This is a genomic window from Weizmannia sp. FSL W8-0676, assembly GCF_038593015.1.
GTDB lineage: Bacteria > Bacillota > Bacilli > Bacillales > Bacillaceae_C > Weizmannia > Weizmannia coagulans.
The window spans coordinates 461,371-519,041 of sequence record NZ_CP151954.1; the positions used below are offsets into that span (position 1 = coordinate 461,371).

Here is a 57,671-nt window from a genome sequence, read left to right on the forward strand (position 1 = left end):
TTGAGATTAGATCTTTTCCCGCCGTGCCGGAAGTGTTCGACTTATAGTTGGTTACTTGCTGGTTCCCATAGGCATAATTTTTGCGCACTTTCAACAATTTCACAATCGTATCATAATACGGCGTATGCTCGCTCATGTAAGAAGCATTCGTTTTGTACAAGTCGCCGTAAAAGACAGTCGGGACGGTATCTTTATTCGTCAAAATATATGCGTACTGGCTCGGCACATTGGATGGCGCATATGTTTTTACCGTTCTTTCCATGTCTTTTTCATAAATATCCAAAGCTTTTGCCTCTGTCTTTTTATCATACAGATCTTGGAAAGATTTCGGTGCGGATGTGCCGTAATGTATACCCGGCTTAATGCCGTACAGGTCCATCATGATTTTATTCACACGGTTCTTTTCCTGGTCATGATTATTCACAAATGACCAGTTAGGCGTTGCATTCGCCGTGCCTGCGCCTGCCCTGTTGACAACAGCGTTTGTAGCAATGGTTGACAGGCTGTTTGATGGCGAATTTTTGCCCAAAGCATTTTGCAAAGAATAGAACAGGGCATAATCCATCATTAACTGCGGATTCCCGTTTGCGTTTTCAAAATTTGTCCCGGCACTTTCATAAGTCTCAATATAGCTTAAATGGTCGTTTAAATGGCTGCCAAAATGCTGTTTCATAACGTCACCTTCATCCAGCAGCACTTGCTTATCGTAATGGCTTGCCGCATCAATTCTGAAGCCGTCAAAGTGATACGTATCAAGCAGCCAGTTCATCCAGTGGATCTGTTCTTTTTGGACAGTTGGATTCCCGTTGTCTATGTCCATTCCTAACAGAAACTGGTTCTGCCCGCTGATCGTGTTGTTAAGGTTGTGAAAAGTTGTCCCATTCTTTTTCACAAATAAAAATTGATCCTGGTTATCTGATCCGGAATGATCATTTTTAAACGACCTTTCTTCCGATCCGAAGCCGTACCCGGGCTGGGATGCAATATACGCATCTGTTAAACTTGCGATTTGCCCGTTGTCGCCGTTCAGTATATCGTCAACAGATGAATAGCCATGGCTTTTCATGTACTTTAAATAGCCGGGGTCATAGTTCATTAACATCGGTTTCCAATAATTATCCGAAGTCGAAGCGTCTTTAGCAGCATACCAGCCGTCTACTGGCAAATAAGTATCAACTGTATTGATTTTATTTGCTGCTGCAGCTTCATCAAGCCAGCTTGGCAAGTGGTTTTTCGGGTTGTTTGGCCCAAAATAACGGTACGGAATGCCCTCGCTGTCTTTCATCACGCGATCCATACCCTGCCCTTGTACGGAGGTACCGTTAAAATATTTTTTGTTCCATTCTTTGATATAGCCATATTTTGCCTGTCCTTCGCCGCCACCTTTTGTGTAAGCGAGATAAAGGTTGGCCCTGATTTGCGTTGCAAGTCCTGTTGTATAAGGATTTTTAAACAAATTTCCGTTTTGATCTACGCGTGTGACGTAAACTGCTTCCCTTTTGCTCAATCCGAGAACCTGATTAGGCACAAGGTCTTCCTGTACTTTTAAACCATTTGCGTGAAGCACGGAAACCATACTTTTCAATTCATCGCTTGTCCCGTATTTGGTCGGCCGGGTGTTATTCGGCCCCTGGTTAAATTCACCGAGGTCATAACGGTCGGCAATGGCGTAGCCTTCCATGTAACGTGCCGCATTGAAAGAACGGTAAGCCGGCGGAAGCCATATATCCGTAATCCCCCAATCTTTCAATTCGTTGCCTTTCGCTGAAAGAATTTTGTACATATTGCTTTCATATGGCATGTACAGGCTAAAACTTTGGAAAATCACGCGGTTATCGAGCGATGTGCCGGATGTATAAGCCTTGGCAGATTTAGGAAAATAACTGATCGAGCCGGCAACCAACAATACAGAAAAGATCAATATTGATAATCTACTAAAAAATTTCTTTTCCAACATATCCGCCCCTTTTAAAAATGATGTTTTAATAATGAGCCCTTGCCAAAATGCTATATCCCCTGAAACTGTAAGCAGTCAGACAATTAAAGGTCGTTGATTTATTCCACTAAAGAAAAAAGACGTTTGTAGGAACATTATGACAAATGTAAAAATAAATTGTGAGTTTTTGATTTTAATGGGGTAAATTTATTTATTATAAGTGTCTAAATTTTTCCACTTTGGTCGGTTTTGGGCGGGTTTCAATAGATTAAGCTACTCATTCCTGTGGTAAATATTGTAAAACGGAAAAGGATGATTTTTTTTGAAAAAAAAGAGCCATGAAAGCCACTCCTTTGTTAAGATATAAGTACCACCAAATATCCAGGGAGTGATTTCATGACTATTTCTATTCTAACACAAACCAGAGACTTTTCAATACAACAAAATTTGATTCCCCACAATTGGCAAGACTATGCCGATATACCATTTGTCATTCCAGCCATGTGTTTCCCATGGGAGATTTTTAAGCCGATTGAACGAGAATACTACACCCTTTTATATTTGCACCTAAAAAATGAAAGAGCACATGATCCTTCTAATGAAATACAACCGGCACTATTTTCAATAACGGAGGAAGAAGACAAGTCTGCGTCTTCATTATTTCATCTCCCTTCCACTGGGAGAAAACCGCATCCTTTCATGCCCTTTTTTCGTGCTTTTGAACTGGCCTCTTTACAGTATATTGAAGTGATGGTGGAGAGTGTCTATTTGCAAGTGAAATCAAACCCGCTATTTGCCACCATGTGTGGATTTACGGAGAAAATTCCGAGCTACCGTTCCTTTGCTCGTTTTGATCAAATCATGACAACAAATGGTCTTTGGGAAAAAGCCCGGCTATTGGTTGTTGAATATAATAAAGGGGAAGGCGTGGTTGAAACGAATGAGGAAGCAGCCGCCGTGGATACATCGCATATAGAGGCAGAAGCAACCTTGAATAAAACAAGGAAGACGTGTTCTTGTGAGGGTGATTGCGATTGCCCCAAAGTCCTTACGGACGACAATGTAGGGGTAATGCGTAAAAGTAATGCAGTCTCCTATATTGCGCATAAATTATCAATGGTATGCGGGGTGAGATCCGGTTTGCCTTTGACGCGGGAAGTATTTAAAGGAAATACACCCGATGGGAAAACATTAGAACCGACATTGGAAACGTTTAAGACAGAGCACCCCGAGATGGCTGAGCAGTTGAGCTTTATCCTGGCAGATGGAATCTACCAAACGCCGGAAAATCAAAAAGTGACAAAGGATGTATTACAGGCGAAATTGGTGGCACCGATCAATCCACGGAACCGTAAAGATAAACCAACTACCGCCCGGGGGATTGAAAAAATCAACCGGTACGGCACTCCCATCTGTATCAGTGGACATAAAATGGAACTTAGAGGATCTGATCGGGAAAAGGGGCAATATATTTACACTTGTCCTGTATTTCATCCAAATGCCAAGCAAGAAGGTCTCACCTGCCCGCTAGCGAATCACGCGGAATGTTGTAATGGGGCAGCACAAGGAAGAGTATTTAGGATAGACTTTGATCAAACGCCTCAAGTAGATGTCGAGTTGCCTCAACATGGTCGCACATTTGAAGTGTTATATAGTGCCAGGACGATCATCGAAAGAATCTTTGGCATTCTAAAAGACGGATACAGTCTCCGTCGTGTTCACAAGCGTGGGAAACAGGCAGTTGAAGCTCATGTAGATCGATGCATGATATCTATGCATATCATGGCAAATATGGCGTACCATCAGACTGGAAAGGCCAATTGTGGATGGACACGCAATCGGCTGCAAAGAGCAAATTAAGTTATTCACAGGTGGATATGTGAATAACTCAAATGAACGTTTTCTTTCCACAAAGGGTAGTGAAAAAAACCATTTTGTGAAGGCGGGATACGTATGCCCTTTTTTTGAAGAAAAATGACCGTTTTACTTCTATTGAATTGAAAATCTGGATGTAAATTGAAAATCTGGATGAAAAGGCAAAAAAAAATCGGGATAATTAATTTTCCAGAGCCTCGCTCAAGGGTATATTTTTATTTTGGCAGAGGCTCAATAAAATATTACTACATGATGAAAAAATATGCTATATCATCCTCACAAGTTTCGCATAAAATTTTAATTTTTTCATTTAAAAGGAACACCTTTGGAGGACGCAGGGAACCTTTGCAGGGGAAAATTTTGTATCCGGAGATGGCCTGAAAAAGAAAGGATAAAAAAGGAAATTTGAAGATATGTGTCGAATGTAACACATGTTTGTTTTTGAGGGAATGGGCGACAGAGGTTCCACTCCCTTCAGCAATAAAGTGAATCACACATTTTATAAAACTTATGAATACATCATCCCGGTTCAACTGATCTGTGCGTATGTTCCGCAGTTAAAAGGGATCGACCCAAGTACGCCAAAAGACAAGGATTTCCATAGAAAACTGGGGAGCAAGAAACTGGACCGGTGATTTGTTCAAGTTTTCCTTTTAAGAAAAAATAGCGGCATAACGCCGCTATTTTTTTGATTTCAAGTCTGCAGATCTATGCTTCCTTCACAAGGTTAATGGTTTCGGATCTTCATCACAGCTTAAATGTAAGCACTCTATAAGGTTGTGATGAAGTTGGTTGGGGGCCGAACGTAAATGACTAAAAATAAGTTCATTGGCTGACAACTGCATCTTGTTCAATTATAATGGAATAAAGATTCCTAAAAGGTGAAACGATGTGCTTAATGGATGTTACAAATTGGAAAGTAGATGAAAAAAGGCAGGTTTCAGGAACAAGAGAGAAATATTGGTTAGTTCATCCGGAGACTGGCCAACATTTTCTATTGAAAATTCCCAAGGAAAACACGGGAGAAGCTTGGGCGGAGAAAGTAGCATCTGACGTGGGGAGAGCAATCGGCCTCTCCACAATGGATGTGCAACTGGCTAAGAAAAATGGAAAAGTTGCCACACTGGCGAAAAATTTTATAAGCAAACAAGAAGAGCTATTTGAAGGTGGAGATTTATTTTTCAATATCGCAGAGGATTTTGACAGATATAGTCTTAAGCATTACCACTTTTTTAATATTATGCGTGTTCTGTCAGAATTTAAATTGAACCGTGATTTCATTGGAATTATTGTATTTGACGCCTTAATTGGAAATCAGGATAGACATTGTGACAATTGGGGAATTATATATGATAATAATGAGTATAGAATCGCCCCTGTTTATGATAATGGCGCTTCTCTAGGATTTCAATTGAAAGAAAACAGAATCCGTCTAATGGACAAAGATTGCAATATGTTTAAAGCTTTTAGCAATCGTAGTTATTCCTTGATAGGCTTGCCTGAAAAAAAGAAGCCGCGCTTTCTTGATTTATTAACAGTGATCAAACAATATTATCCTTTAGAGACCAAAGAATCGATAAATTCATTAAATAAAATAAACTTGCAGATGCTTCAGGAAATCGTAGACTCCATACCGGAAAAAGTGATGGGACCTGTATACAAAAAGTGGGTAAAAAAGTTACTCCTCTATCGTAAAGAATGGCTCTTGAACTGGTACAAAGGAGGTGCTTGAATGCAAAAAAATCCATGTGTCTTATGGCTGATCTGGCAAAATCAGAAGACAAGGCAGCGTTATCATATTGGCAATTTATTTCATGAAAATGGAAAATACATTTTTTTATATGAATTAAGCGGGAAGCGCAGAACCTTAAAAGAGGCTTTGGAAAATGGATATAAACCGCATCTGTCATTTCGTAATCTAAATAAGACATACGTTTCTGATCGCTTATTTGGACCATTTGAACGGCGGTTACCGGATAAAAGGAGACCGGATTTTGATAAGATTTTAAAAAATTATGGGCTGCCTCCGGATTATACAGAAATGGATTTATTGCGGGCTACTGGTGGACGGCTGGCTACTGATCCGTATGAATTTGTTGCCCCGATTCGTGTTTTTGAAGACCGGTTTAATTTTGACTTTTATATCGCGGGGTGGCGCTACTATGACGGAGAAAAAGTAATTAATCAGTTGAAAGAAGGCGCGGCTGTGCGTTTTCAATTGGAGCCTTCAAACAAGGAAGATGAAAAAGCTGTAATCGTTTTGTCAGAAAAAGGGGAATATAAATTAGGATATATTCCGGCTTTCTATAGTGGCTTTATGTATGAGATGATTGAAGAACATTTCGTTTATGAAGCAAGAATTGAAAAAGTGAGCCCTATGGCAAGGCCGCAATCAAAGGTAAGTATTTCAGTTACCGGATGTTTGGCGAACGGTTTTTTCGTAAAAAATGGCGAAAATGTTGAATCAGTACATGTGCTTGTTTAAAAACAGCTTACTCTGTATAATCGTTTCCCGTATACATTACTAGGAAATGGTGTTTCTGGATTGAGCCGGAAGATGGGTATTCTTGGCGGTGTGTCTAGCCGTTAGCCTTATTGATTCACCATAGCATGAACTTCTGCAACTGAATGCATTCCGTGAAGTGACATGCATATGGCCTGTTATCATGAGAATGAATCGATCGGCTGTGTGCTCCATGCCCATCCAAAGGAATCTTTCGTTTTTGCGACTTTGGGAATGGATATGCCGAATTTAACTGAGGCTACACAAAAGCTCGGAAAAATCCCAACGTTGGAATACCGCCCGGCAACAACAGTAGAACTGGCAGAAACTGTCCGAAAGCACATTATCTCGTTAGGGGAAAAAGTAACACCGGCAGCCATGCTGCTCAATAGGCATGGTATCCTGATTACAGATGAAACCCTGCACAAAGCCTATGATATGCTTGAGAGAATTGAGTATAACGCATATGTTGCAAGCAAAGCCCTTGTCTTTGAAAAATTGGGCATCGCCGCAATCCCTGATGAGGTCTCTGCTCATTAAGACTGGACCATGCCCAAACAAAACAAAAATCGAAAATCAGCTCTTCCTATGGCAGCTGGCAGGCGATCCATAGGGAGAGCTTTTTATATGAGTATCGTAACACATAAAGGGGAGGAGCGGAACATTATCTAATTGGTTTTTTGGTAAGTATGTACTCGAAGTCGAAGGGGTAGATGAATGGAAAAAAGGGAAGACACTCTACTGTACACCGTGAAATGAACATCTAGAGAGAGGTCTTCCCATGGATATAATATCACGAATTGCTGGATTTGGAAAGGATACAAAGAGTCTTATCGAATTTGAAGAACATTCTGATCCAGGAGACTCTGGAATGGGGAAAATGAGAAAACTGCCAAAGATGGATCTTTAGCAGTTTTTTAGCAGAGGATTCAATTGTTATCCAATCCGAGCGAGATATTGGGCAAGGGAGCCTCGTCAGATTCGTCAATCGTTGTTTCACGATGATCTATGGGTTTGTTCTTTCATAATATGATCTAATCGGGATAACCCTTTTTCTGCAGTATGCATCATCTCGTCAAACAATTCCTGCACTGTCGGAATCGTATGAATAAGGCCGACGACCTGTCCGGCCCAAGCATAACCTTTTTCTTCATTCCCGTCATAAATATAGTTGCAATTTGCGCTACCGCTAATCATCTCTTTCAGGTCTTCGTAGGATGCCCCTTCCTGTTCACGTTCCATAATATTCAAGGCAAAGCGGTTTTTCAAGACCCGGCCCGGTGCCCCTAATGTTCTCTTAATCACTACTGTATCCGTTTCTTTTGCATGCACGATTGTTTGTTGATATTTCTCGTGTGCATGAATACATTCTTTGGTGGCAATAAAACGGGTCCCCATTTGAATTCCTTCTGCGCCAAGAACAAGGGCAGCCAATAATCCACGCCCGTCCCCAATGCCCCCGCCGGCGATTACAGGAACGGATACTTCGTCTGCAACCCGGGGAATGAGCACCATGCCGCCAATGTCGTCCCGGCCTAAATGGCCCCCGCCTTCCTGCCCGACGGCGATCACTGCGTCTGCACCCAATTGTTCAGCTTTTTGTGCTTGTCTGGTTCCAGCCACAAGCACAAGTGTACGAATGTTTTCTCCTTTTATCCTTTCGAAGACCGGTTGCGGGTTACCGCCACTGATGGAAATGGCTGGAACCTTTTCTTCAATGGCCACTTCAAGCAACTCCTCGTACCGGCCGTTATACCTTGCGATTGCAAAGTTTACACCGAAGGGCTTCCCGGTTAATTTTCGTACTTTGTGAATTGCATTGCGAAGTTTTTCAGGTGTTCGCAGCGTCGCGGCAGTGATTTGCCCCAGGCCGCCCGCATTGGAAACAGCAGCAGCTAATTCCGCATATCCGAGATAAGCAAGGCCTCCTTGGATAATGGGGTATTTTATTTTTAATATCTCCGTAATGCGAGTTCTCATTTTTACCGGCCCCTATTTGACTGAATTCCTTTTTTCTTCGTTAAGTGATAGCTTTGCCTTATCATATCACAGATTTCTTCCTCCGGGACGGTGCCGTCAAGAATAACGGAATTCCAATGTTCTTTGTTCAGATGGTATGCCGGAACAACAGCATGGTATTTCCGACGATAAAAGTCCAGCCAGCCGTTTTCACATTTCACATTGATCCAAATATGGCCGTTTCTTTCAAAAATCCAGGCGAAGACTTTTTTATTTTCTATGTGGCGCATTAATGTCCAATTTTTATCTTTAAAGGGATAATCTTCATATGTGTTTTCCAGTTTTAAACAGTAATGAATAGCGTCCTCTCTTGTTTTCATTTATGACCGCTCCTTCAACATGCTGCTAGCTATTAATATTATATAAAAAAGTTAAGGAAGGACGTGGATTTTTCTCGCTTTCTTAACGTAGACGTGCTCTAAGTAAAGGAAGGTCACCGATTTTTTCTGCCTTCTTAACATAGGCGTGCTCTAAGTAAAGGAAGGTCGCTGAATTTTTCTGCTTTCTTAATATAGGCGTGCTCTAAGTAAAGGAAGGACGTCGATTTTTCCCGCTTTCTTAACGTAGACGCGTTCTATGTTAAGGAAGGACACCGCTTTTTATCAATCTGTATCATTCGTATTTTTTGCTGCAGGCAACAGAGCAACAAATTTAGTTCACTGATGGTGGCTTGTTTGAAATGGCTAAGCAATGCGTAACAGATGCTTATTATAACCCTAATAGAATCTATGCTGGTCAAGTAACTTGAGGTTTAATATTGTGAAAGTGTGTTAATATGATTGGGAGAGGAGGCATTAAAATGAAAAAAGTTGGTTTACTCATATTGGTTGTTGTTCTGATTGCGATTGGTGGTTTCTTTATATATCATCACAATCAAAACCAAAACGCATCAAGTGATCAAAGTCATTCTGAAACAAACTCCTCTCCGCAGCATAAGGACAAAGCACAAAAAAAGGATACAAGTAAGAATGAAGCAACCAGTTCAACTTCCGGTTCAAAGAATGAAGCAGACAGTTCAGGCTCAACAACGGAAAATGATCAGAAAAGTTCTAAGGGACAATCAGGAGAAAGCAGATCATCAGCATCAACCCAGTCTGACGGTTCAAAATCAGACCAATCAACATCAACCCAGTCTGATGATTCAAAGTCAGATCAACCAGCATCAGGAAATTCATCGACATCAGGAAATACAACATCGAATAATGAAGGAACATCAAATAAAAACACAAGCTCCAGTTCCAGTCCGTATAAGATTAATCAGGTTGTAACTCAGCCGAAAGGTGCCTGGGTAGATACTTTTGAAAAAGACCTATATAAGAATTATCATCTTACACCTGACCACTACAAGTATATTGGTAACGGCTACTGGGAGGTCTGGGTGAAAGAACGTGATACTGGTAAATACCCTGATGTAACGGTCAATCAAAAGACCGGTGATTTTCACGGGTAATGATTCCATAATGGATCATTACAAAAAAATCCCCATCGAATGCCCCGTTTTTGAAGTAGGGGGATTTTTCATTACATAAGAAAAAAGATGCGTTCAAAACGATCTTATTTAAAACGAACAAAATATTGCATCGTTTACTGACAAATCGGAGACAAGCCAAAATCCGATTCGTTCAGCGATCTTAAATAGAAGTCATTGCTTAAAATATATTTTACTAGAAAGTGAACCCAAGGAGCTTGATTATGAGGCATACTTTCCTACCGTTTTTAACAAAAGGTGCAATTCCTTTTTTAGTGCTCATCTTGATTGGTGGTTGTGCACCTAAAGATGCACAGCATTCCTTGACTTCTTCTTCAATCATGAAAAAAGACCAGATGAAGAAAGAACAAAAAAAGCAAAAAGAGCAGCTGTTAGCAAATGCTGAAGTCTTCGCCGAACAATATGATTATCAAAAGGCTATCCATTTATTAGCACAATCAAATATTTCCAAAGATAAGGATGTTCAAAGTACGATTCATGAATATAAAGGCCAGGAGAAAAAACTTGTGGCATGGCCGGACAATCGCAAAATTCCACATTTATTTTTCCATTCTTTAATTGTGAATCCATCCAAAGCATTCGATGGAGATGATATGACCCAAGGCTATGAAGATTACATGGTAACGATCAACGAATTTAAAAAAGTGATCAATCAATTATACGAGAGAGGATTTGTCCTCGTAAATCTTCAGGACATTGCAAAACCTGATGAAAAGGGAAAGATGGTTTACCAGGATATTAAATTGCCGCCGGGCAAAAAACCATTGGTATTATCACAGGATGATGTTTGTTATTATGAATATATGAAAAATGATGGATTTGCCAAAAACTTAACACTTGATGAAAATGGAAATGTCACAAACACCTATGTGGATGAAAAGGGAAAATCCGTACAAGGGGCCTATGATCTTATTCCTATTGTAGATCACTTTGTTAAGCAACATCCGGATTTTTCATACAAAGGACATAAGGGAATGATTGCATTAACCGGATATAATGGAGTCTTAGGATATAGAACATCTGAGCGTGATTACGGTCCCAACAGTAATCATCCCAATCCAAATATCAAAAAGGACCAGCAGCAAGCAAAAAAAGTAGCAGATGCAATGAAAAGGGAAGGATGGACGTTTGCTTCTCACACTTGGGGGCATTTGAATGCAAAGAAAGTTACTTTGTATCATTTAGAAAAGGATACATCTACATGGAAAAAAGAAGTGGAACCAATTGTTGGGCCGACCGATACAATTATTTTTGCTTTTGGCAGTGACATTCAAGACTGGAAGCCATATTCCAATGAGAAATATCATTATTTGAAAAGCCAGGGATTTCACTATTATGCCAATGTAGATGCGTCGAAAACTTACTGGTCCCAATTAGGGCCGGATTACTTTCGGCAAGCCCGCATTAATGTGGATGGTTTGAGAATGCGTGAAGCGTTAACCGGAAAAAACGATGTATTAAAACAATTTTTCAATGTTAACCAGGTCGTTGATCCCTTAAGGCCAGCTAAATAGGGCTTGCTGAACGAAGCCGATTCTGAGTTTGTCTGCAAGCTTGTCTCAACATATAGAAGAATTCTTTTGCGAAAATGGGTGGCTTTATCTTCTCCATACGTTAAATCGGCTTTCGAGTGCAAGCTTTTCACTGGATTTGTTGTAAAACCCTAGCATTTAGATGGTTGCCAAAGCTGTCAGCAACCTTGCCAAATCTAGGAATTTTGCTTATTCAGCAAACCCTAAATAACTTATTCATTAAAGCAGCTTTACACAAAAGGATGATTACAGTGGTTTTAGCAAAAATGTACAGTTTTACTTTGTGTACCAGTTTCACACGTTTTGTTCAAAAGTGTATATAAGTTGAACTTAAGTTTTTACATCAAGCCCGAGCACCAATTTGCACGAAGACTATTTTTTACAGCAGGCAACAGAGCTACGATATTTTGTTCATTTTATATAGAGCTAGAGGATAAGAAGGTTTTTTCGTATTTTCCATAACATCCTTATGCTTTATATGACAAAGTGGTCAAAATATCAAATCTGGAGTTTGTGCTTGTTCAGCAAGTCCTAAATGAGGGCTTGCTGAATGAATTAGATTTTGGCTTGTTTCCGATTTGTCAGCACGCTCTGCCTCTAAATTTTAGAAGAATGCATCTTTCGAAAATGCTTGATTCTACCTTCTCTATATATTGAATCAGCTTTTGAACGGGAATTCATTTTTTTATCATTTGGTCGTGGTGTCCATATTGAGAGAAGGAGAATAAAAATTGAAAATAAACCGGACAGGCGCATGGTTTCTACTACTATTCTTAATGCTCTTTTGCAGCGGTTGCGGTCAAACCCAATCCGCTAACAGCCAGCCAGCAAAAGAAAAGCAAGCACAGCATATAAGTGTAGAAAAATCAGAGAGTAAAGCAGATAGCAAAACCGTTCACAAAACAGACAGCAATCAACAAAGTACTGCATCACTTCCAAAAGGAAAACTAAAGGTTTATTTTTTTGACGTCGGGCAAGGGGACAGCATCCTCATCCAAACGCCAAAAGGAGAAAATGTGTTAATTGATGGCGGGAATAATGACAAAGGCGATGATGTTGTCCGGTATCTCCGCCAGCTGCATGTCAGCCAATTGGATGATGTGATTGCCACCCATCCGGATGCTGATCATATCGGGGGCCTGGATACGGTCCTGGAAAACTTAAAAGTAAAAAATGTATATGCGCCGCGGGTCGTGAATACAACCAGAACCTATGAAGATTTTTTGCTGGCCGTGAAAAATAGCAGGCTTAAAATCAAACAGGCAAAAGCGAATGTGGATCTGGGGCTGCAGGGGGCATCGATGAAGTTTGCCGCGCCTGTAAAAGATTATCACGAAGAGATGAATGACTGGTCGGCTGTTGCAAAACTCTCCTATGGGGAGAAGGGCACTTTTCTATTCACGGGAGATGCCCCCTTCCGTTCTGAAGAAGATATGATTGCAACGCACCAGGATCTTTCGTCCCAGGTATTAAAAGTGGGGCACCATGGTTCAAAGACTGCAACAAGCCAGGCGTTTTTGGATGCCGTGAAACCGAAGTACGCGATTATTTCGGTAGCGAAGGTTAATTCGTACGGCCTTCCAAGTGACGAGGTAATCAATCGCTTAAAGGCGAATCATATTCAAATTTTCCGGACAGACGAAATGAAGACCATTTTAGCGGTGACAGATGGGCATTCCATTGAATTCCAGCCGGTTCCGTCTTTAACGCCAAATCATTTGTCTTCGGAAGCGGGGAATGCAACGGCTTCCGGCAAGGCTGTTCCGCCAGCAAAGCAGCCGTCCCAGCGAACCACTTCTAATGGTACATTACAGGCGAAGGTTGATGATCAAACGCCCGAGCAGTATGGTAAAATCAATTTAATGGTTACAGGTTTGACAGGCGCGGCATATCAGGCAACTTTTCATTACAAAAGCAAGGACACCGTCTATCAGGGGACGGCAGGGACGCCGCTTCCGGTTCGGATCAGCAGAGCGGCTCCCGGCTATGAAGTGCGGATTGATATAAAAGCTGTTGTAAAAGGGAAAACATATACCACCCACACTTCTTTTACCCCGCAATAAAGGAGGCCGTTTTTGATGAAATATATTGTTGATCGGATCGAAGGGGAATTTGCTGTTTGTGAAAAAGATGACCGGACGACGGTGGATATCCGTCTGAGTGAGCTTCCATCCGGTGTCCAAGCTGGGGACGTGATTATCGTTGAAAATGGAATACCGCGCATTGACAGGCAACTGACGAAGGAACGAAAAGCCCAAATCAAAAAATTGGCGGATGAACTATTTGAGTAGGCAGCAGGGGGGAAGGATCTATCGGGATGCCGATTGGGCGTATAGCTATATCCAAATAGGGTTTGTACTGCCCAACTTTTATAATAAAGAGTACACGGGAATCTATGTGTCCCATTAAGGGGAATAATTGCCTTATATCATATTTTCAAGAATAAAATAAAGATAGAAGGTGAATACAGATGCTTTGAAATTTTTAATCATCTTTGATAAACTACCGGTGTATTCGCATTTATTGGGAGTACGATAAGGTATAAACGCTAACGCGAAATGGATGCGTTGTTTATATTTTGCTGTACTCAGTAAGTGCGTGGATTGAAACTATGAATTGGAAGTTTTTGTTAATTATTGCTGTAGATGAACAGAACGCGGAATCTGCAGCTGGGTTTGTGATAAAAGTAAATTTTTTGTGTAAAAAACGGGTGATTTTTCCCCGTTTTTTATATTGCACCCGTTAGAATCTATAATTTTTCGAATCTTTTGTTGAAAACGGAGAACATTTTTATTATACTTAGAGATAGGATAGTTAATAAAACATCCAATTCATAGAAGGTGATAAAAATCAGATACATTGCCCATTCATCTCAATCTGAAAGTCAAGAGCCACATTATTTGGACGAGCATATGAAAGGGACGTACTTTCAAGCAAGGCGTTTCAGCCATACGTTTGACCGATACGGGATCACGGCCATTGCTGCGATTGCACATGACTTGGGGAAAAAGTCTGGTGCGTTTGTACAATACTTAAAAGCAGACAAAAAAATTCGCGGGTCAGTCCAACATGCTATTGGCGGTGCGATTGCACTTCATGACATCATGCAACGGGGGGTGCAGGATGAACGGATGATCATGGCGGCAGCAATCGTAGCGGGGCATCATACAGGAATGCCGGATCTGAATACAGTGTTTGATGAAAAGATTCCTGACGCTCCGCAATATTTGAAAACGATTCCGGATTTGTCGCAAACGGAAATGCAAATCATTAAAGACATATTGAAGCGATTTCCGGGATTGCCGCTCGGAGGGAAATCTGATAGCAAATCTCCATTTGCATACAAAGAAATGCTGATGAGAATGTGTTTTTCTGCACTGGTAGATGCTGATTTCCTGGATACTGAACGATACTTTGATTATGGGAAGAGTATAAAACGGCAGGGAAAAGCATTCAGTATACATCAACTGGATGAACAATTACAGAACTACATGCTTGAGTTGCGGATGAAAGGCAAGGATAAAGAGATAAATAGATACAGAAATGAAGTATATACGGCTTGCAGAGAAGCGGCAAAACAGCCTTTGTTTTTCCGGGCGCTGGTGGTGCCGACCGGGCTGGGGAAAACGCTGGCTTCAATAGCTTTTGCACTTGAGCAGGCAAAACGGTTTAACAAAAAACGGGTGATTGTGGCATTGCCGTTTGTGAACATCATTGACCAGACAGCCCAAAAGTATCAAGAGGTGTTCGGAAAAGCATCTGTTTTGGAACAGCATTCCCAGCTAAGTTATACGGATGATAAAGATGAGGCAATGGAGCGGGCAAGGCTGGCAGCCGAAAACTGGGACTCGTTTCCGATTATCGTGACAACGACAGTGGAACTGTTCGAGAGTTTATTTTCAAACCGGACAAGCAAAGTGAGAAAGCTTCACCGTTTAGCAAACAGCGTCATCATTTTGGATGAGTTTCAAAAACTGCCCATCCATGTTCTTGCGCCAATTTTTCAAGCTCTGCACCTATTGATGGAACATTTTAATGTCACTGTCGTTCTGTGCAGTGCAACACCATTGTCTTTTGAAAATGCAAAATTGATAGGAAATATGGGTACTCCAATTGAAATCTGTAAAAATCGCAATCAACTGTTTGCAAGCATGAAACGGGTTGAATATATCCGGGTTGAAAAGCCGCTTACTGTTTCAGAGCTTGTCGCCAGAATGAAGGAACACCCTGCAGCACTTTGTATCCTAAATACAAGGGAAGATGCTTTCCGTGTATACCGTGAAGCAATCCATCAAAAGCTGAACGGACAGCACATATACCATTTATCGAATCGCATGTGTCCTCACCATCGAAAAAAGGTGATCGAACAAATCAAAGAGGATTTAAAAAATGAAAAGTCCATCCTTGTAATCGCGACGTCATTGGTAGAAGCGGGAGTAGATTTTGATTTTCCGGCAGTGTTTCGCGCAATGGCCCCTTTGGACTCGATTGTCCAGGCTGCTGGAAGGAGCAATAGAGAAGGTAAACTGGAAAAGGGGGCAGTGTTTATTTTCGAATTGATTGGAGGGGGGATGCCTGGCGGAATGTACCGCAAAGGAACGGAGCAAACGAGGATTTTATTGGATCACTACAGCACCGCTGCATTGCATGATCCTTGGATTTTCGAAAAATATTTTCGGAGCTTGTACTCCTTCGGTGCAGACGATTTGCTGGATTCATATGGGATAACAAACCTTAAACCTTTTTCGTTTGAGACAGCGGACCGCTTGTTTCAAATGATTGATCAGAATACGGTGTCCATCCTTTGCAAAAATTACCAGGGTGAAGACGGACAGATTGAAAGATTAATCCGGATGTATAAAGAAGCGCCGTATTTAACAAAGGAATGGTATCGTGAAGCACAGTTATTTGCTGTAAATGAATATGTGGACAGCCGTTTTTTAAAAGAGAATCAAAATCAGCTAGAGAAGGTTTCGGAAGGTTGGTATATTTGGCACGGGGGTTATGACATGAAAACCGGGATTATGGATATGGACGAGAAAGGAGATTGACTGATGGGGAAAATTTTCCGGCTGAAAGTCTGGGGCGAGTATGCGCTGTTTACCAGGGTGGAAGCAAAAGTGGAACGGGTATCTTATCCCGTAATGACTCCGTCTGCGGCAAGGGGTATTTTAACAGGGATTTTTTGGAAGCCGGAATTCAAATGGCGAATAAAAAGCATCCACGTCTTGAAGCCCATTCAGTATTATTCCATTTTGCGGAATGAAGTTGCTTCAATTGTACCCAGTAATATTGTCACAAGCAAGCGGGACTATTTCACAGATGATGACCGGCAGTTACGCCATTCAATCATGCTGCGAGACGTTGCCTATATTATAACGGCAGAAATGCATCTAATGAACCCGACGATGGAAAATAAGAGGAAGTATGCATCCATGTTTTTGCGGAGAGTGGCCAAAGGGCAGTGCTTTTATCGCCCTTATCTCGGGACAAGGGAATGTTCACTTCACTTTTCCCTGCCTGAAGACGATGATCAGGCAATACCCGATACAATGGATATTGGCCCAATGTTATTCGACTTAAAATATCCCGCAGATCCCGGACAAAAAAATGCGCGTGCGATCCCCTATTTCTTTAATGCCAAATTGGACCGGGGTATATTGCATGTGCCCGAGTATTTATATAAGGAGGTGGATGGCTGAATGTATATGCGCAGACTGGTGGAGTTTGCCGAACAGCATGCCAATGATTTGCCGCCGGTCGGATATGCCCGGAAAAGTTATCAATGGTTTGTTGTAATTACACATGATGACCGTTTTGAATTTATTCAGGCTGATCGGGGGGAACAGCGTGTTATCCCGAATCGCAGCCGTGCATCGGGTGTGTCGCCTATTTTGCTTACTGACAAGGCGGAGTATGTATTCAAGCTGCCTAAAAATCCCGCCAATGCAAAAAGAGCAGCGGAATGCCACCTTGCATATATGAAGTTATTGAAAGAATGCTGTGAGGCCACACGCAATGAACTTGTTCAAAAGATCGTGCAGATATTGGAAAGTAAAAGCTGGCAGCTCCCAGATGGCATGAAACCGGATGATTTTATCTTGTTTCGGACGGAAGCGGGTGACTTTCCCCACGAAGACAATAAAGTAAAAAAGTTTTGGGAGGATTTTCTATTAAAGAATAGCTCAAAGGAAGAGAACGATAGTGTTTGCTTCATTTGCGGACGTAATGCACCGGCAGTAAAACGCCATACCATTGAATTTTCTTTGGGAAAAGAAAGGACAAAGCTTATTTCGGCCAACAAAAGTGCCTATTTTTCATACGGATTGGAAAACTCGGAGATTGCACCTACTTGTTTTGAATGTGAACAAAAATACGGGCAAGCGCTCTCGTACTTATTGAGAAAATATGCAAACAAAAAGCAGCACGGCGGCCCGCATATGATGGAAATCGGCAATGTAACATACGTTTATTGGGCAAGGCAAAACGATCCGGAAACGACCAGCATGTTTACGTTTCTATCCGACCCGGATCCTGTTGCAGTCCGGAGAATTCTATCATCGCCGTTCAAACGGGCCGAAAATCACGGTTCTTTAGATCGTATATGTATTTTAGCACTTTCAGCAAACAAGGCCAGAATGGTTGTCCGCGACTATGCAGAGCCGCCTGTATGGAAGGTGAAAAACCAAATCCGGCAATTTTTTGATGCACAACAAATTGTGGGAGCGCCAAAACCGGCCAGCATTTATTTATTGGCGGCGTGCATGTACCGTGACGGCAGAAAGGAAATGCAGAAGGAAGATGTTCAGGACTGGATGAACTGGGCCATTTACGGGAAAAGGCTCTCCGGGCGGATTATAGCAAAAATGGTAAAAAGAATTCAGGCAAGGGGCGGTATGACATGGATACATGCAGCAGCAATAAGAAGCTGGCTAATTAGCCAAAACAAGGAGGAATGGACAGTGGATTTAGATCACGCCAGAATCACGCCGGCTTACTTGTGCGGCAGGTTGTTTGCGGTATTGGAAGCGGTACAATACGAAGCAGTAAAGGGAAACGAAACGATTGCTTCAAGGTTCTATGCGGCAGCTTCATCTACTCCAAGGACAATTTTCGGGCTTTTAATGAGAAATAGCAAATGGCATTTAAGTAAAATTAGTAAAGAAAACAAAGGATATGAAGTTCGTTATCAGCAAAGGATTCAATTAATAACCGGCCAATTGAAAGAATTCCCAGCTGTCCTTGATTTGCAAGGACAGGCTGAGTTTGCGCTAGGCTACTATCATGAAAGACAAGATATATACAAGAAAAAAGAAAATATGCCTGCTGATGCTGCCAATGTAAGTGATTTAAATAAAACCGTTGTTGAGGGGGAGTAATACATGAACATAAATTCAATTATTGATCCAAACAAACGCTATGATTTTGTGCTCGTTTTTGATGTGACGGATGGAAATCCGAACGGTGATCCGGATGCAGGCAATCTTCCGAGAATTGATCCGGAAACAATGCAGGGTATCGTAACGGACGTTGCAATAAAAAGAAAAATAAGGGATTACATTTATTTGACCAGAGGGCATTTGGAAGGTTTTGATATTTATGTCAAGCATCGCGGGATTCTCACAAAGGAGCAGAAGAAGGCTTATGAGCAATTAGAAAAACAGGAAAACGACGACAGCCCGAAAACAGTAAAAGATGCGCGGCAGTGGATGTGCGAACATTATTTTGATACACGTATGTTTGGCGCTGTAATGTCCACAAAAAAATTTAATGCAGGTCAAGTGCGGGGAGCTGTCCAACTGACATTCGCACGCTCGGTTGATCCTATTTTTCCTGCTGAATCGAGTATTACTCGTGTTGCACTAACGAATGCTGATGATATTAAAAGCGGGAAAGCTACTGATGAAGAGGCACGTACTGGCCAAATGGGGAGAAAAGCCTATGTGCCATACGGTTTATATATCGCCTATGGTTTTTATACACCATCATTTGCAGTTCAGACAGGAGTAAGAGAAGAGGATTTAAAAGGACTGTGGGAGTCGCTTATTAACATGTGGGATCTGGATCATTCAGCCTCCCGCGGCCGGATGGCATGCCGGGGATTATATGTATTTTCACATGAAAGTTACTTAGGCAATGCGCCATCTAACCAATTGTTTGAAAAAATTGAAATCCATCGCATTGATCAACATAAGGTTGCAAGATCATATAAAGATTATGCCGTCGTTTTTGATGAAAAGATGCCAGAGGGAGTAACACTGCACAAAATTGCAAATTCCTTTAAAGATGCTAAAGTTGTCAACTGAGTTGCTGTTTTTGGATACGGATCCTTTCTTCAGTGCCGTTCTTTATTGAAGGAGAAGCTTAACAGAGGCTTATAACCTGTAAAACATAAAAACCATTAGAAATAGTTTAATGTTAATTGCGTTACGACCGTGGACTATGATGTTGCTGCGTTTTAACACTCTGTTTTATGCAAAATAGCAGCCTTGTAATGAGAATTGCTTTTTGGCGCAACTGTGCGAATGGAGAGTATACATGAATTTCCCGTGGGATTCGCACCAGGAATCCCCTTGCTTTTTTCCAAATTACGGAATTTTTGCATGGATAAATTTAGAATAATATGGAAAAAACACAGTTATTCGTCAAAAAACATCAAATTTCTACAAGGTTATAGCTGTCACACTCCTCGTGAGTGTGTGAATTGAAATACAAAGCGCGCGGTAGTCCCGCAACAACCGTTTCGTCACACTCCTCGTGAGTGTGTGAATTGAAATTTAAAGCTAACCTTAATCAAGGCGACTTGGTTAGTCACACTCCTCGTGAGTGTGTGAATTGAAATTATCTGCTATTTGTTGCCTTTATCCAGCCGCCGAGGTCACACTCCTCGTGAGTGTGTGAATTGAAATCATCTCATACGGAATTCCACTTTCCCGCAGCACAGTCACACTCCTCGTGAGTGTGTGAATTGAAATCCAACTCTCGTTTGAATACCATTAATGGTTTGAGGTCACACTCCTCGTGAGTGTGTGAATTGAAATCCGGCTTCGTGGCGCTTGACGCTACCCTTGTACGTCACACTCCTCGTGAGTGTGTGAATTGAAATAATATGTTTAATGATGAATTATATATCCCTAGTGTCACACTCCTCGTGAGTGTGTGAATTGAAATTACAATACTTTACTTTGCTAAAGCGTTAAAGAACGTCACACTCCTCGTGAGTGTGTGAATTGAAATCAAGCTGAAAAGGATTTTTGGGAAAACAATGTGGTCACACTCCTCGTGAGTGTGTGAATTGAAATATGTGAAAATATTTTAACTGGTTGAATGTTTTTGCGTCACACTCCTCGTGAGTGTGTGAATTGAAATAATATATCATCCTTAAAACTTTCTAGCACGTCACGTCACACTCCTCGTGAGTGTGTGAATTGAAATCCAGCAGGTGAACGAATTGCAGCCAAAAGCATCGTCACACTCCTCGTGAGTGTGTGAATTGAAATTAAGCATTCATGCGCTGATTCATAATAGCTCATCGTCACACTCCTCGTGAGTGTGGGGATTGAAATCAAACGGGTTATCGGTAAAATGGCTGACGGCGGCGTCACACTCCTCATGAGTGTAGAAATTGAAAAAAATAAACGCAGCAGGAAACAATGGAACAGAGCCGAACAGTCACTTTACGCATGAAATAATTGTGAAAAAGGAGAGATCCGGGGGCGTAATCAGTGATATTCTATCCAAAGAATAAATTCGTTCGTTACGCGTGTTCCGGCGTTAAGGCGTCAAGCGTGAACCATGATTCGTTCGCAACCAGTTGTAAATAGTGAGTGTCAAGCAATTTGATATGCTCAAATCTAAGCAGCAAGCCCCCAGATCTCCTTTTCCTTGCCGGCATGAGATCCGGCGGCAAAAGGCGGAATCCAAGCTCCGCCCCTTGCCGCCGGGTCTCATGCCGGGTGTTTACTGGTACTCCTCTACAAAGTCCAGTTCAACCGCTGCGTTAAAATTGGCTTTATCAATCAGTATCGACAAACGGTTGGCTTCTTTTTCGGTTTTTTCAGCCTGCTTTTTAACCGCAGGGGGGTCAAAAAGCGCTTTCTTGTAGACAACATTTGCGTCAAAAGCGCCTCTTGCTATCCGTTCCACTTGTTGGCTGTTGCCAAACTCTTGGAGCATTTCAGCTTCGGCGCGAAGTTGTTTCACAAGCTCTAGCGCCTCTACGATGGATATTTTTTCACCCTTCCATTCAATCGTTGTGCGTAAGTTGGATGCTGCCAGTGCCTTTGTGACCGCCCGATAGTGGTTTCGCACTTGCTGAATTTCCGCGCTCACCACCTGAAATGTTCGTGCATGCGGCGTATATTTTTCCCCTTTTTCAAATTCAACGTAGGCAATCTGGTTTCGCTCCTGGATCAAGTCATGCAGTTTTTTCGATACCGCATTTTTAAGCAGCCGTGCTTCCGCGACCGTGATTTGCATTTAACGCCCCACTCCCCTCTGACTTTTTCTATTTGCTATTATTATACAATTCCTGCTTTTAAGAGTGCAATGGTGGATTTGTAGTTCTTGCGGCCGTCATCTCTTTTTATTTTGAGGTTGCTGAACAAGCGGCATTCTCAAAGTTAAAAATGATTCCGTAGATTTTGTCGAACTTTAAATGCAATACAGAAAAAAACTTTGCACTCGAAAGCATTTTAACGGTTAGAAGAGGACAAAATCACCCCCTTTTTGAGATACTTCTTCTATTGGTGGTAAACATTTAAGCCGGCTTGCTGGGTAAATCGGTTAAAATGCCTAAATCCGATTCGTTCAGCAATTTCTATTATGGATCGATTTTTTTTGTGCCAACTGTTGAATCCGAATGAAAAGGAGAGCCGGCCCGTCCATTTACAGTCTGAAATCTGGCCGGGAATCCACTTGCTTCACGAGGGAAAAGATATTGTATAGATCGTATTCAAATTATTGGGTATTCGCATTTTTTAAAGATAAAATGGAATTATGCATTTATAAATTTTGTCATTAGAGGAGGCGGATGAGTTTCTCTTGCTTGTGCCGGGGTAAAATAAAGTAAAATTTTAATCAAATTTTTCATGTCAGCTCTTTTTGTATTTTCAACTTGGCCAACACAGAAAAGAAAGAAGGATACTGTATGAACATGATGCATCGTAAGTTGGGAACTTTTGCGCTTACCATGACCGGTCTTGGGTCCATCATCGGATCCGGCTGGTTGTTTGGTGCCTGGAAAGCAGCAACGATTGCCGGCCCTGCAGCCATTTTTGCCTGGGTGATCGGGATGGTTGTTATTTTGTTTATTGCCCTTTCTTACAGTGAACTGGGGGCCATGTTTCCGGTAGCGGGGGGAATGGTAAAATACACCCAGTATTCCCATGGCTCTTTTGTCGGTTTTCTTGCTGCATGGGCGAACTGGATTGCCATTGTTTCCGTTATTCCGAGTGAGGCGATGGCTTCTGTTCAGTATATGAGCTCATGGCATTGGAGCTGGGCGCACAGTTTGGCCCATAACGGAATGCTGACGCCAAAAGGGCTCGGCCTTGCTTCTTTGCTGTTGTTAATCTATTTTTTTCTGAATTACTGGGCAGTCAATTTATTTGCTAGGGTAAACTCGATTATCACAATATTCAAAATTATTATTCCGGGGTTGACGATTTTTGCACTTCTGATTGTCGGGTTCCATGGCAGCAATTTTACATACGGCCAAGCTTTTGCCCCGTATGGATGGTCAAGTGTGCTTACGGCGGTGGCGACATCCGGGATTGTGTTCGCATTTAACGGCTTTCAAAGCCCGATCAATATGGCGGGCGAAGCGAGAAAGCCGGGCCGGTCGATCCCAATTGCAGTCGTGGGATCTGTTTTAATTGCAACGGTGATTTACGTTCTGTTGCAGATTGCGTTTATCGGGGGTGTCAGCCCTTCTGTCCTGGCACATGGCTGGAATCATTTGAATTTTAACTCCCCGTTTGCAGATCTTGCCATTGCGTTAAATATTAACTGGCTCGTAATTGTCTTGTATTTGGATGCCTTTGTTTCTCCATCCGGCACCGGGATAACTTATACTGCAACAACGGCACGCATGCTGTATGGCATGGAGAAAAATGGATATTTGCCGCGGTTTATCGGCAAACTGCATCCGGTTTATGGCATTCCGCGCCCGGCGATGTTTGTCAATTTAGCCATCTGTTTTATTTTCCTGTTTGTGTTTAAAGGCTGGGGTTCACTGGCAGAGGTCATTTCTGTTGCAACGTTGATTTCTTATATCACCGGGCCTGTGACTGTCATGGCATTAAGAAAAACTGCGGGGTACTTGTACCGTCCGCTCCGGGTGAAAGGCATGCAGATCATTGCGCCATGCGGCTTTATTTTTGCTTCGTTGACGCTGTACTGGGCACGGTGGCCGCTTACCGGGGAAGTTTTCCTCATCATCATGATCGGGCTTCCAATTTATTTTTACTATCAGGCGAAAAGGAAATGGAAGGCTTTTTCAAAAAATTTCAAGTCCGGCATTTGGATGGTCGCCTATCTGATTGTGATGATGTGCATTTCTTATCTTGGGAGTGAGAAATTTGGCGGCCTCAACATGATTCCGTACGGCTGGGACATGGTCCTCATTGCTTTCGTTTCGCTTGGTTTTTACATCTGGGCAGTGAAAAGCGGATACGAAACATCTGACCTGCGTGAAGTTGCAAAATTAAACAAAGCTTTGAAAGAGCACGACATGGGTGTGGATGATGATGAAAATGGAAACGGGAAACGAAACCCGGCTTATTCAACGGATTGGCCGCACTGATTTTCGTTGAATATGGAGGAATCACTTAAAATTACGTACAAAAAGTACCAAAGCCATGGAAAGCTTCATACCAAAAAAGCGCAGCTGAACACTGCGCTTTTTTTTGGTGGATGGTGCTGAAAGAAGAAGATTGCCAGCTGCAACAAAATTTTGTCGAAATGTATAGTCTTGGATTAAAAAATGTTTTATAATTTAAATAGTTTATACATAAATGATGTTGGGGGAAAATGATGAGAAAACTGAAAATCTTTTTATCCATTTTACTGGCGGTTGTTGTATTGGGCGGCGGTGTAGCTTATTTTGCTTACCAAAAGCTGCAGCCGGAGAACCATTTTAAAAACGTGCCGACCGTTTCTAAAACAGGGAACAACCCGGGCAGCCAAGGGACAACAACACCCAAAATGAAGGAAAACGTATTCAATGTCCTTTTACTCGGTTCGGATGAGCGAAAAGGGCAGAAGGTGGGCCACTCGGATTCGATTATCTTGCTGCATGTCGATCTGAATAAGCACAAGTATAACATGGCCAGCATTCCCCGTGACACACGCGTGTATCTTGACGGCTACGGCTATACGAAACTGACAAGCGTGCAATATATTAAACAGGCAACAGGCGGCACAACAGCCGGAATTAAAGCCGCAGTCAATTCAATCAGCCAATTGACAGGCATACCGGTCAACTATTATGTAGAAACAAATTATGAAGGCTTGCAGTCGATGGTGGATGCGCTGGGGACGATTGACGTGGATGTGCCGTTTGATGTAAAACTGACACACCCCTGGTACCCGGAAAACAAAGGAAGAATAATTGCACAAGGTACGCAGACGCTTGACGGGGAGATGGTGACAGAGCTTGTACATGAACGCTATTCGTTGAAAAATGTGGACTATGACCGCCAGCTGTTGCAGGCAAAAGTGCTGATCGGTATTGCCAAAACCGCACTCCAGCCGAAAAATTTAACGAAACTGCCAAAACTGGTGGACAAATCATCTGATTTTGTCATTGCTACCAATATGTCCAAAACAGATATCGCAAGCCTCGGCCTGCTTGTAAAAAATCTCAACACAGATAAGCAAGTGACCTATTACCAGCTGAAAGGCACTTCTAAAAGCATGTATGACGATATTTTAAAAAACAACAACTCGGAAATCGTCCTCGACCAGACGGCATTGAAAAAGACCATGAAGCATTTTGAATAAAAGGATTCGGAATGGGGGATTGTGATTTGCATGATGGAGCTGGGATAAGCGGGGACAATCGTAACTTGGAAATAATTTCATCCATGGGAATTTTATGGGAAGTCAACGGCCAGAAAAAGCGGCCATCTACTTTGCATGGAAAATAAATAGATTGCTGCGTAAGCTAATAGGGTTAATTACTTTTTCTGTATGTAAAGGCCCGGTATTTTGAAGGCAGATAAGAGCAAGGTTCCAGATAAGGTTGCTTTGTTTTTACGGAGGCATGATGGGAGGGGCCGGGTCATAAATATTTTATAAGTCTGGTGTACAACGCCGGAAATCTAATTCAGTGGGGGTATCATAATGGCAACAATTTTATACGCCGTCTTTATTGCAATTGCGCTTTATGTTTTAAATGGCATGGCATTTATGAAGCTGGCCCAAAAAGCCGGGCGCGGGGATATTGCCTGGATGGCTTGGGTTCCGGTCTGTAACGTGATCCAGCAGCTTCTTTTGATTAAGAAAAGCGGATGGTGGGTGCTCATTCTGCTCGTCCCGTTTGTGAACTTTATTTTTATGATTATTTGGCAAGTTAAATTGCTTCATGCATTCGGCAAGCATGGCGCCTATGTGCTGTTGTATATTTTTATCGGCATTGTTTATCAAATTTTATGGATCGTATGGGCATTTTCCGACGAGACGAAGTACGTGGAAAGGGAAGCAGTGTAAGGATAAAAAGATGCCGGCGTTTGGTCGGGCATCTTTTTATCTTCCTGGAGCGGAAAAGCTGGCCTGCTGTTTTAAAAGGGCAATGGTCATGATGCCCGTTGCGTTTTTCGGGTCCGGCAACATACCCGTTAAGGCAAATCGTTGCCGGCAGCAAAATAAATATCATACCAGTCCCGGCGGGTAAGGCTTACTTTTGATGCTTCTGTGACTTTTTTCAGCCTTTCCGGGTTCATTGTTCCGACAATGACTTGGATTTTCGCCGGGTGCCTTAAAATCCATGCGGTTGCGACGGCCTCTTTGGAGACGCCTTGTGCTTGCGCCAATTGGCCGAGTTTTTCGTTCAATTCCGGGAATTTTGGATCGTCGATAAAGACGCCTTCAAAGAACCCGTACTGGAATGGCGACCAAGCTTGAATGGTGATATCATGCAGGCGGGAATATTCCAGAATTCCGCCGTCATGGTTGATGCTGCGTTCGTCTTTCATATTGACGTGCATCCCGAAGTCAATCATGCCGGTGTGCGCGATGCTGAATTGCAACTGGTTGACAATCAGTTTTTGAGAAACGAATTTTTGGACAAGTTCTACCTGGTACGGATGGAAGTTGCTGACCCCGAACTGGCGGACTTTGCCGGCATCTTGCAGTTCTGAAAAAGCTTCGGCAACTTCTTCCGGTTCCATTAATGGATCAGGGCGGTGTAGCAGGAGTATATCCAGGTAATCGGTTTGGAGCCGTTCCAGAATACCGTCAACCGCTTGTAAAATATGCGATTTGGAAAAATCATACATTTTGTCGCCGATGCCGCATTTTGATTGTAGAATGATATCTTCCCGTTTGATGGAACTGTTTTTCAGCGCATTTGCAAAAATTTTCTCTGATTCTCCTTTTCCGTATATATCGGCATGATCAAAGAAATTGATGCCATGCTCGACTGCTGTTTCAATCATCGTTTGTGCCTCTTTTTCCGATAACGCATTCATCCGCATGCAGCCTAAAGCAACTTCTGATCCCAATATACCGCTCTTGCCAAGATTGATATGATTCAACTTCATACCTCCTGTAAAATTCTTCACAATTTTATTATGAGTTTGGATCGTCTGCTAAGTCAATGAAAAGCACTTGCACGACCGGGAAATGGCGGATCAAATTTGCAAATTGCAGATAGTAAAATTCACTTGAAAATAGGGCGAGTGTCCTTTAAAATAAAACTGAAAAATAAGAAAAGGAGTGAGCGATTTGCCATTGGAACTGGTAATGGAAAAACAGGCCGGTTACAACGTGCATGACCGTTTGTTTAAGGAGCTGATCCAAAACTTTTTTAAGGAATTTATGGAAGCGTTCTTCCCGGATGTGTCAGCGGATCTTGACTACCGCCGGGTGAGGTTTTTGTCGCAGGAACAGTTTACGGACTTTCCGGGCGGCGAACAAAAACGGGTTGACATCCTTGCCGAGACGAAGGTAAAAGGCAAAGACACCGTGATTCTCATCCATGTAGAGCCCCAGTCGTATTACCAGAGACTTTTTCCTGAGCGACTATTTCGCTATTACATGATGATCAGCCTCAGGCACCGGAAACCAGTATTGCCGATTGCCGTATTCAGTTATGAGGAGAAAACAGAGACCCCCGATACGTACACCTTTGCCTTCCACAACATCGAAATTCTTCGTTTTCACTATTTATCCATTCATCTGATTAAGAAAAACTGGAGAGATTATATCCGGAGCAACAATCCCGTTGCCGCAGCATTGCTGAGCAAAATGGGGTATACAAAAAAAGAGCGGGTGCAGGTCAAACTGGAGTTTCTGCGGATGCTGGCCCGGATGGAACTCGACCCTGCAAAAATGAGGCTGTTATATGGTTTCTTTGATTTTTATTTAAAACTGAATGAAAAAGAGGAGGCGGAAGTAATGGAAAACATTAAAATGCTGGATCCGGATGAAGCAGAGCAAGTACTAAAGCTGCCGAATTCTTACTTTGACCGCGGGTATAGGAAGGGAAAAGAAGAAGGTGAAGAAAAGTTAAAAAGATTTATTGCCAACTTGTTAAAAAATCAAGTGGATTTGAAGATCATTGCCCAAGCATCCGGCTTGAGTGAAGAGGAGATCCTGAAAATCAAAAGGCAGATAGAGGGGGGAAAGCATTGAGCCCGGTTTGTGACGAAGCAGAACAAGTAATAAAGCTGCCGAATTCTTACCTTGACCGCGGGTATAGGAAGGGAAAAAAGGAAGGAAGAGAAGAATTGTTACAAACGATTCCAATTTCACGTTTTAAATCAAGCGTAATGCTTTTTTATTCCGGTTGGCGCATAAATAGTAAGCGCTTACTTTTTGCTGGAACGGCGGCCCCCATCCCCGTGTTTCGTCACTCCCGCCGGGTGCTTCGACTTTGATCACTTCTGCACCGAGATCGACAAGGATCATTGTGCAAAAAGGCCCGGCCAGCACCCTTGTTAAGTCAAGCACTTTTATCCCGGACAATGCGGCTTTCAATCTATCCACCCCTTTCAAAAAATAGAAAAAACCAGCATTTGCATCCAAAAGGCACGGATAAAAATGACTGGCTTTTTCTGTCGAACAACTTATCTTGCGGAATAAGCAGGCAGAATAAACAGTTATGTCTTTCATCAACAGGATTGCCCCCGGCTGGCTTTGTTCACGTATTCCGGGGATGGAACATCGCACAAAGCTTGGTGGGTGTTATGTATATAGGATAATCCATTTCAGCAAAATTGCAAATTGTTTTTGAATATTTTTATTAAAAAATCAAAGTAAACAGGTGACATCCCTGTACGGTTTATCAGCCAGCTTGGCCCTGCTGATTGCGGCTTATGGTGCATTCGCATAGCGCGTGGTTGATTGGATTTTCATCATACCAGTGCGTGTTGAATTCCAATATCCGGAAAATCTTGTTTGCATTATTTTTGACCGCCGAATTGGGGAATGTTAAATTAGAGGAAAATGGTTTTTCAGGAGGAATTTTCATGGAGGGGAATAAAAAACAGATCCGGCTGGCGAGAAGGCCTGTTGGAACGCCAACAATGGAAGATTTTGCTTTTACCGAAGCGCCAATTGGCACACCGGGTGAAGGCGAAGTGCTAATTCGGAATGTGTATATCTCCGTCGATCCGTACTTAAGGGGCAGAATGGAGGATGTGAAATCGTATATCCCACCGTTTCAGCTGAATGATGTCATTGTAAGCGGCGTGATCGGACAGGTTGTCGAATCCAAGTCCGCCCAATTTGCCAAGGGCGACATCGTGATCGGCTCACTTGGCTGGGAAACATATTCGCTTGCGCATGAAAAAATGATCCGGAAGCTGGATCCCGATCTTGCGCCCGTTACGGCCAATCTTGGCATCCTTGGAATGACCGGGCTTACCGCGTATTTCGGCCTGATCGATATCGGGAAGCCGAAATCAGGCGAAACGGTGGTTGTATCGGGTGCTGCAGGGGCGGTTGGCTCCGCTGTCGGCCAGATTGCAAAAATCAAAGGAGCGCGTGCTGTCGGAATTGCCGGATCTGAGAAAAAATGCCGCTACCTGACAGAAGCATTAGGGTTTGATGCTGCCATTAATTATAAAACGGAAAATGTCGGAAAGGCACTGAAGGAAGCCTGCCCTGACGGTGTTGATGTATATTTTGACAATGTCGGCGGTGAAATTTCCGACGCGGTCTTCCCGCTGTTGAACAATTTTGCGCGCATTCCGGTATGCGGCGCCATATCCGCTTACAATAAAACAGAGCCGGATGTCGGGCCGCGTGTACAGAGTTATTTAATCAAAACGAGTTCGCTGATGCAGGGTTTTACAGTCGGCCATTACAGTTCCCGTTTTAAAGAAGCCGGCGCCCAGCTTGCCGCCTGGTTGAACGAAGGCAAATTAAAATATGAAGAAACGATAACAGAAGGTTTTGATTCGATCATTGACGCTTTTCTCGACTTGTTTAAAGGAAAAAATATCGGTAAGCAGCTGGTGAAAATCAGCGAATTTGAGTAATGTAGTGAGAAATAATGCATAATGGGTGCAGGCCGGCTGCACAAATTGGGGCATAACGATTCATGGATCAGGTATAGGGCGGGGATAAAGGCTACCATACTTGACAACAAGTGATGTACTTCTTTTGTGCGTTCCCCAGGCTATATGGAATTTTTCAATAGGATCCATCACAATGCAGCAGAAATTAAAAATACCGTTGTACCGGTGTATTGCTTTGCATCTTTTATATAGAAGAATTCAAAAACGGCCATTCAAAAATACTTTTGGATCGTGGCTGAATCTGTGTTTTTAAACCGGAGTGCAATGAAAGAAATTCAGAGCAAGATGGTTTTTCCCAATGGTTTATCTGCTCCCAGGGTATTTCTGGAATTTTCTTGTTGGTTTTAAAAATTTTCTTTAACAGTATTTAGCAAAAGCCAAAAACAAAACAGGTTTCATGCAAGTCTACTTTTTTATTGGCAGATTTTTCATTATTTCACCACAAGAATCCGGATGTGCGGAGGGGAAATCGTCAAATATCTTTACCTTGCACACGCCTGGTGATTCCGGTATGATAGGGGCACAATGGTGTCGGCGCAGGAGGATATAAAATTTGAGAGAACTGCTAACTAACCGGTTTGTCCGGATGATTTTCTTATCGGAATTATTTTTGCAAGCCGGGATCTGGGTACGGAATTTTGCCGTCCTGTTGTTTGTTACAGATAAAACGAACGGAAATCCGCTTGCGGTATCGATGATTTCAGTCGCAGACTATTTGCCAATTTTCATCTTTAGTTTTATCGGCGGGGCATATGCGGACCGGTGGCAGCCAAAGAAAACGATGATCTGGTGCGATTTGCTTAGTGCCGCCTCGGTTTTTGCCGTGATCGGTGCGCTTATATTTGGTTCGTGGCAGGTGATCTTTTTTGCCATGCTCGTTTCTTCCACTTTATCGCAATTTTCGCAGCCGTCGGGATTAAAGCTGTTCAAAATGCATCTGGAAGAAAGCCTGATTCAGCAGGGGATGGCGGTGTACCAGACGATTTATGCCGTGTTCATGATTTTCGGCCCGGTGATCGGCACATTTGCTTATCAAAGGTTAGGAATTGATCTTTCGATAACCATTACCGGGGTGGCCTTCCTGCTCTCCGCAGCGGCCTTGTCTTTTATTCCGCGCGATGAAAAAGTAAAAAAGGCCAAAAATATGACAAATATTTTCCAGGAAATGAAAAGCGGGGTTCGTTATGTGCTTGCAAAGAAGGAGCTCAGGCTGCTTGGCTGCGGATTTCTTACTGCCGGGCTCGGCGTTGGTTTCATTCAGCCAATGAATATTTTTCTTGTAACCGATCGTCTCGGCCTGCCGAAAGAATACCTCCAGTGGCTCGTGATGGTAAACGGGATCGGCATGATTGCAGGCGGCGCGTTTTCAATGTTTTTTTCAAGATCCACTTCCCCGCTTAAGTTGCTCGTTACCGGACTGCTCGCGAATGCCCTCGGGCTTGCGGTGATCGGCGCGTCAACTTCTCTTTGGCTGACGCTTGCTGCGGAGCTGGTTTCCGGCCTGTTCTTGCCAAGCATTCAAATCGGGATCAGCACAATGGTTTTACAAAATACGGAATCGGACTATATTGGCAGGGTGAACGGCACGCTTTACCCGCTTTTCACGGGGGCAATGGTGATCACGATGAGCCTTGCCGGCCTGGTGAAAGTATGGCTGTCGGTGACGGCTGTTTTTGAAATTGCGGCGTTATTTTTTATCATCGGCCTCTGCTTTGCCTTCCCGTTAATGAAAGAAAGATCACACGCGAGGTGAAGTCTTTGCGGGATAGGCAAGAGGCAAACATATTTGCAAAAAAAGTTTTCCAAAAGAGGATGCTTCGAAACGGCGGAAGCACCCTTTTTCGTATATCGTTCTATAAAAATGAATGGACAGCAGGGCAGTGAAAGGGGAATAAAAGCCTTGATTTCGAATCGGCAAAAACAAATATTATGGTTGTTACAAAAGTCGGATGGCCCTCTGAATGCGAAGGCCATCGGGGAGCGGCTGGGCATTAGCGACCGGACGGTAAGGGAGGAAATTCGGCAAATTCAACAGAAAAGCGATGAGCTTGGCGTAAAATTGAAAGTGCTCAGGGGAAAGGGATACCTCCTTGAAAAAGTGGACTATCGCCGCTTGCTCCAGTTAGAGGAAAACGGGTTTTTTGCAGAACAGGAGGAAAGGGTCAAGTACATTTTAAAGCGGTTGCTGCTGGAAAAGGAGTATGTGAGGCTGGAAGATTTGGAAGCAGATATGTATGTTTCAAAGTCGACACTCCATACCGATTTGAAAAAGGTAAGAAAAATATTAAAAAAGTACGATTTAACTCTGGCTAACCGCCCGCATTACGGAACAAAGGTGGAAGGAGGCGAATTCAGAAAAAGGCTTTGCCTGGCGGATTCCATCTTTGGCTGGCAAAATAAACCGGGCCAACAAAATACCCCGTTCAATCAGGATTTATTCCAAAAGGTAAAACAAATCTTGATCCGTGCCATTTCTAAATACCGGATACGATTCTCCGATATAGAATTACAAAATTTAGCAACCCATATTACCCTTGCATGCAAGAGAATCGAGGACGGGTTCACAATTGAGCCGTTACCCTTTCACTTTAAAGAGCCGTACACTTTTGAAAGGAGACACGATCAGCTTTTCTCATATTGGGCAATCTGCCGATAAACGGCTACACCGATTGGTTGGCAAAGATTGAGCTGGCGCCCGTATTCAATAAAATTGTAAATGGTTCTTTCGGCCTGATGGCGATTATCGCCGTATTCGGCATTGCCAGGAGCCTTGCCGACTATTATGAAGTCGACGGGGTAAGCGCCGGGGTTGTGGATTTGGCCAGTTTTGTCATTGTAACCCCGGATGTGGAGGCAAAAACCGGTTCGGGCATTCCATATGCTTTTGTAGGCAGCGGCGGGTTGTTTGTTGCTATTTTAATTGGACTGATTTCGGCTGAAATATTCAGATTTTTTGTCCAAAAGAATTTTACCATTAAAATGCCTGAAGGGGTACCGGTAGCGGTTGAAAAATCATTTGCGGCTTTAATTCCCGGGTTCATGGTCATCCTCGTTTGGAGCTTGGTCTACTTGCTCCTTGGTTTAGCCGGTGTGGACAATATCCATACTTTATTAACCGGCATTTTAGGAAAGCCGCTTGGAGCGTTGGGCAGCAGTTTATGGGGAACGTTAATCATCATTGCTTTAAATTCTCTGTTCTGGTTTGTCGGCATCCATGGGGCGAATACGATCAATCCGGTCATTCAGCCGATTTGGCTGCAAAATACGGATGCCAACCGGATTGCATTCCAGACGGGGCATGCGCTGCCGCATATTGTAACGAATGAGTTTATGCTGAATTTTGTCTGGATGGGCGGCGGCGGCACCACGATCGGCCTTGTCATTTGCCTGTGGTTGTTTGCAAGAAGCAAAAATAATAAAGCGATGGGATCGCTTTCTGTCGCGCCGGGTGTTTTTAACATCAATGAGCCGGTACTGTTCGGGCTGCCGGTCGTGCTGAACTTTAAACTGCTGATTCCTTTCGTGCTGACGCCTATGATTACTGCTGTCATTACTTATTTTTCAATGGCAACCGGCCTGGTGGCAAAACCTGCAGGAATCGTCGTTCCGTGGACAATGCCGCCTGTTATCAGCGGTTACCTCGCAACCGGAGGAAAAATCAGCGGGGCAGTCATCCAGCTCATTACGCTGGCTTTATCTGTCGGCATTTATTACCCGTTCGTTCGCAGCATGGATAAGGCTGAACTGAGAAATGAAGGGGACGAACAACAGGAACCAACGACGAAGGATAGTATTTCTTAATCCATTTAAAAGGCGCTTGTCCTATTCGGCAAGCGCCTTTTAATGGAAATAAAGGAATGCTGCGGGCAAATTCGTTTTGTTCCCATGGCCGGCAACCTGTTCTCCCACAGGCTGCCAGGAACAGGCGGAAAGGAAATATTACGGCCTTTGCATGATTCGTTTAGGGCTTACTGAACAAATCAGATAGTTGAAGTTGCTGCCTAACGCTAACGCAAATTTTATAAAACTTCTTATTCAAAATGTTTCCTAGCATCATGATTTACACTCCTGCCGGCCGTTCACATTTATGCTGTTACTTTGTGCTTAGTTTGTGCTCAAGCTGTTGTACAATTTGCGCGTGTTTTTCTTCTGACAGCTTGATTTTGAAAAAGTAGAGCAATGCTGCAATGGCAATTAAAATCATCGGGCCGAAGAAAATGAAAAGTTTAAAGATGGACAGCCCATGGCTTGAGATATCACTCGGGAGGGCATTCCCTGTCATACCGGCAAGTACGGCCGCTATCCCGACAATCCCGTTGGAAATGGCGCCGGCCAGTTTATCAAGCAAAGGGCGTACGGCTAATGTGACAGACTCATTCCGGTTCCCAATTTTTAATTGTCCGTATTCCACACTGTCGGTAATCGTCATAAGCGCGGCCAGGAAAATCATCGGATAAGGGAAAAAGTACAGCGAAACAGCAACCAAAACAGGAATTAAATGATGCCCGGCCGTTAAAAACAGCACGTAACCGCAAAGCATGAATATAATGCCGCCGGTGTAAATGGTTTTGCGTTTCACCCATTTCACCATGACCGGGAACAGGGCAACAGATACCATTCCTAAGATGGCCGTAATCACGCCGACTAAATAATAATCACTCTGTCTTCCTAACACATATCTAAAATAGTAAATTAAAAGCGAGTTTGTAATCGTATACCCTAAGGCAAAAAGAAAATAAGAGAGTGCCAGCCACATTAACTGGTCATTTTTGCCGAGCACTTTAAACACATCGCGAAGGCGAATCTTCTCGGTGCTTTCCCGGATCAAGTTCTTTGTTTCTTTCGTCCCCCAAATGGTGGCCATCGCCCCTAAAAAAGAGACAAGCGCAATGACAATTGCAAAACCGAGCCACCCGGCGCGTGTTTCCGTCTCACCTGATGTACCGGAAAAATATGGGAGAAAAAAGTAACGAGCGGTACAACCGCGATGACAACGCCCTGGGCTCCTAACGTAGAGCCGAAACGGGAAATCGTGCCGAATTTGGCCCTTTTATCCGAATCAATCGTTAAAGCCGGCAGCATCGACCAGAAAGAAATATCCTTAATAGAATAAAATACATCAAGAATCACAAAAATAATGCCAAATAGAATCAAATAAAGATACGGGCTTTTTGTCGTTAAGCCGCCTAAATTGGTAAAAATAAGAATCAGCCCGATTGAACTTACAGCCGCCCCGGTAAACAGCCATGGTTTAAATTTTCCGTAACGCGTTTCCGTATTGTCAATGATGCCGCCAATAAACGGATCTAACGTGATTTCAGCGATACGGATCACGACGATCATGGTCGTTACAATCCCAATCATTTTCGCACTCAATCCCGAATGGCTGTTGTCAAAAAGCTGGCTGGTGACAAAGATCATAAAATAGGTGCTTAAAGCGCTGTAAAAAGCATCATGTCCAAAAGCCCCGAGTGCATATGACAAATACTGTTTCAACTGTTTCATTCTTAACTCCTCCTGCCTGGGTTTGCCTGTATAAAGATTCATAATTTTTACTAAAAAACTTTGGAGTTTCAAACGAGAATAATAGAGGAAAACCATAAAAGCGCTAACATAAACCGCTTACAAAGTAAAGGATATGCCAATCTAACCGCGATGTCAAGTGATTTTTTAGTAAAGTTTTACTAAAATGCGACGTACTTTTCTCTACGAACATGTTCCACGTTTTCCAAAAGGAGAAAGCCTCTTTCCGGCTCGTCCGCCATGCCCACACCGGCATCAAGGATGAACGGATGAAAGAGATTCTTGCTTATATTGGGAAAAATTACCGTAAACCGATTACACTCGCGGAAATCGCCAACCGTCATTATTTGTTGCTTTACTACTTATCCCACTATTTCAAAGAACAAGTGGGTGCCAGTTTCTCCCAATATATCAAACAGCTCCGTTTGAAATCGGCAGTCCGCGAGCTTATTTATACGGACCACCCGATTACCCGGATTTCCCTGAACAATGGTTTCCTAAATGTAAAGGCATTCAATAAAGCTTTTAAAGAAAAATACTGGCAAACGCCTTCCGAATATCGCCGTTTTCACCAAATCGAACTTTCGGATACGGAGGAAGGGCGAGGAAAGAAAAAATCCACATTGCTGAAGTCGCCCCAATTTTTCATGGAAGTCAGCAAATACATTTCGGACCGGGAAAAAAGCACGATGCTGACGGAACTGGCGGTCTCCACCGTCTATATCGATCTGCCGCCGGAGCCTGTGTTCACTGGCGAAAAAGGTGCAAAAATACTGGCAATCGGGAACCTGGAATATGTTTTGCATGAAGAGGTACAGGCGGAGTTGAGGCTCGTCCAGGAGGAAATCGGATTTGACTATGTCTATTTTTCCAATCTGTTTTCGGACAGCTTTGCGATGACACCCCCCCTCTATCAAATTGGCGGGCAATTTTACCAGATGGATGCCCTGTTGAACAGTTTTCAACGGCTTGGGCTTGTGCCTTTCATTCGCGTGGAGGTTGAGAAAGAAGCAGCAGACAGTGCCGGATATTTAAAGAAGCTGGATGCCTTTTTACAGCACAGCCTTCAATACTTTGGCAGCCCTTTTGTCGAAAAATGGCGGTTTGAATTGGCTTTCAGGGAGTGGGGCGGCACGCAAAGAAACTTTTACCAGGCTTTTTATCAAACAGTGAAGAAGCGGGCTTCTGCTGTGAAAGTAGGCCTGCATGTGCCGGTTTCTCCGGAAGCTTCTAAGGCAGCCTTTTTGAAGCAAATTTCCGGCCAATGCGAGTTCGTTTGTTTCACTTGCAACCCCAATGAAAAAGTGGATTTTACCGATATGAATAACCGTACCTTTGAAGGTGTAAATATCCTCTTTTTGTAACCGCCGCATGATATGGCATGTTATTTTGTTGCTTCAACACCATCAGCGCGAATAGGCGGCGCATCATCATACGCATTTTCAATATGCTCCAGTGAACGCCCGGTTGTTCTTGGTGCCAGAAGGGAGATATCCAATATGACAATAATCATTGCCAGCGCCACGATCGCAAACATTGTTGTTGCACCTTGATGCTCCAAAACTGGCAATAGAATGAAAGGCATTAAACCGCTCATCAGCCGGCTTACGCTATAAGCTGCACCGGTGGCCGTTGCCCGGATCTCAGTTGGAAAGATTTCCGCCTGCAGTACATGAAAAGCATTTGAAAAAATATTGCTGCACAGCGTATAAATAAATCCAAAAACAATGATCATGGAAGCAATAGTCCCCATTCCAAATAAAATTCCAAACACGCCCATGCCAAAAGCTGAAGCACTAACAAGCCATTTTCTGTCAATTTTTTCGATGAGTGGAACGGAAAGCAGAGCACCAAGCGGGTAGCCGATAAACGAGAGTGCAATATACTCTAAGGAATGACTAATATTGTAACCTTTTTGCGCCAACACAAGAGGTGACAGTGTACCAAACCCGTAATATCCGATCGTTTGGAAAATTTGGAAAATGTAAAGCATGATTGTATTCTTCATCCATTTTTTTTGGAAGATCGGCCTGCTTTGCCTGTCCTGTTGAGCGGCATCACGCTGTGTCAGGGAAGCCTTTGCACGGAATTCCTCTGCTTGTGTCTTACTGCCACCCAATTTTTTAAATACTTCTGCCGCCTCATCCCACTTTCCTGCCGTTGCCAGCCATCTCGGGGATTCCGGCAGCAAGTGTGCTGTTAAAAAAACAATAAGGGCACCAATCGAACCGATCATAAACATCCATCTCCATCCTTCAATTCCAAGCGGTGTTAACGGAACAAGCATGCGAGCCAGGAATCCCTCGGCCGGAATGGAGAGAAATGAAAGCGTATAGGCCCAGGCAATGTATTTTCCGCGCTTTGCTGTCGGGATGATTTCACTTAAATAAGCATCACATAACGCAGGCTGTGCACCGAGACCCAAGCCTGCCAAAAAGCGGAATAAAATAATGAATCCAACGTTCGGACTTAATGCAATGCAAAAGGTAAAAATGCTGTAAATCCCCAGATTGATAAGAAATGCTTTTTTCCTTCCGATTTTGTCGGCCAGTCTGCCCAAAAAGATAGCTCCGATAAACATCCCTAAGAAACTGGAACCCAATAATAATGAAAGCATGGATGACTTAACATGGAATTCTTCACTTAGAACACTGCCCAGAACGCTTGCTAGAAATACTTCGAAAAACTCAAAAAATAGTCCGACTCCAATAATGATCGTTGCGCGCTTATGGTATTTTCCAACAGCAAGTTGATCCAACTGTGCCCCAATGGTTACTGCCACACATATTCCTCCTATTCCGTCTGTATGACCAAGCTGTTGTAATTAAAACATTCTCAATTTTTTATATCATAAACTTTTCCCATCCGGATCGTCAACTATCGGCGGCGAAAAATTTAAACTTTTTGTATTTATATAGCATCTAGCTCTGAAGATGATTTTAAAGAGACACTGAAAGAATCCATTCTCTTGCCGGAATGATTATGGTTTAACAAACCTTGAAATAAATGCATCAAACGCAAACAAGAGAAAAATCGTACCGAATTATCAGGAACATGGATACATTTTTTGAATTATTAGTATAACCGCCCATTGACAACGACTGAATGAACCTGTATATTTAGTCTTGCGAAATGTTGCTTAGGGTAACGAAACTGTTTGTGTGATTTCGCTGTGGCCGGAGCTTTCTAATGCGGGCCCGGGCAGATGCTCAAGGGATTGGAGGAGGCTTGCTTGATGCAAGGGCTGTTTTACCGCTATATACGCTTGTACCGCGTACTGATCAAGAAATTGAACGGCTTATTGGCACAGTTCGGGTTGTCCTATTCGCTCTGGCAGGTGACGTTTTATGTGCGGAATTTCGGCCCGTGCACACTTGTGGAAATTTGCAAGTATTATCAAATTGAAAAACCGAATGTGACAAGGATTGTCCAAAAGCTGGAAGAACAGGGAATCGTAGAACAGATCCCGGGAAAAGACCGCCGTGAAAAAGTGATTCGGATGACGGAAAGAGGCGAAAACCTCTACCGGCAGTGCCGCGCGGAAATTACCGGATTGGAACAGCAGGCAATGAAGGGGATTCCGGAAGCGGAGCAAGAGATGGTATTCGAACTGCTTCCGCAAATCAGAGACAATTTAGATCACAAAGGGGAGGAAACAAATTGAGCAGGCCGAAGTTATGGACAAAGGATTTTATAATTGTTTCGACCGTGAACTTTTTTTTGTATTTTACATTTTACTTATTGATGGCGACCGTTACGATTTTTGCGACTGACCGGTTTCATGCATCACCAAGCGCGGCCGGCCTGGCATCAGGGATTTTCGTCGTCGGGGTCCTGGTTGCGCGGCTCTTTGCCGGCAAATCGATTGACCGCATCGGCAGGAAAAAGATGCTTTATGCTGGTTTTATTGCGATTATCATCATTTCATTATTTTATTTTGTGACGAATCAACTAGGTGTTTTACTGGCTGTCCGCTTTTTAAACGGCGCAGCGCTTGGGATAGCTTCAACTGCAACGGGAACCATTGTTGCCGGGATCATACCAAATGAACGCCGCGGGGAAGGCACGGGTTATTATGCATTGAGTGTGACACTTGCCGCGGCTGTCGGGCCTTTTGTCGGCATGTTCCTCATTCAGCACGCAAGTTTTAATATGGTATTTGCTTTATGCCTTGTGCTATTGGCTTTGAGCTTTATCTCCGCCCTCTTTTTAAAGATGCCGAAAGTGGTACTTTCAAAAGCGGATCTGGAAAAGATGAAGGGGCTCAAAATCAGCAATTTCTTTGAGCCGAAAGTGTTCCCAATTGCCATCATCAGTGCATTTGTCGGGCTCGGTTACTCTAGCATCCTGTCTTTTTTGACTTCATATGCGAAAGAAATGAATCTTGTTGATATTTCAAGCTTTTTCTTTATTGTTTATGCTGTAACGGTGCTTGTGTCCAGGCCGTTTACGGGAAGATGGTTTGATACAAAAGGCGAGAACTTTGTCATGTATCCTTCGTTTCTTTTGTTTGCGGCAGGGCTCGTGCTGCTGAACCAGGCTGACAGCGGACTATTAATTTTATTGGCCGGAATTTTCGTCGGGCTTGGGTACGGCACTTTCTCGGCAAGCGGGCAGGCGATTGCAGTCAAAGTATCGCCGAAAAACCGGATTGGGCTTGCAACTTCAACGTTCTTTATTTTTCTTGATGCCGGTGTCGGGGTCGGGCCGTTTTTGCTCGGGCTTTTGGTTCCGTTCGCTGGTTATCACGGCTTGTACGCCATCATGGCTGTTGTCCTTGTCCTTTGCGTATTTCTTTATTATTTTGTCCATGGGAAAAAAGCTGCATCTATGCAAGGCGTGGTGGAAGAAGCAGAATAATTTGTCTGAACACAAACCCGGGGATTGCCCCCGGGTTTGTTTTTTTTTTTAGCCGTTTGCCCGGTTCAAAAGCAAAGGCCGGGGAATCAAAAAAGAAGCAAGAGGCAGGCTCTTTTGACTGCACAGCGTAAGGTCCCTGTTTTTTCATAAGATAAGTTAAAAAATATTTTATAAAAAATTTGATTATCACGAATTGTTCCGTTTACAATAAACATAAGCGGAGTTTTTTACGTAAAAATAAATAAAAATTTACATATAGTTTTCGTAAAGGATAAGGTGGTTATTATGGCGACAATGGCTGATATTGCCAAAATGGCGGGGGTATCCATTGCAACCGTGTCCAGAGTTCTGAATTATGATGATAAGGTAGTGGCATCTGATGAAACAAGGCGAAAAATATTTGAAGCAGCCGAAAGTCTGAACTATACAAAACATATAAACAAAAAAACGGCCAGGAGGGAAAAAATCGCAATTGTACAATGGAGCTCGCAGGAAGAAGAACTGAATGATATTTACTATATGTCCATCCGCTTGGGGGCTGAAAAATACGCAGAGGAACACGGCTTGTCCATCTCCCGGGTTTATGCCGAATACGAAAAGATCCCGGGTGATGTGGAAGGAATTTTAGCGATTGGGAAATTCTCAAAACAGCAGATTCAAGTGCTTCAATCTTTTCAAAAACCGATTTGCTTTGTGGATACTTATTATGAGGTGGGAAGTGCTGATCAGGTTATGGTAGATTTTGAACAGGCAGTTAAAGATGTCATTGATTACTTTGTACAACAGGGGCATCAGCGGATTGGATATATCGGGTCGTTGGCTGAGGATGAAATGAATTCCGGAATTGATCCGCGCAGTCTTGAATATACCAGATATATGCAAAAGTTAGGGCTCTATCGTAAAGAAGATGTTTTTGATTTTAAAGGGAAATATGATGTTCGTGCCGGCTACCAGCAAATGATTTCTGCTATTAGGAACAGGGGGGATCATTTGCCGACAGCTTTTTTTATTGCAAATGATCCGATGGCGATCGGCAGTTTAAAGGCCCTTCATGAAAATAACATCCGGGTTCCGGAACAAGTGAGTTTGATCGGTTTTAATGACGTAAGTGTGTCCCAATATACGGTTCCCGCCTTGAGCACAGTAAAAGTGTATACCGAAGTGATGGGCGAAGAAGGGGTGGCATTGTTGCTGGAACGTATAAACAGCCGGGAAATCCCTAAAAAAGTCAGACTGGGGACAAAACTTGCCATAAGAGAAAGCAGTAAATGAACGCTTCCTCTGCAAAATATTTACGTAAAAATTATGCAAAAAGGAAGTTAAAAAGTTTAAATTTTTATTGATTTTTGCGTAAAATTGTAGTACGATGGTGTTGGTTTATGGTAACGTTTTCAAAAAAGGAAGCATTGAAGCATTGGAATTTACAGGGTGGCGTGTACTTAAATAACGGACAACTTGGAGGAATGCGTGATGCTAAAAAAACATGAAAAATTTTATTACGGCGGGGATTACAACCCTGAACAATGGGATGAATCTGTATGGAAAGAAGACATGCGGCTGATGAAAAAAGCCGGCGTCAATTATGTAAGCATCAACATTTTCAGCTGGGCAAGGCTGCAGCCGGATGAAGAAACATATGATTTTTCAACGCTCGATAAAATCATGGATATGCTTGCGGAAAACGGCATCGGGGCGGACCTGGCCACTGCAACTGCGGCACCGCCGGCATGGCTGTCGCGGAAATATCCCGATTCGCTTCCGGTTGACAAGGACGGGTCGCGCTTTTTGCCGGGGTCGCGCCAGCATTATTGCCCGAACAGCAAAGACTATGCGCGGCTTGCCGGAAAACTGGTTGAGAAAATTGCGGAACGTTATCAAAACCATCCGGCGCTTGTGATGTGGCATGTGAACAACGAATACGGCTGCCATATTTCCGAATGCTACTGCGATCATTGTAAGCACGCATTCCAGCAGTGGTTGAAAGAAAAATACGGGACGATTGAAAACTTGAATAAAAGCTGGTCAACAGACTTCTGGAGCCAGCGTTATTATGAATGGGAAGAAATCTGTCTGCCAGGGAAAACGCCGACTTTTGCCAATCCGATGCAACAGCTCGATTACAAAGCCTTTATGGATGATTCACTGCTTGCACTTTATAAAATGGAACGCGATATCCTGAAAGCATATACGCCGGATGTGCCGGTAATGACAAATTTAATGGGGCTGCACAAACCGGTGGACGGATTCCATTGGGCGAAAGAAATGGATCTTGTGACATGGGATGCCTACCCAGATCCGTTTGAGGACATCCCGTATGCGCAATTCATGGCCCATGATTTGACGCGCAGTTTGAAAAAACAGCCGTTTTTGCTAATGGAACAGGCAGCCGGCGCGGTGAACTGGCGGGCGCAAAACGCTGTGAAAGCACCGGGTGTGATGCGGCTTTGGAGTTATGAAGCGGCTGCGCACGGGGCGGACGGCATCATGTTTTTCCAATGGCGCGCATCCCAGGGCGGTGCGGAGAAATTCCATAGCGGGATGGTGCCGCATTCCGGGGATGAAGAAAGCCGGAATTTCCGGGAAGTGGTACAACTCGGCAATGAATTGAAAAATTTGGAAAAGGTAACGGGTTCAGCATATGCATCCGATGTTGCGATTGTTTTTGACTGGAAAAACTGGTGGGCGTTGGAACTCGATTCAAAACCTTCTTCGCTTGTAACCTATATCAAACAGCTTCTGCCGTTTTATAGGGTGCTTCATACCCAAAACATTGGTGTCGATTTTATTCACCCGGACGAGGCAATGGACCGGTATAAAGTGGTTTTCGCGCCGGCAAGTTACCGGGTGACAAAGACATTTGCGGATAAAGTAAAAGCCTATGTCGAAAACGGCGGTTATTTTGCCACCAATTTCTTCAGCGGAATTGCGGATGAAAACGACCGTGTGTATCTTGGCGGCTATCCGGGCGCGTACCGGGATATTCTTGGCATTTATGTTGAAGAGTTTGCGCCGATGAAAAAGGGGGCAGTACATCAAATCCGGACCGGGTATGGCGATGCGGCTATCCGCGTGTGGGAGGAAAAGATCCACTTGAAAGGCGCCGAAGCTTTGGCCTGGTTCAAAGACGGCTATTTGGCCGGGTCGCCTGCTGTCACCGCGCATCATTGCGGAAAAGGAAAAGCTTATTATATCGGGACACAGCCGGATGAACAATATTTGTCTTCTCTTTTAAAAGAAATTTTAAAGGAAGCGGATGTCCGGCCGGCATTGGATGCTCCTCGTGGCGTGGAAGTAGCAGTGCGCAAAAATGGAAATGAAAAATACTTGTTCCTGCTTAACCACACAGATCAGGTTCAGTTTGTGAATGCAGGTGGCACGTACCCGGAACTGATTAACGGGCATACTGAATCAGAAACGGTCCGGCTCTCACCCCGGGATGTGAAAATTTTGCAGGTAATTGAAAAATAGGAAGCGCCCGGATTGGAAAACTGCCCTTTGCCTACTCCAGAAAAACCGCCTGTTTTTAGAGGCCACTCCGGGTTCTCAAGTTGGATTGCCGGCGCTCGTCAGCCGGGCAAAGCGGCCATTCGAGACGTATCGGGGAAGAAACCCGGTGAACCGTTGAGCCGCAGTTCCGGCAGCACGGATACGAGAAATGCAATAGACGCCCATGCTGTAGCGGACATGTATCAGCAGAGGGATAAAAAACAGCAGGCATAAATTTCCAGGATAGAGATGTTGCAATTGCACATCAAAAGGATACGAACACGACCGCAACATCCGGCACAAAGCTGTACCGGGTCCGTCCGGTAATGCCTATCAAAAAGGATCCCCCGCGTCCCCGCGGGGGATCCTTTTATGCTGCCTGTTCTACGGTCTGTTTGCGTGTTTTCTTTTTTACCGGGGAAAGGCGGCGTTCAATCCAGCCTATGATAAAGTCGGCGGCGACAGCCATCAAGGCAGTCGGAATTGCACCGGCTAAAATAATGGATGTGCCATTTGAGACGCTAGTTCCGCGGACGATGATATCACCGAGTCCGCCTGCGCCAACAAATGTGCCCATGGCTGCAATCCCGATTGCAACCACGAGCGCGGTCCTGAGGCCGGCCATAATGACAGACAATGCAAGCGGAAGTTCCACCATCCGCATGATCTGGAACTTTGTCATCCCCATTGCCATGCCGGACTCAAGCAAAAATTGATCCACGCTGAGGATGCCGGTATACGTATTTTTTAAAATCGGCAAAAGCGAGTAAAGAAACAGGGCAAGTACGACCGTATTGGTGCCGAGCCCCATGACGAGCATCAGCATGGACAGCATCGCCAACGACGGAACCGTTTGAATGATATTGGCAAGGGTGAGAATCCAAGCGCTCAGCTTGCGGCGGCGGGCCATGAAAATCCCGAGCGGAATCGCGACGACCGCTGCAAACAGAACCCCATATGCCGACATCAGGAAATGGCGGTAAAACTGTACCCATACATAGTTGCCGTTTTCCCCGTAATAATGAAGTACGCTTCTGATCGTTTCCATGATCACCCCTCCTCAAAGTAATGGTGTTTTTCCAGAAATTCTTTTGCCACCGTCGATGGTTCTTTCATTTCGACGTCACTTTCATAATTCAACTGCTGCATTGTTTTCGTATCAATTTTTCCAACAAGCTTTTGTAAAACTTTCCTGAGTTCAGGATGTTGTTTTAACGTGTCGTCCCGTACGACAGGGGAGGCGTCATACGGCGGGAAAAAGTGTTTGTCATCTTCCAGCATAACGAGGTTGTATGCATTGATCCTTCCGTCGGTTGAATAGGCAAGGACGACATCCGCCTTCCCGCTTTTGACGGCTTTGTAGACAAGCCCGAGTTCCATCGGGTACGTATTTCCAAAGGTAAATCCGTACGTTTTCACAAACCCGTCGTAACCGTCGCCTTTCCGTTTCAGCCAGGAATTATCCACGCCAAGCCGCAAATCTTTTGCCACTGGTTTTAATTGGGAAATTTTTGTCAAGTGGTCTTTGTCTGCTAAGGATTTGGTAACGGTAAAAGCATATGTGTTGGCAAATCCGAAAGAGTCGAACCATGTTTGGTGGAACCGTTTTTCAAATTGCTGTTTGACAATTTTTAATGCTTTTTCCGGATCGGTTACCGGTTCCATGCCGAGTGCGCCCGAAAGATCCGTCCCGGTGTAACGGACAGCGGAAATATTGATCTGCCCGCTTGTCATCGCTTTATGGAGCACAATCGACGAACCAAGATTATTGACCATATCGACTTTTATATCGGTATAATGTTCGATCATATCTTTTTCCATATAACCGATAATTTGTGTTTCTGTTGAGTTTGTCATGCCGATCTTTACGGACTGGCTGTCTGCGGCACTTAGGCCTGGCAGGGTGCAGCCGCCCGCAAAGATGCTTAAGCAGAAAATAAGCAAGAGGGCTGCTAACTTTTTCATGTGCCGTCATCCTTTCTAAGCGGCCTGTTTTTGTTTCCGGATACCTTTTGGGGTGGCAATCGTTTCAAGCTTTCCAAACAGATAGTCCACGATAAGCGCCAAAATGGTTACCGGTACTGCGCCGGCTGCGATCATTTCCGGCTGGTATAAATTGAGGCCGCTGAAAATATAGTCTCCGAGGCCGCCTGCACCGATAAAGGAAGCAAGGGTTGCCCAACCGATTAAGTAAACGGTGGACAGGCGGACGCCGGCCATGATCACAGGGATGGCAAGGGGCAGTTCCAAATGGATCACTCTTTCCCATCCGGTCATCCCCATCCCGCGCCCTGCTTCCACCAGTTTTGGGTCAATCCCCTTTACACCGGTGTACGTGTTCCGCAAGATAGGCAGGACCGAATAGAAAAACAACGCCGCAATTGCGGAAAGCTTTCCGATGCCGAAGATCGGAATGAAGAAGGCTAAAATGGCAAGGCTTGGGAAAGTTTGGACAACGCCCGCTATGCCCATCACGATATGTGCCGCCCGCCGGTATTTTGTCAGCCAGATGCCAAGCGGAACAGCGACAACGATGCCCAGGATGACAGCCGTAATGGAGATATAGAAATGCTGCCATGTTTTGAACAACAGTTCGCTCCAGTTGGCTTCCATAAACTGCATGAAGGCTTCCATGATTTTTCCTCCTAACTGATGATTTCAGATACGGCTTCCTCTTCGCCCCAGATGGAGTCGTAAACGATATCGACAAGGCTTGCTCTCGTGACAATGCCAACAAGCCGGTGTTCATGGTCGACAACAGGCACGTATTTAATGCCCCGTTTTAAAATTTTCCGGACGGTATCGCGGATGAGGGTATCTTTTTCCACCGCGATTAAATTCGTTTCCACCATGTCTTTGACAAGAACCGGTTTCCTGCGGTTTCGGTCGATGATTTCGACATCGATATAGCCGAGGAGCACTTTCCGGCTGTCCACGACAAGCAGGGAGTCAACCCGCCGTTCTTTCATGATTTGGATGGCTTCTGTTAATGTTTTATCGCCTGTGACTGTAACGGCTTTCGGGCTCATGATTTGTTCAACGGTCTGGATATTCGGCCGGGCCTGAAGCAGCCGTTCTTTGCCGATAAACGTTTCCACAAATTCGTTGGCCGGTTCGCGGAGAATTTCATCCGGCGTGCCAGTTTGGACCAGTTTGCCGTCGCGCATGATGACAATCTGGTCGGCAAGTTTAATTGCTTCATCCATGTCGTGGGTGACAAATACGATGGTTTTGCCAAGTTCCTTTTGCAGCTTTTTCAGTTCGTCCTGCAGGCTGTCGCGTGTAATCGGATCGAGCGCGCCAAACGGTTCATCCATTAAAATGAGCGGCTGGTCTGCCGCCAGTGCCCGCAAAACGCCAATACGCTGCTGCTGGCCGCCGCTCAATTCATGCGGGTAACGGTCCAAAAATTCTTCAGGCATATCTACGAGCTGGAGCAGTTCTTTGGCCCGCTCCCGTTGTTTTTCTTCAGGCCATTTCAGTAATCGCGGGACAAGAGAGATGTTTTGCTGGATTGTCATGTGGGGGAATAAACCGATTTGTTGAATCACGTACCCGATTTCTCTTCTGAGTTTGACGGGGTCCGTATTTTTGATGTTTTTGCCATTGATATAAATGGTACCCTCTGTTGGTTCAATCAGCCTATTGATCATTTTCATCGTGGTCGTTTTACCGCAGCCGCTCGGGCCGATAAAAACGATAAAGCGGCCGGATTCGAATTCGAGATTCAAATCGTCCACGGCGCGTTTGCCGCCCTTATAAATTTTCGAGACGTGGTCAAACTTTAACAATTTTCGCACCTCCAGTTTTTTTGGTTAAAGATTGGTTACAATATAAGTATAACGTAAAATTTGTAAAATGAAAAGTTTACGTATTGTACTTATTATATAGATGATATATATTGTAATTGAAGGCGATTTGTTATTCATTTTTTACGGTACCTTTTTCCGGCATTTGAAAAAGCGGCCAAAAGGAGCATTTCTAAGAGATGGAAGAAAAGACGTTGGACAAGGTTGTCCAGGCGAAGGAACAATATATCGAAAAAATTGCGGACCATATTCGTGCTTTCGGCATCCCGCCAACCGTCGGGCGTGTCCTCGGCATTATCTATATGAACCACAGGCCGATGACACTCGATGAATTGTCCCAGGCAACAGGCATGAGCAAGACAAGGATGAGCCAGGTAGTCCGCGAAATGGTCGATATGAATATCGCAGAAAAAGTGTTTGAAAAAGGGGTCCGGAAAGATCTTTACAATGTCGGCCTCGATTTTTACGACACGTTTGTTACCATTTTCACGTCCAATTTGCAGAAAATCATTCACCGCAACAAATTTTTTGAAAAAAAATTTGCGCGTGAATTGGCGGAACTGAAGGCCAATGAAGAACTGCCGCCGGAAATGGAAAAACAGCTGAATAACTTCTTAAATGAACTCGGCAATCTTGCGGAATATTATGATTGGCTTTCGCGGCTTGTGGATTTTTTTGAGAGCGGAAAAATTTTTGAATATGTACCGAAGAAAAAACAGGGATAAACGGAGGCCGGCCCATGAGTACAGAAAAAGAAAAAATGATTGCCGGGAAGTTGTACAATGCGGGAGACCCGGAACTCGCGCAGGCGAGGCTTAATGCAAGACGCCTCGTCCGTACGTTCAATGAAACGGACGAAACCGATTTGGAAACCCGGACAGCATTGTTGAAAAAATTATTCGGTTCGACGGGGGAATGCCTCTTTATCGAATCTGATTTCCGCTGCGATTACGGGTTTAACATTCATGTCGGGGAGAATTTTTATGCGAATTTCGATTGTGTAATTCTAGACGGGGGACCGGTTGAAATCGGGAAAAACTGCATGCTGGCGCCGGGTGTCCATATTTATACGGCAACACATCCGCTTGATGCAAAAACACGCGTGTCCGGCCTGGAGTTGACCAAACCGGTGAAAATTGGCGATAACGTCTGGATCGGCGGACGCGCGGTGATTAACCCGGGCGTTACGATCGGCAACAACGCGGTGATCGCTTCCGGAGCCGTCGTGGTCAAAGATGTGCCCGACAATGCAGTCGTCGGCGGAAACCCGGCGCGGATCATCAAGATGGCGGAATCATAAGGGAGGCGGCGCCTTCCTTTTTTGTCGATGCAAGAAGGGATGCAAGCCTGGTATCAACGAAACGCCATGGGAAACCCGGGAAGTTGGGAAAAGCCGGGAGAGCAGTTAAAGCCAGGGAAAAGAGAGGACGTGGAAAAAACACTCTCAAAATTGGGGTTATGTAAACATAGCCTATCGAGTGACCAGAATCAGTGAAAACTGGCGGCCATCAGTAAAAAAACAGCGGAATGTCAACCATAACAAGCCACCCTGCGGTCAAGGTGGCTTGCCCCTTAATCTTTTTGCCTGGCTGAAACGGCAGCCCAGAGCGCTGCCCCGACAAATGCAGCTATGGCGGCTGATGCAAGCGGATATTTGCTCATCTTGACATAATAACTGTTTCTGCGCATCCAGCCTTTATTCGTGCCCCGTTCATGCAGGCCGTAACCCGGATGGTAGAGGGCGCTGTCCGCTTTCGACTTTGACGGCCGGTCGCTGTGCTGCGTCCGGTACATGGTCAGCTCCATTAATTTATCCATGAACCGTGGCAAGAAGCGGCCTAAGACTGCGACCATTTTTGCCTGCGATCCGACATACATATCCCGCTTCGGGTGCTCGGCTGCAAACAGGATGGCTTCCGCGACGGCTTGAGGCGGGTAAATCATGGACATATAATGCGCCGGTTGTTTCTTAAGGTAGCTGCACGCATGCTCATTATACGGCGTATCGATCCGGCCGGGGTGAACGAGCGTAATCGAAACGGGCGCATGCTCTTTTTCAAGTTCCATCCGGATGCTTTCCGTAAAACCGTGCAACGCAAATTTAGAGGAAGCATAGGTGGACTGGATGACGGTTCCGCGGTCGCCGAACAGGCTGCCGATATTGATCACAGCGCCGGGCACGCCGCGGCTTTTGTAATGCTGGACGGCTAACCTTGTCCCGTATACGGCGCCCCAGAAATTCGTGTCATACATGCGTTTCATGTCTTCAATGCTGAAGGGATGCATGGGAGAAATTGCTGAAACCGCGATTGCGGAATCATTTGGAGAGTATTGGCTTCCTTGGCCAAAATCGTTGCCCGGTTCGCGCTACATGGATGGAATAACAGAAAAACCTTGGAAAATCCAAGGTTTGAATGGAGCACGATGCTGTTTTTAAAAATCTGCCTTTTAAAATGGATCATTATTTTCCGTTTCAGAGAAAGACTCAATGGCATGCTCAAGGGCGTTGTATGCCTGGCCGAATGCGCCTGCCGCCGAATCAGTACCTGCATGGCGGTGTTCCGGGATCGAATGCTTCGCCTGTTCGATCGCCGTAATGGCATCTTCAATCATCGTCCCTTTGTCCCCGTACTGCTGGCGGGCATCCTGAAGCTGCCGGATGCAGGCATCTAAATCTGCTGAATCGGGATGATTATAAGCGTTTTCGAGCTTTTCCTTCACTTGTTCCAAAATTTCCTTCATAATTCACACCCATTTCTGTAAAGAATACAAGGCTAGTCTTTCAAGTTGGGTTTCATTTTATGCAATATGGAATGCAAACGAGAAAGAAATTTCATCTTTTGCGCTGGAACCAGCCTGCCCTGGAGGCCTTTCTGCCCGCGAACTGCCGCTTATCTTGCTTTGCCGCCCGGTTCAGGGGTCCAGTAGGAAAAAAGCGGCCCGTTTTTTCCAAACACGGGATCGGTTTCCGGCATGCCGGTTTTGCGGATATTTTCGCGCAAGGTTTCATCTGCCCTCATTTGGGTATCATAATCCTGCCCGCCCGGATAACCCCCTGTCACCGCGAACCCGCCTCCTGACTCAATCCGTTTATGCCCGGTTCCGGCCGGCAACAGCACACAATCACCTTCAGAAATTGTAAAAATTTTACCTTGAGGGCCGCCAAGCTGCACTTTGGCATGGCCGCTCCGTACCGCAATCACTTCATGGGAATTGCTGTGGAAATGATGGTAAGGGAAAATGGTCCATACCCAGTTGTTTCCCCAATTATTTTTTTGAAACACTTTCTCAATTTCGTCTGTCCGTCCTTTAAAAACACCGTGGTAAATGAGCACAGGGAGAAACGGATTATTCGGAATACCGCCGTTCTCCTCAAAATAAAATGCAGAAACGTTATCGTTTGCTGCCGTGCCCCCTGCATCTTTGCCGTCTGAAGCTGACATAAATGGAAGCAATCGTTTCATGGTTGTTTCCCCTCCTCTTTTAATCAGGTTTCATGATTTCCCGGCTTCTCGTTCATCTGCACGATACAGGCAGAATTTTCTTTTTGGTATGCTCCGCCCTTGTTATTGTTTTCCCCCCGCCTAACTATCGGAAACTTTCATTTTTTGCCAAAAATCCACGGGCTTTTTTAATAAAGGCATCCATGGTGTAATGGGATACGGCAAAGCAAGTTTTTTTGGATACCCAACCACATCCTATCCTTTTTCCCTCTTACAGGCAAATCTTGTATAATAGTCTCAGAAACCATTCAGGAGGACGGCAGTTTGGGAAAAAAAGGATGGCTCGTCGTTTTATTGTTTTTCATTACGGCTGGTGTGCTGGGAATCGGTAACTGGTATTATCAGGCGAACACCGGAAAAACGATTGAAAAAGCACAGCAGCAATATAAAAAAGACTTGGCAAAAGAAAAGAAGCGCAGCCTGGAGGCAAAGGCAGCAAAGGAAAGCGCGGCAAAACAGATTTACGAAAAACATAAAGGGAAAGAACTGGTGTATTTACCGGTCGGCTCCAGCCTGACAGCAGGGGATTTTGCAACGAAAAAAAGCAAAACGTATGCCGCTTTGTTGGCTGCGCGCATTCACCAAGGCCTTGGATATAAAGTGAAGACCATCAATGGCTACGGCAAGAGCGGGGCCGGCCTGAAGGAACATGGGGCAGACAGTCTTCCCCATATTATTTTCAATCATCCTGATCTTGTGACGATTGAGTTCGGTACATTTGATCTGAACCGGAATGCCAAAAACACTTACGTTTCTGCCGGCCAATTTAAGAAAGATCTCGAACATTTTGTGGATGAAATCAGAAAGAGTACCGGCAAGAAAACAAAAATCATTTTGCTCACCACCTGGAACAGCGGGCAGTTGTCTTTTACTTATGACCGCGCCATTGAAGAGGTGGGGAAAGCAAAGGGTGTTCCTGTTGCCAATATTGAATCTGTCTGGCTGAACCGTTCCGATACACACGGCCAGAAAGGAGAGAAAGCGGCCACGGGCAAAAGCGATGGCTGGCTTGCCAATGACAAAGGGCATAAAGAAATTGCAAATACGGTGTACAAAAAAGCGTATGGGCTGTTAAAGTAAAATACTGGCTGCTTTTCGGAAGGGCAACCCCCGGTCTTTTGGCAGGCGCTCAAGGATTGTGAATATATCGCCCTGTCTTTCAGAAGGCTATCTCTGAAAGACAGGGCTTCTTGCTGTTTCCGGATAAATCACCCCAGTGAAAAACGAATTGTTCGTAATATAAAACAATTTGTTCTCAATATATTTTTAAAAAGCAAGGAAAACAAAGGAATGTTGCGAAAAAGAAAGTATTTTGTTCGTTATTACGAAAAAATGGCGCCGCTTTCAGCTGCATTTATTTTGAGAGACAGTTGATGCAATGCCCATTGTAATTCGGGCTTGCTGAATAAGCAAAAGTCCTAGACTTGGTAAGGATACTGACAGCTTTGGCCGAACTTTAAATGCAAGGGTTTTATAAAAAATGCAGGAAAAACTTTGCACTCTAAAGCTGATTCAACATACAGAGAGGACAGAATAAAGCATTTTCGCAGATGCATTCTCCTATGATATTGAGGTAGAGCTTGCTGACAAATCAGATACAAGCCATAATCGGATTCGTTCAGCAAGCCCTAATTCGTTATCAAGAACTATCGAGATGCAAAAGGTTAACATGCCGTTTCCAATTGTGGTTTTATAAAGTTGGCGTTGCCGGCGTGGCCGGGAGTTCTTCACCGAGAAACGGATTTAGTACGGTGCTGCCTAATACGGCCACCCATGTTTTTAACGTTCTCGTGCCAGGAGTCCTCCTTTTTCTTATTGGTGCAGCGATGGCGCGCACCAGTGCCATAAGCTCCAGCTTCGGAAGGAATAGCGAAAGGCAGCAGAATAGGGCTGTCTGTTTTTTGTGATAAGATGGAAAAGACAATGCAGATGGGAGGGATTCAATTGAAAAAAATTGCCGAGGGCGTTGCGATGCTGGAAATCAACCTGAACCATTTTATCATTCACCCCACTTTGATCTGGGATGAACAGAAAGCGGTTTTGGTAGATGCCGGCATGCCGGGTTCGCTTGATTTGATCCGTGCAGAAATGGAGAAGGCGGGCGTGCCGTTTGAAAAATTGGACGCAGTTATTCTGACGCACCAGGATATGGATCATATTGGCAGCGTGCCGGAAATATTGGCAGAGTCCGGCCATTCCATTACGGTGTACGCACACGGGCTGGACAAGCCATATATCGAAGGGGAGAGGCTTCTGATCAAAGCGGATCCGGAAAAGATCGATCCGGCAAGATGGGAATCGATGCCGGAAGAAATGAAACAGATGTATTTGAATCCGCCGAAAGCGAAAGTGGACAAAGTGATCGGGGATGGAGAAGTTCTGCCTTTTAGCGGCGGAATAGAGGTGATTTTTACACCGGGGCATACGCCTGGCCATTGCTGCCTGTATCTTAAAAAGAGCAAAACATTGATCGCTGCGGATGCGATGGTTGCAGACAACGGCAAACTGCATGGCCCCAGACAGCAAGTCACGCCTGATATGGGAACCGCAATGGCTTCATTGAAAAAGCTGCTTGATTTTGATATTAAATCCGTCATCTGCTACCACGGCGGCCTGTGCCATGAGAATGTAAATGAACAGATTCGCAAGCTTGCAGAATGAAATAAGAGCGTGGCAAAAAAGCCACGTTCTTATTTCAGTGCGCCGTGCATGGCGATTCGCTAGGCGGTGTAAGTCCGCTATGGGGGTAGGTAGCGACCAACCATTAGCCAAGAGCAAGGGTGTCCATCGTGAGATGGAATCTGAAGGAAGCTGGAGGCAAAATTCTGACCCGAGGAACACGAACATCATTAGGCGTACTCTCACAGGGTAAGGCTGCTGAACAAGTCAAAGCCCAAAAGCTATCCGGATGTGGAAACGTAAATGGTGCGGGTACATGGAATGAAAGTGAATCACCTTACCACGGGAGGTCTCACGGACAGGTGGAAACAGAGTATGAAACCTGGTTGAAACAAGATTTGCCGTGAGAAGTCAGCAGAATCCATAGTACGGAGATGCCTGGGGCATCGAAGGAAGGGCTGAACTAAAGGAAGTGGAAGTCAATGAAAGTTACCGAAGAAACGAACAAATGCAGAAAACAGGATGATGCTAGTATAGTTTCATGGACACCCTTTAGTGAAATATAATATTAACGAAGGGATGTGTCCTGATATGGGTAACACAAGCGAAAAACGTAAAAGTTATCATGCTGAATTTAAAGAAATGGTGGTTGAGCTTTATCAAACTGGAACACCAGTAAAACAGATCTGCAGCGAATATGGCCTGTCTGAAACGACAATCTACAAATGGATCAGAAAACAAAAACCGGTTAAGCTGGATGACGGGAGCTCTTTTACCCCGGAAGAATTTCTGAACCTGCAAAAAGAATTGCACCGGCTGAAAGAGGAAAACGAAATCTTAAAAAAAGCTATGGCCATATTCGCAAAGAAGTAGATCAAACCACTGTTATATCCATGATTGACGAGATAAGAGCCAAACACCATTATGACCTTAAAACCATGTGTACAGTCCTTGGCGTGCCGAGAAGTACCTACTATCAATCCAAACAAAAAAAAAGAGTCAAAAACAAAACGGGAAAACCGGGAGTTGACAGACAGAATACGAAAAATCCATACGGAAAGCAAGCAGAGGTACGGAGCGCCGAAGATCCGCCATATGCTTGAAAAAGAAGGGCTCAAAGTCAGCCTGAAACGGGTTCAGCGTTTGATGAAGGCTGCAGGCATTTATTCCATTATCAGAAAAAAGTACCGTCCCCATTCCAATAAGGGCAAGATGGAAGAACACGATAACCTGCTGAACCAGGACTTCTCAACGACAACCATTAACGAGAAATGGGTTACGGATATTACGTACATTCATACTTTGAGAGACGGTTGGTGCTACCTGGCTTCCGTAATGGATTTACATTCCAGAAAGATTGTCGGTTACGCTTTTGACCGCCACATGACGACTGAACTGGCTTTAAAGGCAGTAGAAAACGCTTATCAGGCACAACGTCCAGGTCCGGGATTGATCTTGCATTCTGATTTGGGATCCCAGTATACAAGCGAGAAATTTGCAGAATACATGGAAAAGAAGCAGTTCAAACACTCCTTCAGTAAAAAAGGTTGCCCATACGATAACGCCTGCATTGAGTCTTTCCATGCAATTCTGAAAAAAGAAGAGATCTACAGAGTCAACTATTTGAACTTTCAAGCTGCCAGAAGAGCCTTATTCGAATTTATAGAAGGCTGGTACAATCGGAAACGGATTCATAGCTGCTTGGGCTATATGACGCCACAAGAAACAGAAGACAGTATCAAAGGGGCAGCGTAGTGCTCTTCACAATTTTACAAGCATCCGCTTTACATGGAGTGGCGGGGCGTGGTAGGCTTGTTTGCCATGCGAAAGAAATCATTGCCCCTTTCGCCCTTCGCATAACACCACGCCCGCAGAGGCTCCATGTCAAGCGACCAGCGATGTCATGAAAAATATGGCATGAGATCAAAATTAAATTTCACTTATTGGTGTCCAAAATATTGACTTAAATCCAAAATGGGGTATACAAAAAAAGAAAAAGTACAGGTAAAAGTAGAGTTCTTAAGAATGATGGCCCGCATGGAACTCGACCCGGCAAGAATGGCACTCATCTATGGATTTTTTGATTCTTATTTTAAATTAACGGATAAGTCCTACGGTGTGATGTCAAGGGTTAAAAACAAGTGAATTGGAAATTTTGTTGGCTCTATGTCATAAAAATGGCAATACTGAACTAAGCCTCCAGATAATTGGAATAATCTGGAAGTTTTCAAGTTCAGGCTATCGATGATGGTTACCTGGTTACCTCATCGCGTCACCTTCTTTTTCGGCGCATAAATTTGATCGTTGCGGAGCAGCGCATCGATCAGGCGCACCAGTTTTCTTGCCGTTAAGACGAGGGCGCGTTTGTGTGAGTGCTTATGCACCTCACGATATTTCTTTTGGTAAAAGGCGCGGTACTCAGGTTCGTGTCGCCGGACCAGATTGGCAGCCTCAACCAGGTAATACCGGAGATAACGATTGCCTGTACGCGCAAGCATTTTGTCATCAGCCTCAAAATCACCCGATTGGTGGCGGGGCCAGAACAATCCGGCAAATTTTGCGATCGCGGCTTGGTCGTCAAAGCGCTCAATGTCGCCGATTTCAGCGAGAATCCCAGCACAGCTCACCGGGCCTATTCCCGGAATGGTCTGGAGGGTATTCGGGATTCCATCAAGAACGCGGGCAATCGCCTTATCCAAATCCTTGATTTGGCGTTTAAGATGCCGGATGATCTCAATAGAACTGCCCAGGACCAAGTCAATCGAATCCTCCACACATTTAGAAAGCCGGTAAGAGGACCGGGCAGCTTTTTGGATGGATGCGGCCAAATCCTCGGGATCGCTAAAGCGGCCATGGCCTTTGGTCTGGAGATACATCGCTAAGTCCTCCAGAGGCATTTGGGCAATTTCATCGAGGCTATAGGCCTCAAGCAAAAATTCCGTTATGGCATGGCCGAAGACCGATGTATCCACTTCAAGGTTAAAGGCACTGAATTTGAAAAACAGATGATTCAAAAATACCTGTTGTTCCCGGGTTAAACTTTGAATCAGGTGATAGCGCATCCGTGTTAACCGTTGAAGGGCAAGGTATTGTTCTGACTGAATCACGGATTTCGGCAATCTCCCGAAACGCAAGCGGTCCGCAATTACCCAGGCATCTTTGGGATCGGTCTTGTCCATCTCGGCATAAGCCTTTTTGAAATTTCTCACCAGCTTCGGATTCAGGGTAAACACCTTTGTACGACGCTGTTTCAGCTCGGGATCTTCATGGAAAAACATTGCCGGGTGCCAACTATACACAGATGTGGCCTCCATGGCGATCTGGATGGTGTCATCCGCCTCCGCATGTTGGAGGATGGTGTCTCTTAACTCAGAGGCACCGGGAAGATTGTTTGTCACCGTTTGGGTGGCTAACGTTTCCCCCATTCCATCCATCAGGCAGGCATCGAGGTTTTTGGAGCTCACGTCAATACCGACAAATAAGGGCATATGATTTCCTCCTCTCTGTATTGGGATCGATGGAATCGGACGCTTCGGGATATCCCCAGATGGCTTGCCGATCTGTCAGCCTCGCGTATGAGAACTCATCCGGGCCGTGGGCTGCCTGGAACTGCTCATTTCCAGCACGGAGATCCGGAGGAACGGCCTACGGGTTAGACGTTCAAGCAAGAACCTGGGGATGCAGACTTTTCGAGTAGTCAGGCTACAAGGAGGGGAAGCATTGACCCAAACGATCCTAAGACCATTATCCGGGAACATCGCGAAGCGTCCA

At 44.3% G+C, this 57,671-nt stretch carries 44 protein-coding genes, 6 pseudogenes and 1 CRISPR repeat array (2 of these 51 only partly in view); of the genes and pseudogenes, 33 read left to right on the forward strand and 17 right to left on the reverse strand.

Annotated features, from left to right (window positions below):
* On the reverse strand, positions 1–1,954 hold the 5' portion of the coding sequence (locus tag NST20_RS02230; protein ID WP_342399979.1) for a glycoside hydrolase family 70 protein. It extends 716 nt beyond the left edge of the window; 1,954 of the gene's 2,670 nt are visible here — the first part of the coding sequence; the start codon lies at positions 1,952–1,954; the stop codon falls past the left edge of the window.
* 378 nt (positions 1,955–2,332) lie between these two features.
* On the opposite strand from NST20_RS02230, the gene NST20_RS02235 reads away from it, so the two are divergent.
* The 5 genes and pseudogenes from NST20_RS02235 (at position 2,333) to NST20_RS02255 (ending at position 7,224) form a co-directional block, all read left to right on the forward strand.
* Positions 2,333–3,796 (forward strand): transposase, encoded by a 1,464-nt coding sequence (locus NST20_RS02235; protein ID WP_342399980.1) that lies wholly within the window; start codon positions 2,333–2,335, stop codon positions 3,794–3,796.
* Between the two features lie 904 nt (positions 3,797–4,700).
* Positions 4,701–5,543, forward strand: coding sequence for a HipA domain-containing protein (locus tag NST20_RS02240; RefSeq protein ID WP_061566290.1), 843 nt, complete (start codon positions 4,701–4,703; stop codon positions 5,541–5,543).
* Positions 5,544–6,296, forward strand: a complete 753-nt coding sequence (locus tag NST20_RS02245) for an HIRAN domain-containing protein (RefSeq protein ID WP_017553302.1) — start codon at positions 5,544–5,546, stop codon at positions 6,294–6,296.
* Between the two features lie 159 nt (positions 6,297–6,455).
* Positions 6,456–6,854 (forward strand): annotated as a pseudogene (locus tag NST20_RS02250) (class II aldolase/adducin family protein); the annotation flags it as partial.
* Positions 6,855–7,095: 241 nt separating this feature from the next.
* The gene (locus NST20_RS02255) at positions 7,096–7,224 is read left to right on the forward strand and encodes a hypothetical protein (protein WP_342399981.1); all 129 of its coding nucleotides are present in this window, start codon (positions 7,096–7,098) and stop codon (positions 7,222–7,224) included.
* Positions 7,225–7,310: 86 nt separating this feature from the next.
* Here NST20_RS02255 and NST20_RS02260 read toward each other — a convergent pair whose 3' ends face one another.
* Entirely contained in the window at positions 7,311–8,294 is a 984-nt protein-coding gene (locus tag NST20_RS02260) for a nitronate monooxygenase (protein ID WP_342399982.1), read from the reverse strand.
* Between the two features lie 2 nt (positions 8,295–8,296).
* Positions 8,297–8,653: an MmcQ/YjbR family DNA-binding protein gene (locus tag NST20_RS02265; RefSeq protein ID WP_342399983.1), complete on the reverse strand. Its 357-nt coding sequence runs from the start codon at positions 8,651–8,653 to the stop codon at positions 8,297–8,299.
* A 479-nt stretch (positions 8,654–9,132) separates the two neighbouring features.
* Between NST20_RS02265 and NST20_RS02270 the strand changes: the two genes are divergently transcribed.
* From NST20_RS02270 to cas7c, 8 genes are all read left to right on the forward strand, one after another.
* Positions 9,133–9,783 carry a hypothetical protein gene (locus NST20_RS02270; protein WP_342399984.1) on the forward strand — a complete coding sequence of 217 codons (651 nt, stop codon included), beginning with the start codon at positions 9,133–9,135 and terminating at the stop codon, positions 9,781–9,783.
* A 242-nt stretch (positions 9,784–10,025) separates the two neighbouring features.
* Positions 10,026–11,336 (forward strand): hypothetical protein, encoded by a 1,311-nt coding sequence (locus NST20_RS02275; protein WP_258437174.1) that lies wholly within the window; start codon positions 10,026–10,028, stop codon positions 11,334–11,336.
* A 794-nt stretch (positions 11,337–12,130) separates the two neighbouring features.
* Complete coding sequence (locus NST20_RS02280; protein WP_342400397.1) at positions 12,131–13,417, forward strand: ComEC/Rec2 family competence protein; 1,287 nt, start codon at positions 12,131–12,133, stop codon at positions 13,415–13,417.
* Between the two features lie 15 nt (positions 13,418–13,432).
* Positions 13,433–13,645 (forward strand): DUF3006 domain-containing protein, encoded by a 213-nt coding sequence (locus NST20_RS02285; protein WP_342399985.1) that lies wholly within the window; start codon positions 13,433–13,435, stop codon positions 13,643–13,645.
* Positions 13,646–14,254: 609 nt separating this feature from the next.
* Positions 14,255–16,405, forward strand: a complete 2,151-nt coding sequence (gene cas3, locus NST20_RS02290) for a CRISPR-associated helicase Cas3' (RefSeq protein ID WP_328196980.1) — start codon at positions 14,255–14,257, stop codon at positions 16,403–16,405.
* Positions 16,406–16,408: 3 nt separating this feature from the next.
* Entirely contained in the window at positions 16,409–17,056 is a 648-nt protein-coding gene (gene cas5c / locus NST20_RS02295; RefSeq protein ID WP_104851188.1) for a type I-C CRISPR-associated protein Cas5c, read from the forward strand.
* A 6-nt stretch (positions 17,057–17,062) separates the two neighbouring features.
* The gene (cas8c, locus tag NST20_RS02300; RefSeq protein WP_342400398.1) at positions 17,063–18,733 is read left to right on the forward strand and encodes a type I-C CRISPR-associated protein Cas8c/Csd1; all 1,671 of its coding nucleotides are present in this window, start codon (positions 17,063–17,065) and stop codon (positions 18,731–18,733) included.
* A gap of 3 nt (positions 18,734–18,736) precedes the next feature.
* Entirely contained in the window at positions 18,737–19,660 is a 924-nt protein-coding gene (gene cas7c, locus NST20_RS02305; RefSeq protein ID WP_017552738.1) for a type I-C CRISPR-associated protein Cas7/Csd2, read from the forward strand.
* A gap of 373 nt (positions 19,661–20,033) precedes the next feature.
* Positions 20,034–20,986: direct repeats of the CRISPR family, unit length 32 nt; unit sequence GTCACACTCCTCGTGAGTGTGTGAATTGAAAT.
* A 328-nt stretch (positions 20,987–21,314) separates the two neighbouring features.
* Here the strand turns inward: cas7c and NST20_RS02310 are convergent.
* Complete coding sequence (locus NST20_RS02310; RefSeq protein ID WP_237348879.1) at positions 21,315–21,833, reverse strand: hypothetical protein; 519 nt, start codon at positions 21,831–21,833, stop codon at positions 21,315–21,317.
* A gap of 670 nt (positions 21,834–22,503) precedes the next feature.
* Between NST20_RS02310 and NST20_RS02315 the strand changes: the two genes are divergently transcribed.
* The 3 genes from NST20_RS02315 (at position 22,504) to NST20_RS02325 (ending at position 26,066) form a co-directional block, all read left to right on the forward strand.
* The gene (locus tag NST20_RS02315) at positions 22,504–24,159 is read left to right on the forward strand and encodes an APC family permease (RefSeq protein ID WP_342399986.1); all 1,656 of its coding nucleotides are present in this window, start codon (positions 22,504–22,506) and stop codon (positions 24,157–24,159) included.
* A 230-nt stretch (positions 24,160–24,389) separates the two neighbouring features.
* The gene (locus NST20_RS02320) at positions 24,390–25,358 is read left to right on the forward strand and encodes an LCP family protein (protein ID WP_342399987.1); all 969 of its coding nucleotides are present in this window, start codon (positions 24,390–24,392) and stop codon (positions 25,356–25,358) included.
* Positions 25,359–25,700: 342 nt separating this feature from the next.
* Entirely contained in the window at positions 25,701–26,066 is a 366-nt protein-coding gene (locus tag NST20_RS02325; RefSeq protein WP_342399988.1) for a DUF5684 domain-containing protein, read from the forward strand.
* Between the two features lie 128 nt (positions 26,067–26,194).
* Here NST20_RS02325 and NST20_RS02330 read toward each other — a convergent pair whose 3' ends face one another.
* Positions 26,195–27,112 carry an aldo/keto reductase gene (locus NST20_RS02330; protein ID WP_118499696.1) on the reverse strand — a complete coding sequence of 306 codons (918 nt, stop codon included), beginning with the start codon at positions 27,110–27,112 and terminating at the stop codon, positions 26,195–26,197.
* A 196-nt stretch (positions 27,113–27,308) separates the two neighbouring features.
* Here NST20_RS02330 and NST20_RS02335 point away from each other — a divergent pair, with 196 nt between their 5' ends.
* Positions 27,309–28,211: a DUF4351 domain-containing protein gene (locus NST20_RS02335; protein ID WP_342400399.1), complete on the forward strand. Its 903-nt coding sequence runs from the start codon at positions 27,309–27,311 to the stop codon at positions 28,209–28,211.
* 129 nt (positions 28,212–28,340) lie between these two features.
* Here NST20_RS02335 and NST20_RS02340 read toward each other — a convergent pair.
* A pseudogene (locus NST20_RS02340) lies at positions 28,341–28,556 on the reverse strand (CoA transferase); the annotation flags it as partial.
* Between the two features lie 491 nt (positions 28,557–29,047).
* On the opposite strand from NST20_RS02340, the gene NST20_RS02345 reads away from it, so the two are divergent.
* The 4 genes from NST20_RS02345 (at position 29,048) to NST20_RS02360 (ending at position 33,901) form a co-directional block, all read left to right on the forward strand.
* Complete coding sequence (locus NST20_RS02345; protein ID WP_342399989.1) at positions 29,048–30,061, forward strand: NADP-dependent oxidoreductase; 1,014 nt, start codon at positions 29,048–29,050, stop codon at positions 30,059–30,061.
* Positions 30,062–30,653: 592 nt separating this feature from the next.
* On the forward strand, positions 30,654–31,853 hold the full coding sequence (locus NST20_RS02350) for an MFS transporter (RefSeq protein ID WP_061565455.1): 1,200 nt from the start codon (positions 30,654–30,656) through the stop codon (positions 31,851–31,853).
* Positions 31,854–32,000: 147 nt separating this feature from the next.
* The gene (locus tag NST20_RS02355) at positions 32,001–32,756 is read left to right on the forward strand and encodes an HTH domain-containing protein (protein WP_342399990.1); all 756 of its coding nucleotides are present in this window, start codon (positions 32,001–32,003) and stop codon (positions 32,754–32,756) included.
* On the forward strand, positions 32,738–33,901 hold the full coding sequence (locus tag NST20_RS02360; RefSeq protein ID WP_342399991.1) for a PTS sugar transporter subunit IIC: 1,164 nt from the start codon (positions 32,738–32,740) through the stop codon (positions 33,899–33,901). Before NST20_RS02355 ends, NST20_RS02360 begins: the two co-directional genes overlap by 19 nt.
* A 292-nt stretch (positions 33,902–34,193) precedes the next feature.
* On the opposite strand, the gene NST20_RS02365 is transcribed toward NST20_RS02360, so the two are convergent.
* Together NST20_RS02365 and NST20_RS02370 are read right to left on the reverse strand one after the other, a co-directional pair.
* Positions 34,194–35,141 carry a glycoside-pentoside-hexuronide (GPH):cation symporter gene (locus tag NST20_RS02365; RefSeq protein ID WP_342400400.1) on the reverse strand — a complete coding sequence of 316 codons (948 nt, stop codon included), beginning with the start codon at positions 35,139–35,141 and terminating at the stop codon, positions 34,194–34,196.
* Positions 35,114–35,701: pseudogene (locus tag NST20_RS02370) on the reverse strand (MFS transporter); the annotation flags it as partial. The pseudogene NST20_RS02370 and the gene NST20_RS02365, both read right to left, overlap by 28 nt.
* Positions 35,702–35,892: 191 nt before the next feature.
* Here NST20_RS02370 and NST20_RS02375 point away from each other — a divergent pair.
* Positions 35,893–36,987, forward strand: a complete 1,095-nt coding sequence (locus NST20_RS02375) for a helix-turn-helix domain-containing protein (RefSeq protein ID WP_342399992.1) — start codon at positions 35,893–35,895, stop codon at positions 36,985–36,987.
* A 20-nt stretch (positions 36,988–37,007) separates the two neighbouring features.
* Here NST20_RS02375 and NST20_RS02380 read toward each other — a convergent pair whose 3' ends face one another.
* The gene (locus NST20_RS02380) at positions 37,008–38,405 is read right to left on the reverse strand and encodes an MFS transporter (protein ID WP_237348891.1); all 1,398 of its coding nucleotides are present in this window, start codon (positions 38,403–38,405) and stop codon (positions 37,008–37,010) included.
* A 453-nt stretch (positions 38,406–38,858) separates the two neighbouring features.
* On the opposite strand from NST20_RS02380, the gene NST20_RS02385 reads away from it, so the two are divergent.
* From NST20_RS02385 to NST20_RS02400, 4 genes are all read left to right on the forward strand, one after another.
* The gene (locus NST20_RS02385) at positions 38,859–39,287 is read left to right on the forward strand and encodes a MarR family transcriptional regulator (protein WP_029142376.1); all 429 of its coding nucleotides are present in this window, start codon (positions 38,859–38,861) and stop codon (positions 39,285–39,287) included.
* On the forward strand, positions 39,284–40,483 hold the full coding sequence (locus NST20_RS02390) for an MFS transporter (RefSeq protein ID WP_342399993.1): 1,200 nt from the start codon (positions 39,284–39,286) through the stop codon (positions 40,481–40,483). The genes NST20_RS02385 and NST20_RS02390 overlap by 4 nt, the downstream gene beginning before the upstream one ends.
* A gap of 285 nt (positions 40,484–40,768) precedes the next feature.
* Positions 40,769–41,755 (forward strand): LacI family DNA-binding transcriptional regulator, encoded by a 987-nt coding sequence (locus tag NST20_RS02395; protein ID WP_013858377.1) that lies wholly within the window; start codon positions 40,769–40,771, stop codon positions 41,753–41,755.
* A gap of 198 nt (positions 41,756–41,953) precedes the next feature.
* Entirely contained in the window at positions 41,954–43,951 is a 1,998-nt protein-coding gene (locus NST20_RS02400; protein ID WP_342399994.1) for a beta-galactosidase, read from the forward strand.
* A 388-nt stretch (positions 43,952–44,339) separates the two neighbouring features.
* Here NST20_RS02400 and NST20_RS02405 read toward each other — a convergent pair whose 3' ends face one another.
* Genes NST20_RS02405 through NST20_RS02420 form a run of 4 tightly spaced genes read right to left on the reverse strand, consistent with a single transcriptional unit; the run spans position 44,340 to position 47,760 of the window.
* The gene (locus NST20_RS02405; protein ID WP_342399995.1) at positions 44,340–45,017 is read right to left on the reverse strand and encodes an ABC transporter permease; all 678 of its coding nucleotides are present in this window, start codon (positions 45,015–45,017) and stop codon (positions 44,340–44,342) included.
* 2 nt (positions 45,018–45,019) lie between these two features.
* Positions 45,020–45,934, reverse strand: coding sequence for an osmoprotectant ABC transporter substrate-binding protein (locus NST20_RS02410; protein WP_061575027.1), 915 nt, complete (start codon positions 45,932–45,934; stop codon positions 45,020–45,022).
* Between the two features lie 15 nt (positions 45,935–45,949).
* Entirely contained in the window at positions 45,950–46,603 is a 654-nt protein-coding gene (locus NST20_RS02415) for an ABC transporter permease (RefSeq protein ID WP_328228963.1), read from the reverse strand.
* 11 nt (positions 46,604–46,614) lie between these two features.
* Positions 46,615–47,760: a betaine/proline/choline family ABC transporter ATP-binding protein gene (locus NST20_RS02420; RefSeq protein ID WP_019720481.1), complete on the reverse strand. Its 1,146-nt coding sequence runs from the start codon at positions 47,758–47,760 to the stop codon at positions 46,615–46,617.
* A gap of 197 nt (positions 47,761–47,957) precedes the next feature.
* On the opposite strand from NST20_RS02420, the gene NST20_RS02425 reads away from it, so the two are divergent.
* A complete protein-coding gene (locus NST20_RS02425) occupies positions 47,958–48,503 on the forward strand; it encodes a GbsR/MarR family transcriptional regulator (protein WP_013858383.1) in 546 nt (181 codons plus the stop codon).
* Between the two features lie 14 nt (positions 48,504–48,517).
* Positions 48,518–49,078, forward strand: a complete 561-nt coding sequence (locus tag NST20_RS02430) for a maltose acetyltransferase domain-containing protein (RefSeq protein WP_029142384.1) — start codon at positions 48,518–48,520, stop codon at positions 49,076–49,078.
* Between the two features lie 272 nt (positions 49,079–49,350).
* Here NST20_RS02430 and NST20_RS02435 read toward each other — a convergent pair.
* The 3 genes and pseudogenes from NST20_RS02435 to NST20_RS02445 form a co-directional block, all read right to left on the reverse strand.
* Positions 49,351–50,052, reverse strand: a pseudogene (locus NST20_RS02435) (SDR family NAD(P)-dependent oxidoreductase); the annotation flags it as partial.
* Between the two features lie 174 nt (positions 50,053–50,226).
* On the reverse strand, positions 50,227–50,520 hold the full coding sequence (locus NST20_RS02440) for a hypothetical protein (protein WP_017551903.1): 294 nt from the start codon (positions 50,518–50,520) through the stop codon (positions 50,227–50,229).
* Positions 50,521–50,669: 149 nt separating this feature from the next.
* The gene (locus tag NST20_RS02445) at positions 50,670–51,242 is read right to left on the reverse strand and encodes a cupin domain-containing protein (protein ID WP_328196995.1); all 573 of its coding nucleotides are present in this window, start codon (positions 51,240–51,242) and stop codon (positions 50,670–50,672) included.
* Between the two features lie 303 nt (positions 51,243–51,545).
* Here NST20_RS02445 and NST20_RS02450 point away from each other — a divergent pair, with 303 nt between their 5' ends.
* The 4 genes and pseudogenes from NST20_RS02450 to NST20_RS02465 all read left to right on the forward strand — a co-directional run.
* Positions 51,546–52,361 (forward strand): SGNH/GDSL hydrolase family protein, encoded by an 816-nt coding sequence (locus tag NST20_RS02450; RefSeq protein WP_013858392.1) that lies wholly within the window; start codon positions 51,546–51,548, stop codon positions 52,359–52,361.
* A gap of 864 nt (positions 52,362–53,225) precedes the next feature.
* Positions 53,226–53,942: an MBL fold metallo-hydrolase gene (locus NST20_RS02455; RefSeq protein ID WP_327077004.1), complete on the forward strand. Its 717-nt coding sequence runs from the start codon at positions 53,226–53,228 to the stop codon at positions 53,940–53,942.
* Positions 53,943–54,491: 549 nt separating this feature from the next.
* Positions 54,492–55,655 (forward strand): annotated as a pseudogene (locus tag NST20_RS02460) (IS3 family transposase).
* Between the two features lie 207 nt (positions 55,656–55,862).
* Positions 55,863–56,009: pseudogene (locus NST20_RS02465) on the forward strand (DUF4351 domain-containing protein); the annotation flags it as partial.
* Positions 56,010–56,164: 155 nt separating this feature from the next.
* On the opposite strand, the gene NST20_RS02470 reads toward NST20_RS02465, so the two are convergent.
* A complete protein-coding gene (locus tag NST20_RS02470) occupies positions 56,165–57,388 on the reverse strand; it encodes an IS110 family transposase (RefSeq protein ID WP_237349286.1) in 1,224 nt (407 codons plus the stop codon).
* A 232-nt stretch (positions 57,389–57,620) separates the two neighbouring features.
* Between NST20_RS02470 and NST20_RS02475 the strand changes: the two genes are divergently transcribed.
* On the forward strand, positions 57,621–57,671 hold the beginning of the coding sequence (locus NST20_RS02475; RefSeq protein ID WP_342399996.1) for a hypothetical protein. It continues 441 nt past the right edge of the window; 51 of the gene's 492 nt are visible here — the first part of the coding sequence; it begins with the start codon at positions 57,621–57,623; its stop codon lies beyond the right edge, outside the window.

Excerpts from the sequence above, each read along its gene's own strand:
- NST20_RS02235 (WP_342399980.1), top strand. The coding sequence starts at position 2,333 with ATGACTATTTCTATTCTAACACAAACCAGAGACTTTTCAATACAACAA.
- NST20_RS02240 (WP_061566290.1), top strand. The coding sequence starts at position 4,701 with ATGTGCTTAATGGATGTTACAAATTGGAAAGTAGATGAAAAAAGGCAG.
- NST20_RS02245 (WP_017553302.1), top strand. The coding sequence starts at position 5,544 with ATGCAAAAAAATCCATGTGTCTTATGGCTGATCTGGCAAAATCAGAAG.
- NST20_RS02255 (WP_342399981.1), top strand. The coding sequence starts at position 7,096 with ATGGATATAATATCACGAATTGCTGGATTTGGAAAGGATACAAAGAGT.
- NST20_RS02260 (WP_342399982.1), bottom strand. The coding sequence starts at position 8,294 with ATGAGAACTCGCATTACGGAGATATTAAAAATAAAATACCCCATTATC.
- NST20_RS02265 (WP_342399983.1), bottom strand. The coding sequence starts at position 8,653 with ATGAAAACAAGAGAGGACGCTATTCATTACTGTTTAAAACTGGAAAAC.
- NST20_RS02270 (WP_342399984.1), top strand. The coding sequence starts at position 9,133 with ATGAAAAAAGTTGGTTTACTCATATTGGTTGTTGTTCTGATTGCGATT.
- NST20_RS02275 (WP_258437174.1), top strand. The coding sequence starts at position 10,026 with ATGAGGCATACTTTCCTACCGTTTTTAACAAAAGGTGCAATTCCTTTT.
- NST20_RS02280 (WP_342400397.1), top strand. The coding sequence starts at position 12,131 with ATGCTCTTTTGCAGCGGTTGCGGTCAAACCCAATCCGCTAACAGCCAG.
- NST20_RS02285 (WP_342399985.1), top strand. The coding sequence starts at position 13,433 with ATGAAATATATTGTTGATCGGATCGAAGGGGAATTTGCTGTTTGTGAA.
- cas5c (WP_104851188.1), top strand. The coding sequence starts at position 16,409 with ATGGGGAAAATTTTCCGGCTGAAAGTCTGGGGCGAGTATGCGCTGTTT.
- cas8c (WP_342400398.1), top strand. The coding sequence starts at position 17,063 with ATGCGCAGACTGGTGGAGTTTGCCGAACAGCATGCCAATGATTTGCCG.
- cas7c (WP_017552738.1), top strand. The coding sequence starts at position 18,737 with ATGAACATAAATTCAATTATTGATCCAAACAAACGCTATGATTTTGTG.
- NST20_RS02310 (WP_237348879.1), bottom strand. The coding sequence starts at position 21,833 with ATGCAAATCACGGTCGCGGAAGCACGGCTGCTTAAAAATGCGGTATCG.
- NST20_RS02315 (WP_342399986.1), top strand. The coding sequence starts at position 22,504 with ATGAACATGATGCATCGTAAGTTGGGAACTTTTGCGCTTACCATGACC.
- NST20_RS02320 (WP_342399987.1), top strand. The coding sequence starts at position 24,390 with ATGAGAAAACTGAAAATCTTTTTATCCATTTTACTGGCGGTTGTTGTA.
- NST20_RS02325 (WP_342399988.1), top strand. The coding sequence starts at position 25,701 with ATGGCAACAATTTTATACGCCGTCTTTATTGCAATTGCGCTTTATGTT.
- NST20_RS02345 (WP_342399989.1), top strand. The coding sequence starts at position 29,048 with ATGGAGGGGAATAAAAAACAGATCCGGCTGGCGAGAAGGCCTGTTGGA.
- NST20_RS02375 (WP_342399992.1), top strand. The coding sequence starts at position 35,893 with ATGAAAGAGATTCTTGCTTATATTGGGAAAAATTACCGTAAACCGATT.
- NST20_RS02385 (WP_029142376.1), top strand. The coding sequence starts at position 38,859 with ATGCAAGGGCTGTTTTACCGCTATATACGCTTGTACCGCGTACTGATC.
- NST20_RS02395 (WP_013858377.1), top strand. The coding sequence starts at position 40,769 with ATGGCGACAATGGCTGATATTGCCAAAATGGCGGGGGTATCCATTGCA.
- NST20_RS02400 (WP_342399994.1), top strand. The coding sequence starts at position 41,954 with ATGCTAAAAAAACATGAAAAATTTTATTACGGCGGGGATTACAACCCT.
- NST20_RS02405 (WP_342399995.1), bottom strand. The coding sequence starts at position 45,017 with ATGGAAACGATCAGAAGCGTACTTCATTATTACGGGGAAAACGGCAAC.
- NST20_RS02410 (WP_061575027.1), bottom strand. The coding sequence starts at position 45,934 with ATGAAAAAGTTAGCAGCCCTCTTGCTTATTTTCTGCTTAAGCATCTTT.
- NST20_RS02415 (WP_328228963.1), bottom strand. The coding sequence starts at position 46,603 with ATGGAAGCCTTCATGCAGTTTATGGAAGCCAACTGGAGCGAACTGTTG.
- NST20_RS02425 (WP_013858383.1), top strand. The coding sequence starts at position 47,958 with ATGGAAGAAAAGACGTTGGACAAGGTTGTCCAGGCGAAGGAACAATAT.
- NST20_RS02430 (WP_029142384.1), top strand. The coding sequence starts at position 48,518 with ATGAGTACAGAAAAAGAAAAAATGATTGCCGGGAAGTTGTACAATGCG.
- NST20_RS02440 (WP_017551903.1), bottom strand. The coding sequence starts at position 50,520 with ATGAAGGAAATTTTGGAACAAGTGAAGGAAAAGCTCGAAAACGCTTAT.
- NST20_RS02445 (WP_328196995.1), bottom strand. The coding sequence starts at position 51,242 with ATGAAACGATTGCTTCCATTTATGTCAGCTTCAGACGGCAAAGATGCA.
- NST20_RS02470 (WP_237349286.1), bottom strand. The coding sequence starts at position 57,388 with ATGCCCTTATTTGTCGGTATTGACGTGAGCTCCAAAAACCTCGATGCC.